Raw genomic sequence first — 54,961 nt, 5'->3', positions numbered from 1 at the left:
TCGTATCCGGGATCCGGGGAACGACGGCCGTACGGGGCATAAGCGGCGACACCACGCTCGTCGGCAACGGCGAGGCGGTGAAGTACGCGCAGTGGCGCCGACACGCCGCCGAGCCCGGCAAGGTCCCCGAGTACGAGGACATCGACGAGCCCGGCGCCGCCGCCCAGATCGACGCGCTGCTCGGCGAGCACGCCGACCCCCGCGGCATCACCCTCGCCCCCGCCGCCGCCCATGAGCTCCTTTGCCGGTACGGCATCTCGGTACGGCCGACGCTCCCCGCCCCCGGCCCCGACGCTGCCGCGCAAGCCGCCGCTCGCCTCGGCTATCCCGTCGCCCTCAAGACCACCGCCCCGCACCTCCGCCACCGCGCAGACCTCGGCGGCGTACGGCTCGATCTGGCCGACGAGGCCCAACTGCGGCAGGCATACCGCGAGTTGACCGACGTCCTCGGTAAGCCCGAGGAGCTGCAGCCCGTCGTGCAGGCCATGGCCCCCCGCGGCGTCGACACCGTCGTCCGCGCCGCCATCGATCCCGCCGCCGGCGCCGTGCTCTCCTTCGGGCTCGCAGGCGCCCCCTCCGAGCTGCTCGGCGACACCGCCCACCGGCTCGTCCCCGCCACCGACCGCGACGCGGCCGAGCTGATCAGGACCATCCGGACCGCGCCCCTCCTCTTCGGCTGGCGCGGCTCCGCGCCTGTGGACACCCCGGCACTCGAAGAGCTGCTGCTACGGGTGTCACGACTGGTCGATGACCACCCGGAAGTGGTCGCAGCCAGCCTCGAACCGGTCGTCGTCGCTCAGCGCGGCCTCTCCGTGCTCGGCGCGTCCGTTCGCCTTGCGTCACCCCCCGCCCGCACCGACCTCGGCCCCCGGCGACTCCCCAGCTACTGAGCGCTCACCGCCCCCGCGGCCCCGTAGGATGGACCTCATGGCGAAGACCGGTACGACGACCCAGGGGCTGCGCGCGGCGATCGAGCGCAGCGGCTACTACCCGGCCCTCGTGGCCGAGGCGGTGGAGGCCGCCGTCGGTGGTGAGCAGATCGCGTCGTACCTGGTGCACCAGGAGACCACCTTCGATGCGAACGAAGTGCGCCGCCATGTCACCGTCCTCGTCCTGACAGTCAACCGCTTCATCGTCAGCCACACCGACGAGCAGGCCGCCGACTCGTCCTCCCCGACGCCGTACGCCACCACCTCCACCGAATCGGTCAAGCTCGGCCGGATCTCGTCCGTCGTGGTCAGCCGCGTCGTCGCCAACCCCGAGTCGTACACCCCAGGCACCCTGCCCCGCGAGGTCGTCCTCACCATCGGCTGGGGCGCTGTGTCCCGCCTCGACCTGGAGCCCGCAGCCTGCGGTGACCCCAACTGCGAAGCGGACCACGGCTACACCGGCAACTCCACCGCCGACGACCTGAGCCTGCGCGTCAGCGAGGCCGGCGACGGCTCGGACGCCGTCCGCCAGACGCTCGCCTTCGCCCAGGCGCTCTCCGAAGCCACGGCAGCCACGCGCTGATGGCCCAGCCCGCAGCCTGGCCGGACGACCCCGTTCCCCTCGCTCTCGACACCGCGCCTGTCCCCGCTTACGGCACGGGATCGCTCGCCGATCTGCTGCCGACGCTCGCCGCGGGCCAGGGGGTGCCGGGCCTCACCCGGTCCATGCCCGAGCTCACCCCCGCCGACCGGAACTGCGTGTTCCTGATCGACGGCCTCGGCTGGGAGCAGATCAAGGCCCACCCCGACGAGGCCCCGTATCTCACCTCGCTGCTCGCCACCTCGCGCGGCGGCACGGGACGGCCGATAACCGCCGGCTTCCCCGCCACCACCGCCACCTCGCTGGCCTCCGTCGGCACCGGCCTGCCGCCCGGCGCGCACGGCCTGCCCGGCTACACCGCGCGCAACCCGGAGACCGGCGAGCTGATGAACCAGCTGCGCTGGAAGCCGTACACCGATCCGAGGGCCTGGCAGCCGTACCCCACGGTCTTCCAGCTGGCCGATGCGGCGGGCGTGCACACCGCGCAAGTGTCGTCGCCGACCTTCGAGCACACCCCGCTCACCAAGATCGCGCTCAGCGGCGGCAGCTTCCGCGGCCGGCTCTCCGGCGAGGAGCGGATGGACCTCGCCGCGGACCAACTCGCGGCGGGTGACCGGTCGTTGGTCTACACGTACTACAGCGACGTGGACGGCAAGGGCCACCGCTTCGGCGTCGACTCCGACGCCTGGCGCGGCCAGCTGATGTACGTCGACCGGCTGGTGCAGCGCCTCGCCGAGCAGCTCCCGCCCCGCGCGGCCCTGTATGTCACCGCCGACCACGGCATGATCGACATCCCATTCGACGAGCAGTCGCGCATCGACTTCGACGAGGACTGGGAGCTGCGCGCGGGAGTCGCCCTGCTGGGCGGCGAGGGCCGGGCCCGCCATGTCTACGCGGTCCCCGGCGCAGAGTCCGATGTGCTCGCCGTCTGGCGTGAGGTGCTCGGCGAGCAGTTCTGGGTGGCGAGCCGGGACGAGGCGATCGCGGCCGGCTGGTTCGGTGCCCGGGTCGACGAGCGGGTGTACGGGCGGATCGGCGATGTCGTCGCCGCCGCCCACGACGACGTGGTGATCACCGCGTCAGTCACTGAGCCGCACGAGTCGGCGATGGTGGGGATGCACGGCTCGATGACCCCCGTCGAGCAGCTCGTTCCGCTCTTCGAAGTACGCTCATAAGCGCCGTGGACGCCCCGCCTCAGGCAGACCCGAAAGGTCCTCAACTCCCCATGCCCGAGCTGGTGTTCTTCTCCGGAACGATGGACTGCGGAAAGAGCACCCTCGCTCTTCAGATCGAGCACAACCGGTCCGCGCGCGGCCTCCAGGGCATGATCTTCACGCGCGACGACCGCGCGGGCGAGGGCAAGCTCTCCTCCCGGCTCGGCCTGGTCACCGACGCGGTCGAGGCCGCGGAGGGCTTCGACTTCTACGCGTATCTCGTCGCCCATCTCTCCAAGGGCGGACGCTGCGACTACGTCATCGCCGACGAGGCGCAGTTCCTCGCGCCCGAGCAGATCGACCAACTCGCGCGCGTCGTCGACGACCTCGCCCTGGACGTCTTCGCGTTCGGCATCACCACCGACTTCCGCTCCAAGCTCTTCCCCGGCTCGCAGCGGCTCGTCGAACTCGCCGACCGGGTCGAGGTGCTGCAGGTCGAGGCGCTGTGCTGGTGTGGCGCGCGGGCCACGCACAACGCCCGTACCGTCGGCGGGGTGATGGTCGTCGAAGGCGCCCAGGTCGTCGTCGGCGACGTCAACCAGTCGCCGGACGAGATCGGTTACGAGGTGCTGTGCCGGCGACACCACCGGCGGCGGATGACCGCCGCCGCCGCCCGCGCCGCCGCGCTCTCCCCGGACGTCCTGCCGGTCGAGGTCGCCGACGTCAGCGACCGGCCGTCCGTACGATCGTGAAGACGGCGCCCTCCGGGTCGGCAACAGTCGCGAGCCGCCCGCCGGCATCGTCCCTCGGCGGCTGCAGCACATGCCCGCCGAGCTCCACCACCCGGCGCGCGGCCTCGTCGGTGTCCTCGACCTTGAAGTACGTCATCCAGTGCGTGCCCCGGTCGCGCGGCAGGGCATGGCCCACGCCGCGCAGGCCGGCCACCGGACGCCCCTGAAGGTGCAGCGTCACATAGTCGGAGTCGGCCGAGACGACAGGCTCCAGCTCATAGCCGAAGACCGCCTGGTAGAACTTGCCGACCGAAGCGGTCTCCGTGGTCAGCAGCTCTTCCCAGACCGGAGTGCCGTGCGTGCCGTACACGGCGGTGCCGCTGTGGGCGGCCGGCTGCCAGATGCCGAAGACCGCGCCCGCCGGGTCGGTCACGATGGCCAGCCGGCCCGCGTCCTCGGCGTCCAGCGGGCCGACGCCGACCGTGCCGCCGTAGCTCCTGATCTTTTCGACGGTCGCGTCCGCGTCTTCGGTCGCCAGGTACGGCGTCCAGGCGACCCCGAGATGCCGGTCGGCCGGGAGCCGGCCGATGCCTGCGACCTCCTTGCCGTCCAGCAGCGCGCGGACGTACGGCCCGAGCTGCTGCGGGCCGGGTGAGAACTCCCAGCCGAACAGCTCTGCGTAGAAGGCCTGGGTCGCGTCAAGGCTGTGCACCATCAAGCTCACCCAGCAGGGCACGCCGGGTCTGTGCCGAGTCGCCTCGGTCATCGTCACTCTCTCCTCGGACCATACGTGGTGGCCGTGCGGGGGGCCGGATGCGCGCCGTTGTACGGAACGGCCGTGCGCCCCGTGCAGATGCTCGCACCACCCGGCGTCCGGTGCGCCCCGGCCGCGCCGCTTTTGGCCGGTTCCCGACCAAGGATGCCCGTTTTGGTATTAAGAATCCGTTTCGTGGGCGTTACTCTGCGCCTGGTCACTGCGCAAGGATGGCCACATGAACCCGATTGTTTCCGCGACCGATCTCGTGAGCGAGCTCTCCGGCCCCACCCCGCCGGTCCTGCTCGACGTCCGCTACCAGCTCGGTGGGCCGCACGGGCGGCCCGACTACGAGGCCGGGCACATCCCGGGCGCCGTCTTCGTCGACCTCGAAGCGGAACTGGCCGGACCGCCCGGAGCGGGCGGCCGCCACCCGCTGCCGGACGTGGCGGCCTTCGGTGCGGTGATGCGCCGCGCCGGAATCTCCGCCGGCACACCCGTCGTGACCTACGACGGCGACAAAGGCTGGGGCGCGGCGCGCGCCTGGTGGCTGCTGCGCTTCACGGGGCACGCGGATGTGCGGGTCCTGGACGGCGGCCTCGCCGCGTGGACGGGGCCGCTGGAGACCAAGATCCCCGAGCCGGCCGAGGGTACCTTCGTACCCGAGCCGGGCGCACTGACGCTGTTGGACGCCGACGGCGCGGCCGCGCTGGCGCGCGAGGGCCTGCTGCTGGACGCCCGCGCGGGAGAGCGTTACCGCGGCGAAGTGGAGCCCATCGACCGGGTCGCCGGCCACATCCCCGGCGCGGTCTCGGCACCGACGACTCAGAACGTGGACGAGGCGGGCCTGTTCCGGCCGCGCGAATGGCTGGCAGCACGCTTCGTCGGCTTCGGGGCGGGCGAGGGCGCGAAGACCGTGGGCGTCTACTGCGGGTCGGGCGTCTCCGCCGCCCAGCAGGCGGTGGCCCTGGAGCTCGCCGGCTTCAAGCCTGCCCTCTATGCCGGTTCCTGGTCGGAATGGTCTTCGGACCAGGACCGCCCGGTGGCGACGGGACCGCACCCGGGCTGACGGCCGCACCCGCGCTGCCCACTCGCTGCCCGCCCCGGGTCGGTGTTGCCGTCGGGCAGCACGGTCGGCGGCACGCCCCGGTGCCTCGCCAAGTCGCCCCGTACGCAAACGGGTCCGGCACGTTCACCGTGCCGGACCCGCGCGAGCGTTGGGCAATCCGCTATTCCTGCTTCTTGCGGCGCGTGCCGAACACGATCTCGTCCCAACTCGGCACCGCCGCGCGGCGGCCCGGGCGGACGCCGTCCGCCTCCGCCTGCCTGTCCGTCGTGCCCGTCAGACGGTCGCGATGGCCCGCCACCGAGCGCGGCATGAGCACGTCCGCGTACGCCGAACCCGCGCCCGCCGAGGCCGCCGGAGCGACCGGCTCCTCCGCCTCGGGCTCCTGGACGGGCTCGGTCGCAGGAGGCTCCGGCGGTGCGGGCCGCTCGGGCACGACCATGTCGCCCCGGAAGCTCGGCACCGCCTCCAGCAGGCTCGTCAGGGAGTCCCGCTCCCCGCCGTTCTCCTCCGGCTCGGCCGACGGGGCGGGCGGGCGCTCCAGTTGGCGGTCGAGAGCGCGGTCCAGCGGACGGTCCCGCGGCAGTCGCGCGATGCGCGGTACGAACGGAAAGCTCGGCTCCTGCGTCGCGATCGTGTCGTCCGTCTCGCCGATCAGCGCGCGCGCTTCGTCGTCGACGGCCTGGACGAGCCGCCGCGGCGGGTCGTACGTCCAGCTCGCCGAGTGCGGCTCGCCCGCCACCCGGTAGACCAGCAGCACCTCCCAGGTGCCGTCGTCCCGGCGCCAGGAGTCCCACTGCACGGTTTCCTTCTCGGCGCCGCGCAGGGTCAGCCGCTCCTGCACCGCCTCGCCGAGCTGCGGCCCGGTGTTCTCGCCGGGACGGCGTACGGGAGTCTTGCGCGCCCGCTCCGCCATGAACGCGCGCTCGGCGAGCACGGGTCCTTCGAAGCGCCGCACCCGGTCGACCGGAATACCGGCGAGCTGCGCGACCTCCTCGGCGGAGGCTCCGGCGCGTATACGTGCCTGGATGTCGCGGGGCCGGAGGTGGCTCTCCACCTCGATCTGGCCGAGACGGGCGCGGTCATTACGCACGGCAGCGCGCAGACGCTCGTCAATCGGAAGCGTGTACTCCGTGCTGTCCGCAGCCTTGAGCACCAGTCGTGTGCCGTCGTTGGAGACGGCCACGACACGCAGTTCGGGCATGGGAACCTCCCGGGTGGTGCCTGCCGACGTCACGTGCGTCGCTGCTTCCGCTAGTCGAGTGTGGCCTGCCCGGGTGCAGCCTGCCACAACCTTGCCGAGTTGCCCGGCGCGTCGGGCACAGGCCCTGGATCGCCGTTATGGCACGGTTACCTCTTTGCCACTCTGAGTAACGAGCTGGTCACTCTTTGCATCCATTACCCATGCGGTGCCGTGGCGCCGCCGGGTCGAGCGCCGCTTTCGGCCCCCCACCTGGGGTCCGGACACCCGAGAGGGAGGCCTGGCCCCAGGGCTCGCCACAGTACTCCATTCGGGCCACGGGTGTGGACCGCCGCGCCGCCGAACTTCTGCTCGAGCACGGGAGTTGGGCGTCTGGGGCATGGGTGAGCATGTGTCCTGATTCACAGAACCTTCCCAAGGGAAACTATTCACTTCGCTCATCTGCCCCTACCCGGTGCATGGTTGGACGGATGAGCGAGCAGGGGGCCACCGGCGAGGCCCTCGGTCCTCAGTCGCCCAGGACCCGCCGCAGATAGTCGTTGCCGAACAGTCGCTCCGGGTCCAGCCGGTCGCGCAGCGCCGTGAATTCACCGAACCGCGGATACGCCTCGGCGAGGTACTCCGCGTCCCGCGTATGCACCTTGCCCCAGTGCGGCCGCCCGCGGTGCGCGGTCATGATCCGTTCCACCGCGGTGAAGTACGACTGGTACGGCGTGCCTTGGTAGAGGTGCACGGCTATGTACGCGCTCTCCCGGCCCGAGGCCGTCGAGAGCGCGATGTCGTCGGCCGGGGCGGTCCGCACCTCCACGGGGAAGCTGACCCGCAGCGGTGAGCGCTCGATCATCGCCTTCACCTCGCGCAGCGCGTCGACCGCCGCCTCCCGCGGCAGCGCGTACTCCATCTCAACGAACCGCACCCGGCGCGGAGATGTGAAGACCTTGTAGGGGATGTCCGTGTACGTACGGGCGGAGAGGGCACGGCTGGAGATCTTGGCGATCGTCGGGATGGTCGCGGGGACCGCCCGGCCGAGCGAATTGACCACCTGGAAGAGGCAGTTGGACAGCAGCTCGTCCTCGATCCAGCCGCTGATCTGTCCGGGCGGGGCGGCGGGGCCCGCGCTGCGGTTGTTGCGCTTGGTGTTGCAGTTGCCGGTGTGGGGGAACCAGTAGAACTCGAAGTGCTCGTTCTCGGTGAAGAGCGCGTCGAATTCGGCGGTGACCTTGTCGAAGGCCATCGGCTCCTCGCGGGCCGTCAGCAGAAAGACCGGCTCGACGGCGAAGGTGATCGCGCTGACGACGCCGAGCGCGCCGAGCCCGATCCTGGCCGCCACGAAGACGTCCGGATTCTCCTTCTCGGAGCAGGTCAGCACCGAGCCGTTCGCCGTGACGAGCTCAAGTGCCCTGATCTGGGCGGCGATCGAGGCCGATTCGCGACCAGTGCCGTGCGTGCCGGTGGAGGTGGCGCCCGCCACCGTCTGATCCATGATGTCGCCCATGTTCGTGAGCGAGAGCCCCTCACGGGTGAGGGCCGCGTTCAGCCGCTTGAGCGGAGTGCCCGCCTCGACGGTCACGGTCATGGCCGTACGGTCGATGTCCCGGATCCCGGTCAGCAGTTCGGGCCGGATCAGCAGCCCGTCGGTGGCCGCGGCGGCGGTGAAGGAGTGGCCCGTGCCGACGGCCTTCACCTTGAAGCCGTCCTCGGCCGCCTTCCGTACGGCGTCGGCGAGTTCCTCGGCGGAGGCGGGCGAGACCTCCCGCACCGGGCGGGCGGTGACATTCCCCGCCCAGTTACGCCACGTGCTGCGCCCCGTCTTCGTAGTCCCGCTCACGCTGCCCCTCCCGCGTCGGCACCGGCCTGCGCAGCCGGCGGTACCCCAGGAACGCCACCACGGCCGCGAGCGCTCCCGCGACGGCGGGCACCACGTACCCCGCGTCCGCTCCCGACGCGTCGACCACCCAGCCCGCGGCCGAGGAGCCGAGCGCCACTCCGACCGCGAGCCCGGTACTGATCCAGGTCATGCCCTCGGTCAGATTGGTGCGCGGTACGTGCGCTTCGATCAGGGCCATCGTGGTCACCATCGTGGGTGCGACGGACAGGCCCGCGACAAAGAGCGCCACGGCCAGAAAGGGAAGGTTCCCGGCCAGTTGGAGGGGGATCATACTCACGGCCATCGCACACACTCCCACCAGCCACCTTCGGGGGGCCGAGCCTTTGAGGTGGAGCAGTCCGAAGACCGCTCCGGCGAGGCATGAGCCGAGCGCGTACACCGCGAGGACCAGGCTGGCCGCGGCCTTGTGCCCCTGCTCCTCCGCGAAGGCCACCGTGACGACGTCGACCGCGCCGAAGATCGCGCCCGTCGCCACAAAGGTGGCCACCAGAACCTGCAGTCCGGGGGAGCGCAGTGCGGAGCCGCCGGTGTGCTGCTCGCGCGGATGCGGCACGGGCTCGGTTGCGCGCTGAGCGGTCAGCCAGAAGACGCCGACGACCAGGAACCCGGCGGCGAGCAGCGGGCCCGCCTCGGGGAACCAGGCGGTGGAGAGCCCGATGGAGATGATCGGGCCGAAGATGAAGCACACCTCGTCGACGATCGACTCCCACGAGTACGCGGTGTGCAGCTCGCGCGGCGAACCCCGGTAGATCTCGGCCCACCGGGCGCGTGTCATCGAGCCCACGCTCGGCACACAGCCCGCGGCCGCGGAGAAGACGAACAGCGTCCAGTCCGGGGCGCCTTGCTGGGAGCAGACCAGCAGGCCCGCGACGGCCGCCACCGAGGCGAGGGTGGCCGGGCGCAGCACCCTGGCCTGGCCGTGCCGGTCGACCAGCCGGGAGATCTGCGGGCCGAGCACCGCGGCCGACATGGCGAGCGTCGCCGAGAGCGCGCCCGCGAGCCCGTAGCGCCCCGTGAGCTGGGAAATCATGGTCACGATGCCGATGCCCATCATGGACAGCGGCATCCGGCCGAGGAAGCCTGCGGCGGAGAACCCCTTGCTGCCTGGGGCGGCGAAGATGGCGCGGTACGGACTGGGCAAGGAGTGCTCCGGTAAGACGCCTCACCGGGGCCGTGGTGGGCGTGAGCCGGGGGGCTTTGTTGGTTCGCTGTGCCTGGCTGGCTTCGCCAGCGTAAGGCGTATGAGAGGCCTTGACAGATTACGCCCGTACGACTGTTCCGTGCACGGCGGTTTTCTCGCTGTCAGAGGCTGGTGGCAGGATCGGTCCCATGTCGGATCAGCGTGACCCAGCCCCTTACGACGCCCTGCTGCTGCTCTCCTTCGGCGGCCCCGAAGGCCCGGACGACGTCGTCCCGTTCCTGGAGAACGTCACCCGCGGCCGCGGCATCCCCACGGAACGGCTCAAAGAGGTGGGGCAGCACTACTTCCTGTTCGGCGGGGTCAGCCCGATCAACGACCAGAACCGCGCCCTGCTGGACGCCCTGCGCAAGGACTTCGCCGAGCACGGCCTGGACCTGCCGGTGCACTGGGGCAACCGGAACTGGACGCCGTATCTGACCGACACCCTGCGCGAGATGGTCCAGGACGGTCACCGTCGCATCGCCGTCCTCGCCACCAGCGCGTACGCCTCCTACTCCGGCTGCCGCCAGTATCGCGAGAACCTCGCGGACGCGCTGGCCACCCTGGAGGCGGAAGGGCTCGAGCTGCCGCGCGTGGACAAGCTGCGGCACTACTTCAACCACCCCGGTTTCGTACGCCCCATGATCGAAGGCGTCCTCGAGTCGCTGGCGGACCTTCCCGAGGAGGTCCGCGCGGGGGCCCATCTCGCGTTCACCACGCACTCCATCCCGACGTCCGCGGCCGACGCGTCGGGCCCGGTCGACGGGCACGGCGAGGGCGGTGCGTATGTACGCCAGCACCTCGACGTCGCCCGGCTGATCGCCGACGCCGTGCGCGAGCAGACAGGCGTCGAGCACCCCTGGCAGCTCGTCTACCAGTCGCGCAGCGGAGCCCCGCACATCCCGTGGCTGGAGCCGGACATCTGCGACCACCTGGAGGAGCTGCACGGCTCCGGCGCGCCCGCGGTGGTGATGGTGCCCATCGGCTTCGTCTCCGACCACATGGAGGTCCTGTACGACCTCGACACCGAGGCCACCGCGAAGGCCGCCGAGCTGGGGCTGCCCGTGCGGCGTTCGGCGACGGTCGGCGCCGACCCGCGGTTCGCCGCCGCGGTGCGCGACCTCATCCTGGAGCGGGCCGCGGCGGAGCGGGACCTGCCCGCCGAGCGCTGCGCGCTGGGGGCGCTCGGCCCCTCGCACGACCTCTGTCCGGTCGGCTGCTGCCCGGCCCGGGCGCCGAAGCCCGCGGCCGCCGGCGCCGACAGCCCTTACGCGTAAGGAAGCCCTGTGACCGATCCCGTCCTGCCCGAGCTGCTCGACCTCGCCCTGGAGGCCGCCCGCCGGGCGGGGGAGCTGCTGCGCGACGGCCGCCCCGCCGACCTGAGCGTCGCCGCCACCAAGTCCAGCCCCATCGACGTCGTCACCGAGATGGACATCGCAGCCGAGAAGCTGATCACCGGATTCCTGGCCGAGCACCGCCCCGACGACGGCTTCCTCGGTGAGGAGGGCGCCTCCACGGTCGGCACCAGCGGCGTCCGCTGGGTCATCGACCCGCTCGACGGCACCGTGAACTACCTGTACGGCCTGCCGACCTGGGCGGTCTCCATTGCCGCTGAGCGCGACGGCGAGACGGTCGTGGGGGTCGTGGCGGCCCCGATGCGCCGTGAGACCTACCGCGCGGTGCTCGGCGGCGGCGCGTACGCCAACGACAAGCCCCTGCGGTGCCGCCCTGCGCCCCCGCTGGACCAGGCCCTGGTCTCCACCGGCTTCAACTACGTCGCGGCCGTACGTACCCACCAGGCGGACGTCGCCCAGCGGCTGATCCCGCGCCTGCGTGACATCCGCCGCAGCGGCTCCGCGGCCGTGGACCTCTGCGACGTCGCCGCGGGCCGACTGGACGGCTACTACGAGCGCGGCCTCAACCCCTGGGACCTGGCGGCGGGCGACCTGATCGCCCGCGAGGCGGGCGCCCTGACCGGGGGCCGTCCCGGGCAGGGCCCTTCGTACGATCTGACGGTGGCCGCGAGTCCGGGCGTCTTCGAGCCGCTGCAGGCGCTCCTGGAAGAGTTCGGGGCCTGGCACGACTAGGGCCGCACGACTCGAAGAAGCCGCACGACTGGAACAAGCAGCACAGAAGGGCCCCGGCGCCGTCCCGCGGCGTCGGGGCCCTTCTCATGTCCGGTACCAGTACGGCCCGGCGCTATGCGGCGCGCGCTATGCGGCGCTGACCTCCACGCCGTGCTCCGCGGCCAAGCGGCGCAGGTCGTCCAGCTCTGCCTGCTCGACATCCGCAAGGAAATCGTCGCCCGTCTCGCGAGCCAGTGTGAGGTCGGTCTCGGCGGCCTTTATGCGCTGCAGCAGTCCTGCGGTGAAAGCGTCCATGGTGCGCCCCCTCGTCGTGGGTCGGTGGCACGGGGGTGTGCCGACGGTGGGTTGATCAACCCTGAAACAGGTCGTGGTGTGCCACATACAGGGCGTGATCTCGGGTGTGCAGTCGTCTTCCCCAGGCCTTCCCTCAGAGAAACCTCAACTGCCCCGGGAATCCGGGAATCCGGATATCTCTCCTGGACGCCTGGGGCCGTCGTCACGGACCTGCACCGCCTTAACAGCCGGTTTACGCGCGTAACGGGCAGGATGGATGCGCACACCCAGTGCTCACACACCTGCCCCTGTCACAGGGTGACGGGCCCAGAGGAAGGATCACGACGTGCGCGTACTCGTCGTCGAGGACGAGCAGCTGCTCGCCGATGCGGTGGCCACCGGACTGCGCCGGGAGGCCATGGCCGTCGACGTTGTGTACGACGGCGCGGCGGCCCTGGAGCGCATCGGGGTCAATGACTACGACGTGGTCGTCCTGGACCGCGACCTTCCTCTGGTCCACGGCGACGACGTGTGCCGCAAGATCGTCGAGCTGGGAATGCCGACCCGGGTGCTGATGCTGACCGCGTCCGGAGACGTCAGCGACCGCGTCGAAGGCCTGGAACTGGGCGCGGACGACTACCTCCCCAAGCCCTTCGCCTTCAGCGAGCTCACCGCCCGCGTACGGGCGCTGGGCCGCCGTACGACCGTGCCGCTGCCGCCCGTCCTGGAGCGCGCCGGCATCAAGCTCGACCCGAACCGCCGTGAAGTCTTCCGCGACGGCAGGGAGGTCCAGCTCGCGCCCAAGGAATTCGCCGTCCTGGAGGTCCTCATGCGCAGCGAGGGCGCTGTCGTCTCGGCCGAGCAGCTGCTCGAGAAGGCATGGGACGAGAACACCGACCCGTTCACCAATGTCGTGCGCGTGACTGTGATGACCCTGCGCCGCAAGCTCGGCGAGCCGCCCGTGATCGTCACCGTGCCCGGCTCCGGCTACCGGATCTGATGCGCGATGGCCACCACCCCCGCGCCACCGGCGGCGCCTCCGAAACCGACCTGGGATCCGCGGGAGCCGGTGCGGCCCTGGCTGCGCCCGACCATCCGGATACGGCTCACGCTGTTGTACGGCGGGATGTTCCTGATCGCCGGAATCCTGCTGCTGTCGATCATCTATCTGCTCACCGCGCAGGCGCTGCACGTCAGGGCCGGCGACCTGCCCTTCGAGATCGTGACGGGAGAGGTGAAGCCCACCAACGAGTGGTGCCGGCTGCCGACGCAGGGGACCGGCAAGCAGTTCAACGAGGCCATCGCGGGGTGCCTCCAGTACCAGCGGGAGATGGCTCTCGACGATCTGCTGCGCCGCTCGCTCTTCGCGCTGCTCGGCCTCAGCGTCATCGCATTCGCCTTCGGCTACGCCATGGCGGGCCGCGTCCTGTCCCCGCTCGGCCGGATCACCCGCACCGCCCGTCAGGTGGCCGGCTCCGACCTCGCGCGGCGGATCGAACTGGACGGCCCGGACGACGAGCTCAAGGAGCTCGCCGACACCTTCGACGAGATGCTGGATCGCCTGGAGCGGGCCTTCACGGCGCAGCAGCGGTTCGTCGCGAACGCCTCGCACGAGCTGCGTACACCGCTCGCGATCAACCGCACACTGCTGGAGGTCCACCTCTCCGACCCCGGGACGCCCGTGGAGCTTCAGCAGCTGGGCAAGACCCTTCTGACCACCAACGAGCGCAGCGAGCAACTGGTCGAAGGCCTGCTGCTGCTCGCCCGCAGCGACAACCAGATCGTCGAGCGCAAGCCGTTGGACCTCGCCGAGGTCGCAACGCGCGCCGTCGACCAGGCGCGCTCCGAGGCCGAGGCGACAGGCGTGCAGATACGCGGGGAGCGCGCCTCCGCCGTCGTGCAGGGCAATGGCGTCCTGCTGGAGCGGATCGCCCTGAACCTGGTGCAGAACGCCGTGCGCTACAACATCCCGGAAGGGGGCTGGGTGGAGGTCACCACCGAGATTCAGCAGGGCCAGGCGGTGCTGGTGGTCTCGAACACGGGGCCGGTGGTTCCCGCGTACGAGATCGACAACATCTTCGAGCCCTTCCGGCGGCTGCGCCAGGAGCGCACCGGCAGCGACAAGGGCGTCGGCCTGGGGCTTTCGATCGCCCGCTCGGTGGCCCGCGCTCACGGAGGCCGTATTATCGCGGAGCCTCGCGAGGGCGGCGGCCTCGTGATGCGTGTCACCCTCCCGGTCTGAGATGCTGAGCGACGCGACTCCCTTCGTTCGCTTTACGCGGAATTTTCGGGACGCGTGCCCGAGAGTCCCGTGTGTGATCGATCACAGGGGCGAATTTCAGGCCATCTACTCTCCGTGATCAAGGATTGCCGGAAAACCAGGAAAAGTCCGGGTTTCCGGGGGCCGAGATCACGGGAAGTACACGGGGTGGCGCCCGTGAAGTGCAATATTCGGACCGTGTACGGTCCCGATCGCCATCCAACAAGAGCACTCTTGAGGAATCCGGTTGGGTGTCGATTGAGTAACAGACCTTGATGTGAGGCAAAATCTCCGCCTCGGGTCGGGCACAAGTCCGGCCTCTCACGCGTTACGTGCGCTGGAGACACCGCAGACACCCAGAGGGGGAGAGCGACATGGCAACGGACTACGACACCCCACGCAAGACCGACGACGACGTCGATTCGGACAGCCTTGAGGAACTGAAGGCCCGCCGGAACGACAAGACGACGTCGTCCGTCGACGTCGACGAATTCGAGCAGGCCGAAGGCCTGGAGCTGCCCGGAGCGGACCTTTCCAACGAGGAACTGTCCGTTCGCGTGCTGCCCCGGCAGGCCGACGAGTTCACCTGCATGAGCTGCTTCCTGGTGCACCACCGCAGCCAGCTGGCCCGCGAGAAGAACGGCCAGCCGATCTGCCGCGACTGCGACTGAGGTCCGGTCGGCCGTGGCAGGCGATACACCGTCCAGGAAGCGGCGCTTCCGGCGTCACAAGCCGCCGGAGGCGCACCGGGGCGGTACGGGCCCGGCAAACGACGCCAAGTCGTCTGCCGAGCACTCGGCCGCCCTGCTGCCCCACGGCGCAGCAGACGACGACGGGCGGGGCCTGCCGGCCTCGCTCGAAGCAGCCGGTCAGGCGGGGTCCCCGAGCAGGGCTCCACGCCTGACCGCCGTACGGCACAGCGTCCGGAAGGTCCGCGAGAGCGCCAGAACGGGGCTCGCGTACATCGCCGACCGGATCATCGAGAACGCACCACGAGTGGCGGTGCGCGATCTCGCGACGCTGCGCAAGCAGTTCCCCGGTCTCGCTCCCGAGCAGCTTGCGGACAAGCTGGTCGCGGGCGCGGCCAACGGCACATCCACGGTCGGCGCCGGTATCGGCGCGGCCGCGATGATGCCGGTACCGCCGGCGATGCCGGCCGAACTGGCCGCGGAGATCATCGGCGTCGCCGCGATCGAGCTCAAGCTCATCGCCGAGCTCCACGAGGTCTATGGCATTCGGCCGCAGGGCACCCTCCAGGAGCGCAGCGCCGCCTATCTGGCCTCCTGGACGGAGGAGCGCGGGATCGACGTCACCAAGCCGTCGACGGTGAACGCCGCACTCGGCGGCCGTTTCAAGCGCGAGCTGCGGCAGCAGATCATGAAGCGCATGGTCCGCAATCTGCCGAACCTGATGCCGTTCATGGTCGGTGCGGCCGTCGGCGCCGTGCTGAACCGCAGGGACACCAAGAAGGTCGCGGAGCGCATCCGAAAGGATCTGCGCAGCAAACAGGTCCCCTGGGACGCGTTGCCGCTGCTCCCGCCGCTGGAGCAGCCCAAGGATCCGCTGGAGACGGGTCGGGAGCCCCGCGAACTGGGCCGCTGATGCCCCCCGGGGCCGTCAGGCCGTGCGCACCGCCGTCAGGGCGGCGGCCAGCGCCTTCGGCTTCCGGGTCGAGAGATAGACGTACGGCGTCGGGTCGGCCGGATCCGTGATCTCGATCCGCAGGGCCGTCGGGACGTAGCTGCGCAGCAGCATGAAGGCCCGGGGATCCGCCTTGTACAAGCGCCAGGCGCGTGCCTCGTCCGCGTCCAGCACCTCGGCCTCGCCGAGCGCCGTCAGCGGGATCCGGGCGTCACCCGCGACCAGCGAGTCCGCCACCACGCGGATGCGTACCGAGCCGTACGAACTGACCACCACCGCCGCCACCGCTGCCGCCCCGATCAGACCGCCGAGCATCGGCAGCGTCCCCAGCGGCAGCATCATCAGGCCGCCCGCGACGCCCACGAGGGCAGTGATGACCCACCACGAACGGGGTGCGGTCAGACGTTCTTCGTAGTGCGGGACGGAAGGCTGCATGAACCAAGCTTGGCACGGTGCGGCCCGCGGGTAGCCGCGCGGGTAAGGTCTGCGCCTGTGAGCACTGCGAAATCCCGGGGGGCGCCCCCCGGACCCTCGGGACGGGCCGCGGCCATGACACCTCCGGCCTACGCCGTACCGCCGGTGAGGCACCCCGAAGCCCCGGCCCCCGGTGAGCTCCTCGGCGCGCACTACGAACACTGCTTCGGCTGCGGCGAGGCGCAGCCGCACGGACTGCACCTTCAGGCGCGGGCCGGCGAGGGTGTACGGGTCACCGCCGAGTTCACCGTCAAGCCCGCGCACCAGGGCGCGCCCGGCCTCGCGCACGGCGGCGTACTCGCATCGGCCCTGGACGAGACGCTCGGCTCGCTGAACTGGCTGCTGCGGACCATCGCGGTCACCGGTCGGCTCGAGACCGATTTCGTACGCCCGGTGCCCGTGGACACGGTGCTGCACGTCGAGGCCGAGGTGACCGCGGTCGCCGGACGCAAGATCTTCTGCACCGCTGTCGGCCGGATCGGCGGCCCCGACGGACCCGTCGCCGTCCGTGCCGACGCCCTCTTCATAGAGGTCAAGGTCGACCACTTCATCGACAACGGCCGCCCGGAGGAGATCCAGGCAGCCATGGCCGACCCCGACCAGATCAGGCGCGCCCGCGCCTTCGAGGTGAACCCCTGATGCGTAACCCTGTCGATGTGCTGATCCGTCGTGTGGACCCCGAGGTGCCGCTCCCGGCGTACGCACACCCCGGCGACGCCGGCGCCGACCTCGTGACGACCGAGGCGGTCGAACTCGCCCCCGGTGAACGGGCCGTGCTGCCCACCGGGGTGTCCCTCGCCCTCCCCGACGGGTACGCGGCCTTCGTGCACCCGCGGTCCGGTCTCGCCGCTCGTTGCGGAGTAGCCCTCGTGAATGCCCCCGGGACGGTGGATGCCGGGTACCGTGGGGAGATCAAGGTGATCGTGGTCAATCTCGATCCGCGCGAGACGGTGCGGTTCGATCGGTTCGACCGGATTGCCCAACTGGTCGTCCAGCAGGTCGAGAAGGTGCGCTTCCACGAGGTGGCGGAGCTTCCCGGCTCGGCGCGGGCCGAGGGGGGCTTCGGGTCCACCGGCGGTCATGCCGCCGTGGACGGCTCAACGGGTGGGAATCGATACGCTTCGGTCGTATCCGACCGGGAAGGACAGTGACGTGTTCGGACGTCGCAAGAAGAGTGGTTCCGCCAGGGACGCGGCGGACGCAGCGGGCGAGGCCGAGCAGGTCGTCGACGAGCATGACGCTCGGTACTCCGACCAGGCAGCCGAGTCTGCCGAGGAGGGGAAGCCCCGCCGGGCGAACCTTCCGCCGGCGCCCCGGCCCGACGGCCCCTGGGACGTCTCCGAGGTAGCCAAGCCCGGCGAGGGCCGGGTCGATCTGGGCGGACTTTTCGTGCCCGGAGTCGAGGGAATGGAGCTGCGCGTCGAGGTCGCGGGTGACGCGATCGTCGCCGCCACCGTCGTGCTGCGCGACAGCGCCGTACAGCTGCAGGCCTTCGCGGCGCCCAAGAAGGAAGGCATCTGGGGCGAGGTCCGCGAGGAGATCGCCTCCGGCATCACGCAGCAGGGCGGCATCATCGACGAGGTCGAGGGGCCGCTCGGCTGGGAGCTGCGGGCCCAGGTCCCGGTACAGCTGCCGGACGGCAAGGGCGGTGTGCAGCTGGTGCGCTTCGTCGGTGTCGACGGGCCGCGCTGGTTCCTGCGCGGAGTGATCTCGGGGCAGGGCGCCGTGCAGCCGGCGGCCGCCGGGCTGCTCGAGCAGATCTTCCGGGACACCGTCGTCGTACGGGGCGACGGTCCGATGGCGCCGCGCGACCCGATCGTCCTCAAGCTGCCGGACGATGCGCAGATGGTGCCCGAGGGCGTTCAGCAGGAGGAGCAGGGGAGCTCCCGCTTCTCCGGCGGCATGGGGCAGCTGCAGCGCGGCCCCGAGATCACCGAGGTGCGCTGACACCTCGGGCGGAAATCGACCGGGCCGGTGGGCCGCGCTCCTGCACGGACTGTGGCCCACCGGTCCGTCCGGCCCCGGCGGGAACGGGCTGCGTCAGAATCGCGTCAATACGCAGCTGAGGCCTGCTCGTGCCCGAAATGCCGGAAACTCTGGCCGTAAGGTCGAGGCAGCGCGAACAGCTGTCTGAAAGACAATGAGGCCATGGGACGCGGCAAGCTACGGATCTACCTCGGCTCGGCACCGGGCGTCGGCAAGACATACGCCATGCTGTCCGAGGCGCATCGCCGTGTGGAGCGTGGCACCGACTGCGTGGTCGCCTTCGTCGAGCACCACGGGCGCCCGCGCACCGAGGTGATGCTGCACGGCCTGGAGCAGATCCAGCGCCGCGAGATCGAGTACCGCGGCACGGTCTTCACCGAGATGGACGTCGACGCGGTCCTCGAGCGACATCCGGCCGTCGCGCTCGTGGACGAACTGGCGCACACGAATGTGCCGGGCTCGCGCAACGCCAAGCGATGGCAGGACGTCGAGGAGCTGCTCGCGGCGGGCATCGACGTCATATCGACGGTCAACATCCAGCACTTCGAGTCCCTGGGCGACGTGGTCGAGTCGATCACGGGCGTACGACAGAGGGAGACCGTCCCGGACGAGGTCGTCCGCCGGGCGGACCAGCTCGAACTGGTCGACATGTCGCCACAGGCGCTGCGCCGTCGCATGGCCCACGGAAACATCTACAAGTCGGACAAGGTCGACGCTGCCCTCTCCAACCACTTCCGTCCCGGAAACCTCACCGCGCTGCGGGAGTTGGCCCTGCTCTGGGTCGCGGACCGGGTCGACGAATACCTCCAGCAGTACCGCGGCGAGCACAACATACGCTCCACCTGGCAGGCACGTGAGCGCATCGTCGTCGGCCTCACCGGCGGCCCCGAGGGCCGCACCCTGATCCGGCGCGCCGCCCGGCTCGCGGAGAAGGGCGCCGGCGGCGAGGTGCTGGCCGTATACATCGCCCGCAGCGACGGGCTGACCTCGGCCTCGCCCAAGGAACTCGCCGTCCAGCGGACCCTCGTCGAGGACCTCGGCGGCACCTTCCACCACGTTATCGGCGACGATGTCCCCTCCGCGCTCCTGGAGTTCGCCCGCGGAGTCAACGCCACCCAGATCGTGCTCGGAGCCAGCCGCCGCCGGGCCTGGCAGTACATGTTCGGCCCCGGCGTCAGCGCGACGGTCGCCCGCGAATCCGGTCCCGACCTCGACGTACACATCGTCACGCACGACGAGGCAGGCAAGGGCCGGGGACTGCCGGTGGCCCGCGGCGCCCGGCTCGGCCGGTCCCGGATCGTCGCGGGCCGGCTCGTCGGCGTCGCCGGTCCCGTACTGCTCTCGCTGGTGCTGACCAGCTTCGACAACAGCCTGGGGCTAGCCAACGATGTCCTGCTCTTCCTCTTCCTGACCGTGGTGTCCGCGCTGCTCGGCGGACTGCTGCCGGCGCTCGCCTCGGCCGCCGTCGGCTCGCTGCTGCTGAACTACTACTTCACGCCGCCCACCCACACCCTGACCATCTCGGACCCGAAGAACATCGTCGCCATCGTGATCTTCTTCGCCGTGGCCGTCGCCGTCGCCTCCGTGGTGGACCTGGCGGCCCGCCGCACCCAGCAGGCGGCCCGGCTGCGTGCCGAGTCCGAGATCCTGTCCTTCCTGGCCGGCAGCGTGCTGCGGGGAGAGACCACGCTGGATGCGCTGCTTGAGCGGGTCCGCGAGACCTTCGGTATGGAGTCCGTGGCGCTGCTGGAGCGGCAGAGCGACGTCGAGCCATGGACCTGCGCGGGCAGCGCCGGCCCCAGCGCTGTCCGGCGCCCAGAGGACGCGGACGTGGACATGCCGGTCGGCGACCACATGGCGCTCGCCCTCTCCGGCCGCGTCCTGCCCGCCGAGGACCGCCGGGTGCTCGCCGCCTTCGCCGCCCAGGCCGCCGTCGTACTGGACCGCCAGCGACTGGTGGGCGAGGCGGAGGAGGCCCGCAGGCTGGCCGAGGGCAATCGCATTCGCACGGCCCTGCTTGCCGCAGTCAGCCACGATCTGCGCACCCCGCTGGCCGCCATCAAGGCCGCCGTCTCCTCGCTCAGGTCAGACGACGTCGCCTGGTCCGACGAGGACGAGGCGGAACTGCTCGAAGGGATCGAGGACGGCGCCGACCGCCTCGACCATCTCGTCGGCAACCTCCTCGACATGTCCCGCCTGCAGACCGGCACTGTCACCCCGCTCATCCGGGTGACCGATCTCGACGAGGTCGTCCCGATGGCTCTCGTCGCGGTGCCCGCGGAGAGTGTCGAGCTCGACGTACCCGAGACGCTGCCCATGGTGGCCGTGGACCGGGGACTGCTGGAACGTTCCGTCGCCAACATCGTCGAGAACGCCGTCAAGTACAGCCCCGACGCCACGCCCGTCACCGTCTCCGCGAGCGCCCTCGGCGACCGCGTCGAAGTGCGGGTCGCGGACCGCGGCCCCGGTGTCCCGGATGACGAGAAAGAGCGGATCTTCGAGCCGTTCCAGCGCTACGGTGACGCTCCACGCGGTGCCGGTGTGGGCCTCGGTCTCGCGGTCGCCCGCGGCTTCGTCGAAGCCATGGGTGGCACACTCACCGCGGAGGACACCCCAGGCGGTGGCATGACCATGGTCCTCACCCTCAGGGCGGCACCCGGAGCCGTTCCGGTCAGCCCCGAACTTTCCGTCCGGGGCACGTCATGACCGGAACGACACAGATGTCAGTGCAGAGCAGAAAGGCAGGCCCGCAATGACCCGGGTGCTCGTGGTCGACGACGAGCCGCAGATCGTACGCGCCCTCGTGATCAATCTGAGGGCGCGCAAGTACGAGGTGGACGCGGCCCCCGACGGCGCGACGGCGCTCCAGCTGGCTGCGGCCCGCCACCCCGACGCCGTCGTACTCGACCTCGGTCTGCCCGACATGGACGGCGTAGAGGTGATCAAGGGCCTGCGCGGCTGGACCCGCGTCCCGATCCTGGTCCTCTCCGCCCGCCAGACCTCCGACGAGAAGGTCGAGGCGCTCGACGCCGGCGCCGACGACTACGTCACCAAGCCCTTTGGCATGGACGAGCTGCTTGCCCGGCTGCGCGCCGCGGTCCGCAGGGCGGAGCCCGTCGGCGGCGACGACGACGCCGTGACCGTCGAGACGGAGGCCTTCACCGTCGATCTCGCGGCGAAGAAGGTGCACCGCGACGGGCGCGATGTGCGGCTGACCCCGACCGAGTGGCATCTGCTGGAGGTCCTCGTGCGCAACACCGGCCGGCTGGTCAGCCAGAAGCAGCTGCTCCAGGAGGTCTGGGGCCCGTCCTACGGCACCGAGACCAACTATCTGCGGGTCTACATGGCGCAGCTGCGGCGCAAGCTGGAGGCCGACCCCTCGCACCCCGAACACTTCGTCACCGAGCCGGGCATGGGATACCGCTTCGAGCGCTGATCCGTATCCGGATCTCCAGCCGGATTTGGTGTTGGTGGTGGCCGGTACGCTTTCTGTATGAGTGCCGTACCCCGTTCCGAGAAGGCCGAGAGGCCGGCGAAGCCCGCCGGCCGATTCCGTCGCATGCTCGACCGGCTGTCCACGTCCCAGCAGGACCTCGAGTCCGAGGAACTGCAGGAGGACGCGGAAGCATCGGGGTGTACCCGCATCGCCGAGTGCAACGACCGCCAGATAGTCCGGGTGACTGGTACCTTGCGCACGGTCACCCTGCGTCCGCGGGCCGGGGTGCCCGCGTTGGAGGCTGAGCTTTTCGACGGTACGGCCCCGCTGGACGTCGTCTGGCTCGGCCGCCGGTCCATCGTGGGCATAGAACCGGGCCGCAGGCTCATAGCCTCGGGCCGGATATCCATGAGCCACGGCCGCCGGGTGCTTTTCAACCCCAAATACGAACTCCGACCGCTCGGACAGGAGTAGCCGGTGACGTCTCTCGACAAGCCGACCCCCACCCAGACAACACCGAACGACCAGCAGCAGCAGGACAGCGACGCCAAAGCAGTCACGGAGGCGGCGCTGTTCGAGGCCTTCGGCGGCGTGCGCGGAATGGTGGAGACGGTCCTTCCCGGACTGCTGTTCGTCACGATCTTCACGATCAACAAGGACCTGCACATCTCGGCCATCGCGGCCCTGGCGGTCTCGGTGCTGCTCGTCGCAGTCCGGCTGATCCGCAAGGACACCGTCAAGCACGCGTTCAGCGGGGTCTTCGGAGTGGCCTTCGGCGTGGTCTTCGCGATGATGACGGGCAATGCGAAGGACTTCTATCTGCCGGGCATGCTCTACACGCTCGGCCTGGCAGTGGCGTACATCGCGACGACGATCGCGGGCGTCCCGCTGATCGGCCTGATCCTGGGCCCGGTCTTCAAGGAGAACCTCTCCTGGCGGACGCGTAACCCGGGCCGGAAGAAGGCGTACGCGAAGGCGAGCTGGGCGTGGGGCCTGATCCTTCTCGCGAAGTGCGCGATCCTCTTCCCGCTCTACTGGTGGGCGGACACCACGCAGCTCGGCTGGGTCCTGGTCACCCTGAAGATCCCGCCGTTCCTGCTCGCGGTGTACCTGACCTGGGTCTTCCTGGCGAAGGCGCCGCCGCCGATCGACGTCTTCGCGGAGATGGAGGCGGAGGAACGCGCCGAGAAGGAACGCAAAGCGGCGTCGGCGGCGCAGCGGGAGGCGTAGCCGCGGCCCGCACGCGCGAAGGGGCCCGGGGAACCGATCAGGTTCCCTGGGCCCCTTCGCGTACGGAACCCGTCAGCTCGTCGCGTCCTCGCGGCGGACCGACAGCAGGTCCTCCAGCTGCTCCTCGCGGGCCTGCGCCGCCACGAACAGCAGCTCGTCGCCCGCCTCCAGCGTTTCCTCCGTGCCCGGCGTCAGCACCCGCGAGCCGCGGATGATCGTCACCAGCGAGGTGTCCTCCGGCCAGGCCACATCGCCCACCTGCGTACCGGCGAGCGCCGACTCCGGCGGCAGCGTCAGTTCGACCAGGTTCGCGTCGCCATGGCTGAAGCGGAGCAGCCGTACGAGATCGCCGACACTCACCGCCTCCTCCACCAGCGCCGACATCAGGCGCGGTGTGGAGACCGCGACGTCGACGCCCCAGGACTCGTTGAAGAGCCACTCGTTCTTGGGGTTGTTGACCCGGGCGACCACCCTCGGCACCCCGTACTCCGTCTTCGCGAGCAGCGAGACGACCAGGTTGACCTTGTCGTCACCCGTCGCCGCGATCACAACGTTGCACCGCTGCAACGCCGCCTCGTCCAGCGACGTGATCTCGCACGCGTCCGCCAGCAGCCACTCGGCCTGCGGCACCCGCTCCACCGAGATCGCGGTCGGCGCCTTGTCGATCAGCAGCACCTCGTGCCCGTTCTCCAGCAGCTCGCCCGCGATGGAACGGCCCACCGCGCCGGCGCCCGCAATAGCGACCCGCATCAGTGACCGCCTTCCTCAGGGCCCTCGGCGAAGGCCGCCTCGACCTTCTCGATCTCGTCCGTACGCATCATCACGTGGACAAGGTCGCCCTCCTGCAACACGGTCTGAGACGTCGGCAAAACCGCTTCCCCCAGCCGGGTGAGGAAGGCGACGCGCACGCCCGTCTCCTCCTGCAGCCTGCTGACCTTGTGCCCGATCCAGGACGGCGATGTGTGCACCTCCGCCAGCTGCACCCCGCCGCTCGGGTCCCGCCACAGTGGCTCCGCGCCGGACGGCAGCAGCCGCCGCAGCATCTGGTCGGCCGTCCAGCGGACGGTGGCGACGGTCGGGATGCCAAGACGCTGGTAGACCTCGGCGCGCCGCGGGTCGTAGATTCGGGCCGCGACGTTCTCGATGCCGAACATCTCGCGGGCCACCCGCGCGGCGATGATGTTGGAGTTGTCGCCGCTGCTGACCGCCGCGAAGGCGCCGGCGTCCTCGATACCCGCTTCACGCAGGGTGTCCTGGTCGAAACCGACTCCGGTGACGCGGCGGCCGCCGAACCCGGAGCCCAAGCGGCGGAAGGCCGTGGGGTCCTGGTCGACGACGGCGACCGTGTGCCCCTGCTGCTCCAGGGTCTGCGCGAGAGCGGCTCCCACTCGCCCGCATCCCATGATGACGATGTGCACGACCGTCCTTCCGGCTGTCAATGGTCTGGCTCAGGCTTAACAGGGTCTCAGACCGAGGCCCAAGCTACACACGCACGGTCCGCCCCGGGACCCCTTGTGCTGCTGGGAGCGGACATTGAGGGGGAGAGGGGGCAGTGGGTGGGCGTCGTCGCTACGCAGCGCTTACGATCCTCTGCGTGTCCAAACTGACCGACGTGCCCAAACGGATCCTGATCGGCAGGGCGCTGCGCAGCGACAAGCTGGGGGAAACGCTTCTCCCGAAGCGCATCGCACTGCCCGTCTTTGCGTCCGACCCGCTGTCCTCGGTGGCGTACGCACCGGGCGAAGTTCTTCTGGTGCTCTCCATCGCGGGTGTGTCGGCCTACCAGTACAGCCCGTGGATCGCGGCCGCTGTCGTGGTGCTGATGTTCACGGTGGTCGCCTCCTACCGGCAGAACGTCCGCGCCTACCCGAGCGGCGGCGGCGACTACGAGGTCGCCAACACCAACCTCGGACCCAAGGCCGGCCTCACCGTCGCCAGCGCCCTGCTCGTCGACTACGTCCTCACAGTGGCCGTGTCGATCGCCTCCGGAGTGGAGAACCTCGGCTCCGCGATCCCCTTCGTAGTCGAGCACAAGGTCCTCTGCGCCATCGGGATAATCGTCCTGCTGACCCTGATGAATCTGCGCGGCGTGAGGGAGTCGGGCAAGCTCTTCGCCATCCCGACCTATGTCTTCGTCGCCGGCGTCTTCATCATGATCGCGTGGGGCGCGTTCAAGGGCATCGTCCTCGACGACACCATGAGGGCACCGACCGCCGACCTCGAGATCAAGCCCGAGCACCAGGGGCTGGCCGGCTTCGCGTTGATTTTCCTGCTGCTGCGGGCCTTCTCCTCCGGCTGTGCCGCGCTCACCGGCGTCGAGGCGATCAGCAACGGCGTCCCTGCCTTCCGTAAGCCCAAGAGCAAGAACGCCGCGACCACCCTGCTGCTCATGGGAGCCCTGGCGGTCACCATGTTCTGCGGCATCATCGGCCTGGCCATGGCCACCGATGTGAGGATGGCCGAGACGCCCGCGCACGACCTGCTACGAAACGGCACCCCGGTCGGCGGCGACTACGTCCAGAACCCGGTGATCTCCCAGGTAGCGGCAGCCGTCTTCGGCGACGGCACGTTCTTCTTCGTGCTGCTCGCCGCGGCCACCGCGCTGGTCCTGTTCCTGGCCGCCAACACCGCGTACAACGGCTTCCCGCTGCTCGGCTCGATCCTCGCCCAGGACCGCTATCTGCCGCGCCAGCTGCACACCCGCGGCGACCGGCTCGCCTTCTCCAACGGCATCGTGCTGCTGGCCGGCGCGGCCATCCTGCTGGTCTGGCTCTACGGGGCCGACTCGACCAAGCTGATCCAGCTTTACATCGTCGGCGTCTTCGTCTCCTTCACGCTCAGCCAGACCGGCATGGTGCGGCACTGGAACCGCCATCTGAAGACCGAGAAGAACCCGGCCAAGCGCCGCACCATGATCCGCTCCCGCGCGATCAACACCTTCGGCGCGTTCTTCACGGGCCTGGTGCTGGTCGTCGTGCTCGCGACCAAGTTCACGCACGGCGCTTGGGTCGCGCTGCTCGGCATGGTGATCTTCTACGGGACGATGTCCGCGATCCGGAAGCATTACGACCGGGTCTCGGCGGAGATCGCCGCCCCCGACGAGCCGAGCGACGACAGCGTGCGACCGTCCCGGGTGCACGCCATCGTGCTGGTCTCCAAGGTCCACAAGCCCACGCTGCGGGCCCTCGCGTACGCCAAACTGATGCGCGTCGACAAGCTCGAAGCGCTCTCCATCAGCGTCGACCCGGCCGAGACCAAGGCGCTGCGCGCGGAATGGGAGCGGCGTGGCATCAATGTGCCGCTGAAGATCCTCGACTCCCCGTACCGCGAGATCACCCGGCCGATCATCGAGTACGTCAAGGGGCTGCGGCGCGAGAGTCCGCGGGACGTGGTCAGCGTCGTCATCCCCGAGTACGTGGTGGGGCACTGGTACGAGCATCTGCTGCACAACCAGAGCGCCCTGCGCCTCAAGGGGCGGCTGTTGTTCACGCCCGGCGTGATGGTGACCTCGGTGCCGTACCAGCTGGTGTCCTCCGAGGTCGCGAAGAAGCGGGCGAGGAAGCGCCAGGAGTGGAATGCGCCGGGTTCGGTGCGACGCGGGCCCGTGGACCAGCGCCCCAAGGAGCCCAGCGGCAAGAGCTGAGCCGTATGTGTGGCGGGCGGCCGGATGACACGCACGTAGACTGGTGGGCTGGCCGTCCGGCCTTTTCCCGTTGCACCCCTTGATCTTCTGGAGTTACCCCACCATGCAGAACGCATCCGAGTCTTCGCTGGTCGGGGAAGAGTACGAGGTCGAGGTCGGCCCCGTCGCGCACGGCGGCCACTGCATCGCCCGCACCGAGGAGGGGCGGGTGCTGTTCGTACGGCACACGCTGCCGGGCGAGAAGATCGTGGCCCGCGTCACCGAGGGCGATGAGGACTCCCGCTTTCTGCGCGCCGACGCCATACGGATCATCGAGGCGTCCAAGGACCGCGTCGAGGCTCCCTGTCCGTACTCCGGGCCGGGCAAGTGCGGTGGCTGCGACTGGCAGCACGCCAAGCCGGGCGCGCAGCGGCGGTTCAAGGGCGAGGTGATCGCCGAACAGCTGCAGAGGCTCGCGGGTCTCACGCCCGAGGAGGCCGGCTGGGACGGCACCGTCATGCCGGCGCCGGGCGACAAGCTGCCCGCGGGCGAGGTGCCCGCGTGGCGCACGCGCGTGCAGTACGCCGTCGACGCCGACGGCCGGGCGGGGTTGCGCAAGCACCGTTCGCACGACGTCGAGCCGGTCGAGCACTGCATGATCGCCGCTCCAGGGGTGAGCGAACTGGGCATCGAGAAGCGCGAATGGGCGCAGATGGCGTCGGTCGAGGCGATCGCGGCGACCGGTTCGAGCGACCGCCAGGTCATCCTCACCCCGCGCCCGGGCGGCCGGCTGCCGCTGGTCGAGCTCGACAAGCCGGTCTCGGTGCTGCGGGTGGACGAACGCGACGGCGGGGTGCACCGGGTGCACGGCCGGGCCTTCGTACGGGAGCGGGCCGACGAGCGTACGTACCGCGTCGGCATGGGCGGCTTCTGGCAGGTGCATCCGCAGGCCGCCGACATCCTGGTCAAGGCCGTGATGCAGGGCCTGATGCCGCGCAAGGGCGAGACGGCGCTCGATCTGTACTGCGGTGTGGGCCTGTTCGCGGGCGCGATTGCCGAACGCGTCGGCGAGAAGGGCGCGGTGCTCGGCATCGAGTCCTCCAAGCGCGCGGTCGAGGACGCTCGGCACAACCTGCAGGACCTGGAGCGCGTACGCATCGAACAGGGCAAGGTCGAACAGGTCCTGCCGCGCACCCGGATCACCGAGGCGGACCTGATCGTGCTCGACCCGCCGCGCGCGGGGGCGGGTAGGCAGACGGTGAAGCAACTCGCGGCCCTGGGCGCGCGGCGCATCGCGTACGTGGCCTGCGACCCGGCGGCGCTCGCGCGGGACCTGGCGTACTTCCGCGAGGGGGGCTACCGGCCGCGCACGCTGCGGGCGTTCGATCTCTTCCCGATGACCCATCATGTGGAGTGCGTGGCGGTCCTGGAGCCGATCCGCGAGGACGTCTGACCTGCGGTTTTTCCGAGAGTGCGTTATATGCGTTGGTCCCGTGCTTCCACCGAGACTGCCCGATGAGGGCCCGGGGCACCCAGATCAAGAGGTCGTGTACGAGGACGCCGCGCACGCCGCCGGGTGATGGAAGGTGTGCTGCTTTCGTCATAGGCGCTCGGTCAGTATTGCGCCGGATCGCATCGCTGGAGGAGTGACGCCTCCCGGCCGCGGTCCAGCCGGTCGCAGGTGTCCGGCCGCTGCCGGGCGGCACGGACCGGCGATACAGTCCAGCACCAGGTTGTTGAACCTGACTGCAACCTGAACGCGCTCGCTCCGCCCGGCGGAGGGGCACGAGGCTCGGGGCGGCGCGGGTGATACTGGCGGGGTGACCGCTGCCCGCATTCTGGTTGTCGAGGACGACCACGGCCTGCGTGACGTCCTGGTCCGGGGCCTGCGCGACGAAGACTTCGATGTCGCGACGGCCGTCGACGGGGCGACGGCCCTGCGCACCGTCGACGCGAATGTCGACGCAGTCGTGCTCGATGTCGGGCTGCCGGACTCGGACGGGCGGGATGTGTGCCAGGCGATGCGCGGTGCCGGCATCACCGTCCCAGTGATCTTCCTGACGGCCCACGGCAACCTCACCGACCGGCTCTCCGGCTTCGCCTCCGGCGGAGACGACTACCTCGCGAAGCCCTTCCACCTCAGTGAACTGGCGGCGCGACTGCGGGCGATCCTGCACCGCGCCGGCACCCACAGCATCGTCACCGACAGCACCAGCGCGCTGCGTCTGGACCCGGTCCGGCACGAGCTGACCGTGCACGGCCACGCCGTCTCCTTGACGCCTACCGAGTTCCGTCTCCTCGCCTGCCTGATGGCCGGCCCCGGAGCCGTGATCCGCCGCCGAGCCCTGCTGCGGGCGGGCTGGCCGGAGGGCGCACAGGTCAGCGACAACACCCTGGACCAGTACCTGGCGCGGTTGCGGCGCAAGCTGCGCGAGGCGAACAGCCCGCACGGCATCCGTACCGTCCGCGGCATCGGGTACCGCTTCGCATGAAACGCCGCCTCACCGCCCGCACGCTGCGCGGCCGTCTCGCGATGATGGCCCTGGCCACCAGTGCCCTGTGGATAGCGGCCTTGACGACGGTGTTCAATCTGGCCCTGGACAAGCGGCTGCACGAGCAGGCCGATGAGGTGTTGCGTACGCGGGCGGAGGCGGTCGCAGCCACCGTGGAGGCCCGGCCGGACGGCCGGCTCGCCGTCCGGGAACCCGCAGAGGACCAGGCCCTGGATTCCGGCGTGTGGATCTACCAGGGCACCCGTTTGATCGAAAAGCCCTCCGGTACGCCCGCCGCACTGCAACAGCAGGCGGATCTGCTGGCAGGACACCGCGACGTCTTCGCCGACACCACCGGGCCCGGCGCGCCGCGGCTCTACGCCTTCCCCATCGATGCCACCGGCGGGAGCGGACACGCGGGCACGGTCGTGACGTCCGTGAGCCTGGACCCCTACCGCAGCACCGCCGACACCGCTCTTGTCGGATCCGTCGTGCTGGCCGTGCTGCTGCTGGGCACCATCTATCTCCTGACCCGGCTCGTGGTGCGGCGAGCCCTGCGTCCTGTCACTGCCATGAGCGCCCAGGCGGCACGGTGGAGCGAAGCGGACGCCCCTGAACGCTTTGGAGCAAAGGGCCGGCCGGCCGAACTCGCCTCGTTCGCCGCCAGTCTCGACGCCCTACTGGACCGGCTGGCCGCGGTGCTGCGCCGCGAGCAGCAGCAGACCGCGGAGTTGTCCCACGAACTGCGCACCCCTCTGGCCCGGATCACCGCGGAAACCGACTGGCTGACGCGACGACCACGCAGCGCCGAAGAGCAGCACGCCTCCCACGAGGCCATCGCGAGTGCTGCGGCGACGATGCAGCAGATTTGCGACTCTCTCCTCTCGGAAGCCCGCACGCGCGGCTCCCAGGTTCCCGGACGCTGCCGGTTCCCCGACCTCGCGCAGAGGATGGCGAAGCACAGCGCGGCCGAACACCCCGGTGCTCCGGCCGTGACGGTCGAGGGCGACGCGGTGAACATCGGAGTCTCGGAGGAGGCCGTCGAACGCATCCTGACGCCCCTGCTGGACAACGCCCGACGCTACGCCGTGCATGCGATCACCATCGAATGCATGGCAGAGGCCGGCAGGCTCACGGTGTATGTCAGCGACGACGGGCCGGGGGTGCCCGAACAGTTCCTCGAGTCGCTCTTCGAGCCGGGCCGTCGCGCGCATCCCGAGGACGGGCACGACGGTGCGGGACTCGGGCTGGCTCTTTCCCGGCGCCTTGCCCGCGCCGCCGGCGGCGACATCACGCTGTCCGGCGCGGGCCCCGGCGCACGCTTTGCTGTCAATCTTCCCGCGGGCTGAGGTCCATGGCCGGCGCCACGTCGCGCTTCGTGCGGGCCAGATAGACGACCAGGGCGAGAATGACCGCCAGGAACAGGAGGCTGGTAACGACCGTGCCCAGGCCCAGCCCGCCGTCGGCCTGCGGCTGGGACAGGTAGTCACCGAGCGAGGCGCCGAGCGGCCGGGTCAGTACATAGGCGATCCAGAACGACCACACCGCGTTGAATTCCAGGGTGTAGTGCGCGATCGCCACGGCGGCGATGAGGACGGCGAAGATGAGGGCGGAGAGCCAGTACCCCAGGTTCAGCCGCTCGGCGGCGAGGTCACCGGCCGCGGTGCCCAGGGCGAACGTGAACAGGATCGCGAGCCAGTAGAACGCTTCCCGGCGGCTGGTGTGGATGGTGTGGATCGACAGGGTCCGCTCGCTCAGGTACCAGGCGGCGAAGGTGAGGGCGAGGGCCACGGCGAACACCGCCGTCGTCGTCTCCAGCGGAACTCCGACGTTGTCAGTGAGGTTGTCCGTGATCAGCGTGCCGACCACGCTGATCAGGACCACGGCAAGCCAGTACAGGCCCGGCAAATAGGAGCGCGCCCGGAACTGGAAGATCAGCGTGATGGCCAGCAGGCCGCCCATCACGTAGGAGGTGTTGGTCAGGCCCAGACCGAGGTTGGCGTTGAGCAGATCGGCCGCGGTCTCGCCCACCGTGGTGCACAGGACTTTGATCACCCAGAAGTACAGGGTGACTTCGGGGACCTTGTTCCACATCTGCCGGTGCCGGGAGTGGGACCCGGCGACGTGCGTGTTGGTTGTCATAACGCGGCAGGCTGGCATGGCTTTCCTGAACGCTTCCTGACTGCCGCGAGCACGCACCTGCCGCGAGGATCAGCCCCGGGTCGCGGATGGTTGGGGTCGGCGCTATCGGCGACCCTTGCGCGGCTGTACGACCCCCGAAGAGCATCGCGTCCCGCGTGGCCGGGCTGCTGCGGACGGGGCAGTCGTGACGGTGGGCTGACGCCCGGGGGATACCCGGGGACCCGTCGGGCCCGTACGATCCGCCCCCGGACTGCCCGCAAGCGGGACCCACGAGTGTGCCCCGCTGTTCTCGCCGAGGACGGCTTCGCTCGCCTTGCCGGGCGTTCGGGCGCGACAGGCGCCGTGCACAGGGTGTCTCTCTATGTTCGGGTACGCGCAGGCTGATCGGTGTCCGGTTGCGTACTCCGTCCAGAACCGTGCGGTCGACGGCGGGCCGGGGCCGGGGCGTGGCCGCGGTGAGGGTGATGGTGCCGCGGTCGCTCAGCGCGGTCCGCCACTCGCTCGGGCGGGGCCGGGTTCCGCGCTCGCCCTCGGCCTGGGAGAAGAGCTTCCGTACCGCCGCGTCCTGGCGGTCGTTCAGGCAGCCGGCGACGAGCCGCAGCTCCTGGCCCGGAAAGATATACGGGTCCTGGGCGAGGAGTCGCCCCGCCACAAGGGCCGTCTAAACGCGTCCGTGTCCACGGTCGCCTCGGTGGACGGCGTGAGCGGATCGTTCCAGTCGGGGGTACCGGCCTGGGCCTGGACCGCTCCGCGCCCCACCCGGCGGAAGCCGTCGCAGTCCAGGAAATGGACGGCGGGTTCCGGCGTGAGGGACCACAGCACGTTGGCCTGGTAGATGTCCCCGATCACGAGCCCGGCGCTGTGGAACCAGTCGATGGCCTCGACGCAGGCCAGAGCGAGAGCCCGGCGCTGCTCCAGGGCAGGCTGAGGCACTAGCTCCGTACTTCGCGGGTGGCTGATTCAGGTGGGTTCGTGGTGCGGCCGGTGTCTGATCGGGTGGTGGTCGCGTTGAGTGGGTGTGACGAAGTCTTCCCGGTCCCCGGGGCCACGGACGGTGCGTCCAGGAGGTGCTCCGGGCCGAGGCGGCCGTCGACGGCTGGTACGCGCTGCTGACCACCCTCACCCCCGAACAGGCCGACGCCGCCGAGGTACTGCGGCGTCACAAGGGCCAGGGCGCCGTCGAGCGCCGCTACGGCGACTTCAAGGGCCCTTGGCCGTCACCCCTGTCTTCGTGCAGGACAACAAGCGGGTGGCCGCTCTGGTGGCAGTGATCTGCCTGGCCCTGCTTGTGTTCTGCCTGATCGAGCGTCAGGTCCGCCGGGCCCTGGGACCCGAACAGAAGATGCGGGGCCTGTATCCGGGCAACCAAGCGGTGCGGCCCACTGGCCGGATGATCCTCTACCATCTCTCCGGCCTGCGGCTGCGGGTCGGCAGCGTCACCGACCCGCCCACCATCGTCATCAGCCGAGGCGTCCAGCTCCACCTCATCGACCTCCTGGGCATGGAGCCAACACATCCCCGCTGGCCAGAGGCCTGAACGGACGACCGGCGAAGTAGGGAGCTAGGGTCGGCTCAGTCAGGTTCACCGAGAGGGGTGCGGGGTTGGCAGGCGCGACGACGCAGGAGTTCGGCCGGCGAATCGACCCCTACCGGTCGGAACTCCTCGCTCACTGCTACCGGATGCTCGGCTCGGTGCACGATGCCGAGGACTTGGTCCAGGAGACCTATCTGCGGGCCTGGCGCGCGCGGGAGCAGTACGACGAGGGCAAGGCCTCGGTCCGGACCTGGCTGTACCGGATCGCGACGAACGCGTGCCTGACCGCGCTGGACGGCCGCAGCCGCCGACCGCTGCCGTCCGGCCTGGTCGAACCGAGCGATCCCACCCGGCCGCTGGTGTTCGGCGCGGACATCACCTGGCTGCAACCGTTCCCGGACGCGCGGATCTCGCATGCCGATCCCGCGGCGGCGCTGGTCGCCCGGGGCAGCCTGCGGCTCGCCTTCGTCGCCGCGATGCAGGTGCTCTCGGCCCGCCAGCGTGCGGCGCTGATCCTGCGTGAGGTGCTCGAGTTCTCGGCTGCCGAGACCGCGCAGATCCTCGACACCACGACGGCAGCCGTGAACAGCGCGCTGCAGCGGGCCCGCGCCCGGCTCAGCGAGGCCGGGGTGTCCGAGGCGCGGATCGAGGAGCCGCCCGAGGCGGAGCGGCGTGCGATGGTCGACCGGTACGTGGAGGCGTTCCTGAAGGCCGATGTGGCCGCGATCAAGCGGCTGCTGACCGACGACGTGCTGATGGAGATGCCGCCGATGGTCAACTGGTTCGTCGGCCGGGAGGCCTACGGGCAGTTCATGGAGTGGGTCTTCGCCAAGGGCGGCACCGACTGGCGGGTGCTGCCAGTGTCGGCGAACGGGCAGTCGGCGGTTGCCGCCTACGTGCGCGGGGCGAGTGGGGCGTACGAGGTGCACACGCTGCAGGTGTTCACCGTCACGGTGGAGGGGATCAGTCGTAACTCGGTGTTCCAGGACGCCGAGGTGTTCGCGGCATTCGGGTTGACGCCCCAGCTTCAGGACTGAGGGGCGCCAACCCGAGGACGCTGATCAGCCCGCGTTGGCCGGGCTGTTGTGGTACGCCGCGACCAGCCAACCGCGGTCGCGCCGCTCGAGCACCCAGGTCGCGTTGGCGATGCGGTTGGCGGGCACCTCGGTCTCGCCGGGGAAGAGGATGCCGGTCTCGCTGACCACGACGGCGGCGTCGGCGCCGAGGAAGCGGAGCTGGTCGATCCGGTTGGTGGTCGTCGAGCCCTTCAGGTAGCTGGCGAAGCCGCCGGCCATGGTCTGGCGGATCTCCTCCCGGCTGCCGCGGTAGCTGCCGGGCAGGATCGCGCTGGCGTCCTCGGTGTACTCCGCGACGAAGGCATCGGCGTCGCCGGCGTCCCACGCCTGGTAGACGCCCGCCAGCACGGCGTGGATGGAGGCCTCGTCGGCCTCTCGGGACTCGTTGATGGTCATGGCCTGGTCGGTGGTCATGGTCTGCTCCTCGTCGGTCTGCGTTCGCGGGCCCTTCGACGGGCCCACGAGTCGACGGGCCCACGAGTACATACCGAGCCGACTGCCGGAACTCATCGCACCGGGAACGCGGATTTCAGGCGAACCGCGCCGCTGCGGCATCGGCAGGCCCGTCCATCAGTTGCCACCCGCCTCGCCTCGAAGCGGCGCAGCCACAGCTCGACCGCGACCAGGTCCGCCAGGCCGTCCAGCCGGCCCGGCGCTGGCGAGCACCGCGCAGCAGGGCGTGCTGGGCGCCGGGCTGCAGCCGGACGTCCGCCGGGAGCAGGCTGGCGGCGCGGATCACCCGGTTGTCGAAGAAGGGCGTGTGCAGCCGCTGGTCGCAGAGCCCGGCAGCGACAGGCAGAGCGCCCAGACGCTTCTCCACCACGGAACTGACCACGCACTCCATGCGCGGACGCACCGTCCGTGGCCTCGCGGACCGGGAAGACTTCGTCACACCCACTCAACGCGACCACCACCCGATCAGACACCGGCCGCACCACGAACCCACCTGAATCAGCCACCCGCGAAGAATCCACCTCGACGACTCCCCGGCCGGAGCCACCGCTTGCGCGATCGCTCTACTGGCGCCGGGCCGGGACGGTCTCGACCTCCGGCGCGAGGCCCGCTGGTTCACCGCACAGCCGTGGCTGTCGAATCAGCAACTCATCGACCAAGCGTACGGCTTCGGCTTTGCGTGGGTACCGGGGGCGAAACCGGCCCTGTGAGGCGGCGTCGTGTCGGGACGGAACCCGGCACACCGCGCTGTCGTCGGTGCAGCCAAGGTGGCGCCACGTCATGGTCGGGACGTGGCTCGGCTCTGGTTTGCTCAGCGGAGGTGCTGGTCGAAGAAGGCCATTGTCGCGTCCATCGAGGCCGGCCACCGCGGCCCGAACGCGTGACCCTCGCCGTCGTACACCAGGAGTTCGACGTCCTTGCCCGCCGCCTCGAACGCGGCGGCGGTCTGCTCCGACCAGGCGATGGGACACGATTCGTCGACGGTGCCGTGGTGGATCAGCAATGGCTCGGTCACCCGGTCGACGTACGTGATGGGCGCGACTTCCTCCCAGAACGTCGGGTTCTCCTGGGGTGTCCCGTGCGCGGCGTCGATCTCGGCGACGCCCGGGTCGCCCTCACTGCGCTGGAAGCGGTCGATGTTCTCGGCCGGACGCGAGCTCACCGGTGCGAATACCACGGCAGCGTCGACCAGGCCGGGTGCCACCACCAGCGTGTTGTACACGACGCCGCCGCCCATCGACCGTCCGAGCAGGCCGATCCGGTCGCCGTCGATCTCCGGACGACCGGACGAGCGCAGAGCCAGAACAGCGCCGATGACGTCCTCGGTGTACCCGAGGCGGAGGTTGACGTCGTTGTCGCGGTCGTCGTCGGAGCCGGCGTGGTTGCGGTAGTCGGTGTGCAGGACCACGTAGCCGTTGCGGGCCAGGAGGTCTTGTTCCCGCATAAGCCCGCGGCCGGTGGTGTAGACGGCCGGGTCGATGTACCCGTGGGCCAGCACCAGGGCCGGGAAGGGCCCCTCACCCTCGGGGATGTTCACGATTCCCGAGATCGTCAACCCGTTGGCCTCATACGTCATCGCGTACCGCGTGTAGGTGTCGGTCCGGTCGAGCACGTCGCCGAGCCGGAGGTTCGAGCCCTGATGCTTGCGCTCGATCAGGCCTGGGATCGACACCGGGTTGGCCGGCGTCGGGGTGGGCGTCCCGCTGGGGTCCTGGGCCTCGGCTCTGGTCGACGTCGGCGCGATTGTGCGCGCAGCGTCGACGTCGTCGCCCCCCGTGCAACCGACTGCGGCCACCAGTACCAGCCCGGCGACACCTGCCATGATCCGCCGCAATCGCATGCGGCCCATTATCCCCGAGCGGACGTGCTTGGTGGCGATCAGGAAGCGGGCGGACAGCGCCGCGCGCAGAGCCTGGGCTTCGCCGCGGGTCAGCATCCGGTACGGGCGCGACGGGCCGGCGGGCGTCGATCGGGACGCCGACGGACGTCTCATGCACCCAGCTGGCTCCCGCGCTGGGTCTGCCGTCTCAGGGGAGACACGCGCAGCCGGGCGTCGGGGGCGAGGTGCCGTGACGCTCGATTGATGTCCTCGGGTCTCTCCCCCGAAGCCGGAGTCGGCCGAGGATCTCAACGGGCAAGTTATTGAGAATCGAGACAGGGTTGTGACCTTTCTGTGGGGCTGTCAGGGATACGTGCTACGCGTCCTCTAACAGCCAAGGGGGCGTATGCCATTGGGTCTGGGGTCGTGGCCAGCTGGAAGCACGGCACGTGGATGACGCTGACGCGCACCTGGCGGGCGAGGACGAACTGCTGGCGCGCTGGCTGAACCGGGGGGCCAGGAACCCGGGCCGGCACCGAGGCGTACTTCCGCCTGTGCATGGAGCAGTGGTTACCGGTGGGCCGTTGCGTGCCTTCGGAGTACGGGTCGGTGCCCAGTCCACTCTGGCCGGCACGATCGACCTGCGGTTTGAGATGCCGGGCGTCGCCCCCCGGGCAGGTCAACACTGCCTACGGGCTCTACCCGGCCTGGCGCGGCCAGGGCCTGGCCACACGCGCGGTCAACCTGGTCTGCCGGTACGCCACAGCCGAAGGAACGACTCAAGCAGTGATCCAGGTGAACCCGGAGAACCCTGGGTCGGCAGCGGTCGCGCGGCGGTCGGGCTTCACCTACACCAAGCAGCTGCCTGATGCGGACGGGACCCGATTCGACTGGTACATCCGCGACATCTGAGCCGTCCGCCAGAGGTGCGTCATTCCGTGGGTGTCTCCCTCTCGGGCGTGATGGTGCCCAGGAGCTGGGTGAGGGGGATGAAGGCGTCGGTGGTTCCGAGCTCCCTGGGGGTAGGTCCGGCCGGGGTGGGGATATCAGCGAGGCGCTGGGTAAGAGCGGTGATCGCTTCTCGGTCGCCTTCGAGCGCTTCGCGCTCGTCGTCGGTGAGGTCGACCTGTTCGAGCATCGTGTTGATCCCGTCCTTCACCGCGAGGAGCTGCTCTTGTCGATGGCGGCGTTGCGGACCTGCCAGGGCAGCAGGTGGGTGGAGTTCCGCCAGGCGGTGAGGGTGGCGACGAGTTGCTCGACGAACCTCGCGGATTTGGACCGTGGTCACCGCAGCGACATCCGCGCCGGGCTCCAGGCCAACTGCATCCAGCACCGCCGTCCACGACGTTCGGCCGGTCTCCAGCGCGGCCACGATCGAGTACGGCAAGCCCGGGACCATCTGGTGCTTGCGCTCACCCCGGCCGAACGTGTGGCAAAAGGACCGGTCCAGGCCGCCGTAGAGGGCCCCATGCCCACAGCGGTGTTCCGGCGCAAGCGCGAGATCGACCAGCGTCCTCACCGGGCCGTCCGTGCACAACAACGCGTCGCGCAACTCGAACAGCGCATCACCCCGTGCGGTCAGACACGCGTACAGCTCCGTCCGGAACCATGACACTTCCGCGAACGCATCCCGCAGGACGCCCTGATACTCGAACTCACGACCACAACCTTCGTACTGTTCCTCTGCCTCTGTGACGGAGCACACGATCAGACGAGGGCCGCCCTCACGTTCGCTGAACTGCGAAAACGCTGATCAAGTTCGAGTCGCGTTCGACACGGGACCTAGGTGAAAAGCTCACAGTTCGCTCATCGAGTGCAGTTGGGCGAACTCGTCAGCGAGCATGCCCATCATGACGAGATCGTGGTGCCGACCGGCGAAGAACACGTGATCGCGGAGGCGACCTTCCTCGATGAAACCGAGCCGACGTTGAAGTGCCATCGATGCCTCGTTGTGTGCGAAGATCCGCGCTCCGCACTTATGAAAGCGCCGCTCGGCGAACATGAAGCGCAGCAGCATCACCACGGCTTCTGCCGCGTAGCCATTGCGCCGATGATCAGCGCCCATCGTGACGCCGTACTCGAACCAGCCCGCACGTGGATCAACGTGGTGCGAGCCGACAGCACCGACTATTTCCCCCGTGTCGACGGCTTCGATTGCCAACTGGAAGCAGTCGCCATCGGACTTGGCAGCGGCCTGCTCCTTCGCCCAGGCACGGTAGCCCTCGGCGGAACGGGGCGGGTGCAGCAGGTCTCCCAACCGCTCCTCGTCCTCGGCGAAGCGCATGAACGCGGTCCAGTCGTCGGGCTCGATACCGCGCAGGCGTACCCGTTTGCCAGTCCAGAACGATGTCATCCGCTATTCGATCACGCTGCAGCGCGCGAGGTCCAGACTTTCGCCAACCCCTGAGACAGCATGTGACCTGGCACTTCAAGGTTGCCGAACATGCCAAGTTCGAGCCGCGATGTGCGCGCCGAGGTCCTCGATCAACTCCTCGACTGTCGTGTCGCCCGGCTGCCCGGCCCGCCATTCGGCGAGCAACCGGTCCCAGCCCGGCGGTACTTCCTGTTCCGTCGTCGGCCAGGTCGGCGGCCGCGGAGACCGGCACCTCGACGGGCTCGGGGGCGGCGGCCTGCCGGGGTACGGCGGCGAGGAGTTGGGCGAGATTGCGCCGGCAGGACTCGATCGACGGCTCGAAGCGGCCGTTCCAGTTGGCGGACTCGTATAACCGCAGGGCCAGTTCGAGCAGCCCACGGGCTCGTTCGTTGTCCGTTTCAAGGTAGATCTCGGACGCGAGCTTCGACGCGGCGTTGGCGATCCGATAGACGGGCGCCCGCAGGCTGCTCGCCGCGAGTTCCCGCTCCGCGTCGCCCAGCCCCTTGCGCGCCGCGTCGAGCCGGATCTCCAGATCGGGCGAAATTTCGAGGCAGGGATATCGCTCTGCCGTCCAAGTTCGTGACGACCACATGGTCGACGAAGTCGAAGTCGATCGTGAAGACCGGGTTGCCGTCTATCTGTCGCATCGGACGTGTGGTCGTGCCGCGTCCGGTGAGGTGGAACGGAACGTTCCACCAGTGATTGCGCCGTGCACGTGCGGGGAGGCGGATTTTGCCGACGACTTGCGCGAATCGGTAGCGGTATCGGCGGGAACAGCTCCAACGCGTTCCCTTCCTGCCCCGCCCCCATGCAGTTGCAGGAAGGCGAACTGCCGGCGAGGTCCGGACGTGACGCCGGCGGTCGCGGCCGCGCCAGGCGAGGATGCCCCAGGTGCCGGGGAGGACATGCAGCCCAGGAGCAGTTCAGGGACTCCGCGTCAGTACGGGTGCCTGTTCGGCTTGTTCGCCCATGCCTCGTAGGACGTTGCCCCCAGCTCGGGGTGGAGCTGCTCGAGGGTGATACTCCGCTGGTCCGGGGGCTTCGCGAAGTCCTCGTACTGGAAGGCGTCGTCGAAACCGATCTCCTGAGTCGCCTTCCAGTCGCAGCTGTAATAGACAGTGCCGATTCGCGACCAGTAGATGGCACTCATGCACATCGGACAGGGGGCGCCACTGGTGTAGATCGTGCAGCCCTGCGGCATGCGAGCGCGTTCCGGTACGACGTCGGGGGAGCCCTCAGGCCGAGGCACCAACTCCAGGGTGTACTCGTTCTGGTGCTCTTCGGAGATGGTGGGCGCCTCAGGGTTGAACAGCTGAACGGCCTTGCGGATGGCTTCCACTTCGCCGTGCGCGGTGGGATCGGCGGTGAGGAGTACGCGATTCTGCCCGCGAGCGATGATCTCACCGTCATCGGTGATCACCGCGCCGAACGGTCCGCCCCAGCCCTTCTCCACGGACTCTGTGGCCAGCCGAACCGCCTCGACCGCGTGGCTGGATTCGGGTGCGCGTCAACAACTCCTCGAGGAGGGCCGCCCGTTGTTCGACGGGACCCCGACACAAGAGGTGCTCACCGGTGGGACGCCGACGCACGATGTCGTCACGGCGGTCGTCTCGCACGAGGTGCTGCCGGGGCGGGAGCGGGAATTCATGCGCTGGCAGGACAAGATCCTGAAAGCGCAGGAGAGACATCCCGGTTTCATGGGATCGGAGATGTTCAAGCCGGTGGAGGGCGTTCAGGACCGTTGGGTGGTGGCCTTCCGCTTCGACACCCGCGAACACCTCGACGGGTGGCTCGACTCCGAGTCCCGCGAGAAGCTTCTGGAGGAAGGGCGCGACTACTTCCGCTCGTATGATGTGCGCAAGATCGGGTCGGCGTTCGGCGGCTGGTTCCGCTTCAGTGAGGGTGCGGGCGAAGGCATTCCGCCCAACTGGAAACAGGCCATGTCCGTGGTACTGGCCCTGTATCCCACGGTGATGATCCTGGACCTGACGGTCGGCGACTGGTTCAACAGCCTCGGAATGCCTGGGTATCTGGCTCTGTTCATCAGCAACGTGCTGAGTGTCAGCATCCTGACGTGGTTGCTGATGCCGCTGGTCAACCGGGCGCTCGCCTTCTGGCTGCTGCCCAGCCGGGCGCGATCCCTGCGCATCCATGTCGCCGGCGCTGCGGTCGTGGCGGCGTGCTGTCTGGTGCTCATAACCATTTTCGGCCTGACCACGGGTTAGACGACCCACGGTTGGACGGCGCAACACATCAGTAGAAACGAATCAATGGCTTGCTGATCCCGTCCTTTCTCGACTCCATCATCCGGAACGCCCGCTCGATCTCGGGTTCGGGGACCGGTTTCTCGACGACGCCGACCTCGCCGACTTCCCTGAGGGCAAAAGCTCCATCTCCAGGGCAGCAATCCCAGGCCGCGAGCTTTCGGGGCGGCCGGTAAACTGGGGATGTCTCCGCTTGCACTCTGCGGTACTTCACACCGGGTCTTCAGCTTCATCCGCAGCCGCAGCTTGCGCAAGTCCTGGAGTCCATGATGCGCGAACACGGGCAGGCCCGAGGTATTGAGGGGGCGCTCGTCCAGCGAGGCGACGCCGACTATGAAGCCGTGCGGACAAGCATGGTGTGGAACGGGCTCAAACCCGAGCGATTCCCGGAGGTGATCGTCCGGGCCGCCTCCGAGCGGGACGTTCCCGGAGCCATCGGGCTGGCTCGCTCCCGCGGTCTGCGCATCGCCGTACGGGCGGGCGGGCACAGTTGGTGCGGGTCGTCCGTCCGCTCCGACGGAATGCTCGTCGACCTCTCCCGACTCCGGCGGTGGGACATCGACGTGGCTTCCGCGACGGCGACCGTGCAGCCAGCTGTCACCGGCGGCGAACTCGTTCCGGAACTCGCCGCGCGCGGCCTCGCCTTTCCCACGGGGCATTGTGGATCGGTCGCCGTCGGCGGATATCTCCTCAGTGGTGGTCTCGGGTGGAATTCCGGTGCCCTGGGGCCGGCTTGTCGGAGCGTTTACGAGATTGAAGCCGTGACGGCGGACGGCGAAGTGGTCCGATGCAACGAGGACGAGAACTCCGACTTGCTCTGGGCGGCGCGTGGAGCGGGGCCGGGTTTCTTCGCCGTCGTCACCAGCTTCCGCCTTCGCCTGCACCGGCTTCCCGGGGCGATCATGTCGACCACATATGCCTTTCCCCTCGCTGACGTCGAAGAGGTGTCGAACTGGGCCACCGAGACCGCGAACGAGCTCGAGCCGACCGTGGAATTGACTCTCGTACTCGCAACGGCCGCCCCGCACATGACGAAGGAAAGGCCGCGGCCGAAGGTGATCGTCGTGGCCGCCACCGCATTCGCGGATTCGAGCGAGCAGGCCGTCCAGGCCCTCCGACCGTTCCAGAACTGCCCCTTCGCCGATCGCTCCCTTATCTGGGAGGCGAACGAGCCGAAGTCCCTCGATGCCCTCCACGACGCCTCCGTCGGCATCTGGCCCGGACAGCACCGCTACGCGGTCGACACCCTGTGGTCTCAGGCGGACTTCGGGACGCTGTTGTCCAAGCTCAGCGGCGCTGTCGAAAGGGTCCCCTCCGACAAGTCCCTCGTCCTGGCACCCGTATCGCCCGTGTCGCACGACGAGGATCTGCTGCGCGACATGGCGTTCTCGGTGCTAGGCGAGAGCTACGTCGTCCCCTATGCCGTTTGGGACGACCCTTCGGAGGATGACATCAACGTCCGCTGGCTGCGCGAGGCGATGAGCGCCGTGGAACCGCTCGGGACGGGGCACTACATCGCCGAGGCCGACCTCACCGCCAGTCCGACCCGCGCCGAGCGGTCGTTCACGCCGAGCGACTGGCAGCGGCTGCAGACCCTGAGGGCGCAGTACGACCCGGAGGGCGTCTTCCACTCCTACCTGACGCCCTGAGGGGCTCGTCGCTACCGATCGGAGCGATCGGAGCCTGTGGCTACTGGTTGCCGGGGGCGTTGGACAGCCGGTCCAGCCATTCGGTCATCAGGCCGGTTTCGGCTGGGGTGAGGGCCGGGTCCGGTGACTGGCGCAGCAGTGCGTTCAACCGGGCTGCCGTGGAGGGTACTTGCGCGTCCTCGGCACCCGTCTCCGCGGGGGCGTACACATCGGGAGTGAAGATGGCGGCGTGCACCGCGTCCCGTACGCGCCTCGATGTGCTCTTGTCCGTGAAGGTCGATAGGCGGGTGACGAGCATCAGGGCCACGCCGACATTGGCCGACATGACCATTTGGGCTGCCAGTTCGGGCGCGATACGCAACTTGCCCTGGGCCGCGGCCCGTTCCACGTCCCGGGTGAGGATCTGGTGGCACTCGAGGGCCGCGGCCGGCGGTGTGCGCATCGCGGGGGAATTCATCAGCCGGTACAGATTCGGGTTCCGCAGGGCGAAGTCCACGTGGGTGTCCCAGCCGTCGCGCAGGTCCTCGATGGGGTCCGCGCCGGGGCGGTGCTGCCGCTTCGTCTCCAGGTACTTGTCGAAGCCGGAGTCGACGACGGCCGACAGCAGGCCCTGCCTGCCCGAGGACATCGCGTCCGGTGGGCGTGTTTCTCGCCTCCGAGGACGCGCGCTGGATCACCGGGGAGTGAACTTCGCTCGGTGGACATCGCTGACGGCAACTCGTACTCGCGGCTCCGGATCCTCGCCTCGGCTGATCCGGTCAGGAAGTGAGTTCGCGTGCGCGCCGGGCGGCCTCGCCCACCGATCCGTGATGGATGGGGCCGTGCCCGGGCAGCAGGACGTCAGCAGCCAGCTGCTCGATCACATCCAGGGATGCCACGGCGCGTTCGCGGTTCGCGTCGAACATCGTGGGCAGCAGTTGGGGCCCCCGCACACGGGACGTGGGATGGCCGCTGACCAGCGCGTCTCCGGAGATCACAATCCCCTTGTCCGGGAGGTGGTAGGAGCAGTGCCCCGCAGTGTGGCCGGGTGTGTGCACGGGGACCGGGCGACCCGGCAGATCGAGGGCACCCGCCACGGGGAACTTCTGGGGACGGGCGACGCGGGAGTCCGCGGTGCCTCCCGACCGGAGAGCGTGTACTGCCCACGGAAGCACGCCGGGACGCCACCCATTCATCAGGACCTGGCCGATGGAAACCTGGTGGAGGAACTCCCGGCGTGCGTGGGGTACCTCTGCCTCATGCAGGAAGACGGGGGCGTCGAAGGTGCGGCTGAGGTATTCCGCCGAACCGATGTGGTCGTTGTGCGCGTGTGTGATGAGCACCGCCTCAACCGCATTGGGTGCGTGGCCCAGGTTCGCCAGCGAGTCGAGGACCTGCCGGCGGTCTCCCGGGTAGCCGCAGTCGATCAGCGTGACGGCGTCACCGTCGGTCAGGATGACCCAGTTGGTATTGCTGCCGTGGACCAGGTGAACACCGGCGGCGGCGTGAACGAGGGCGTCTTCGCGCATGACCTTCCAAAGTCTTGAGATCTTCTGCTGCCGGGCGCTCCGGTTGCCGACTGCGGTCAGGAGCAGGCTAGTTGATCGCCGTGCCGTACCCGTTGGACCGACTCGCCAGACCCAGACCCCGACCCCGACCCGGACCCAGCCCCGGCGGGCAGCCTGCCGTGCAAGTTGCATACGGTCGTTGCGCCGGCGAGCGTCCCGATCGCCGTGGCCGCCGTACTTTCGCTCACCGGACCGGACCGGACCGAACCGAACCGAACCGGGCCGCTGGTCCGCCGATCTCGCCGATGTCGCGTACTGATCGTGCTGCTCGCGCTCGGCATGGGCGCGCAGAACGCCGTGGTCCGGAAGATTGCCGTACCCGACCTCACCACCACGGTCCTCACCCTGACCCTGACCGGCCTGGCGGCCGACCGGCCGGGGCCCGCCACCGTACGCCGACTGGTGTCGGTCACCGCGATGTTCACCGGCGCCCTCGCCGGCGGCCTGCTCCAGCTCCACCACGGCACGGCCGCCGCGCTCGCGCCGGCTCTCCTCCTGCTCACCGCTGTCGCCCTGGCGGCAGCCACCACACCCCGACCCGGATCAGGAGTCCCGTCGTGACCGAGCGCAGCACAGAGCCCGTACTGGCGCAGGAGGCCCAGGCGTTCGCGAAGGCGCTGAGCGAGGCGGTGCCCGCCGGCCTGGTCGCCGACGGCCTCGTCCCCGACCCCGCCGGGCACTGAGCGGCCGCCCCGAACGGCCCCGGACCGATCCGCGGCCGACTCGCCCGTGTCGCTGTTGGGCCGAACGGGTGAGGAGCGCGAGGATGGGGCGCATGAGTAGGTACGAGAGGTACGACGTCACCGACGAGCAGTGGGAGGGCTTGGCCCAGGTCGTTCCGCTGCGCGGCCGTAACGAGTGGCCGTCGCGGGTCGACCACCGCACCGTCCCGCAGGACTACGCGGCGGCGGAGCAGCGTCGTTTCGTCGTGCTGCGGGTGCAGATCTTCGCCGACGCGCGTGAGGTCGCCGAGTACCTCATCGCACAGATCCCGGTGCTGCTCGACCTCACCGGCGCCGACACCGATGCCGCCAAGCGCATCCTGGACTTCAGCAGTGGTGTCGTCTTCGGGCTCGGCAGCGGGATGCACCGGGTCGACCGGAATGTCTTCCTGCTGGCCCCGATAGGCACGGAGGTCGAGGGGATCGCGGCCGCCGCCGTCCCCCGTTCGTAGGAAGGCCGTCGAGGCGGAACGGTTCGGCGCGTTTCGCGCTGCGTACCGTCCGGCTCATGGACGCAAACACCCCGCTCAACGGCGCCAACGGCGCCCGCCCCACCGTCACCGAACTGCGGCTCTCCGCCTTCAGAACACACCGCGGCGCGGCCTTTCCTCTCGGTCCGCTGACGCTCTTCGCGGGGGCGAGCGGCAGCGGCAAGTCGAGCGTCCTGCAGGCGTACGAGGCGCTGGCGCGGCTGGGCGCGGGGGACGACCTCGAGGCCGCGTTCCCGGATCCTGCGGCGTGTGTGCCCGAGTGGGCGGAGGCCGACGGGCAGGGGCGGCGGGGATTCAGGATCGGCTGCACCGTCGACGGCCCGACCGGTCCCGTAAAGCTTGATCTCGCCGTACAGGCCGAACCCGAACTGCGGGTCGTCGGCGAGCGGTTGACCAGCGGCGGGCGGACCCTGCTGACCACCGCGCTGCGCGATCCCGGGCGGTCCGCCGTGCAGGCCGCCTGGCACACGGCCGGGGCCGCGTCGGTGACGCGTGCCCCCCTGCCGGACGACCGGCTCGGCACGGCCCTGCTTCCGTTGCGTGTGGCCGGCAAGACGCAGGGGCAGTTGCAGGTACTTGCGGCGGCCGAGCAGGTGGTGGTGGCGCTGCGGTCCGTCTTCGCCTGCGACCCGCAGCCGCACCGGATGCGCGGGCCGGTGGCGGCGGGGGAGGGGCGGCTGAGGCCCGGCTGCGACAACCTCGCGGAGGTACTGCACCGGACCCGGAGCGAGTGCGCCAAGCGGCATGCGCGACTGGTGGCGGCGGCGCGGGTGGGGTGCGCCGGGGTGGTGGAGGAACTGGCCGTCGAGGAGCTGGACGACGGGACGGTGCGGGCGTTGCTGGGCCGGGGCGGCACCCGGGGAGCCACTCCCGTGGGGCGGCTCGGCGAGGGCGAGTTGAGGTATCTGGCGCTCGCGCTGGTGCTGCTGACCGGGCCGGGCGTGCTGGCCATGGACCAGGCGGCCGAGGTGCCGTCGGCGTACCAGGCTCTCACCGTTCTCGCGGACGGCTTCGATCGCTGCCTGGACCCGCGACAGGCGCGTGAACTGGTGTCGCTGGGCGCGGAGGTGTGTGCGCGGGGCCATGTCCGGCTGGTGGGGGCGGTCGCCGATGCGTCGTACGCGCGCGGAGTGGACGGCGTGACGGTGGTAGACCTGGTGCCGTGACGACAGATGACGGGCGGGACGGGCGGGACGGGCGGGACGGACCGGATGGACGGGACGGACGGGACGGACGGGACGGGCGGGACGGGCGGGACGGGCTCGATGTGGCGGGGTTGCAGCGCAGGCTGGCCGAGTTCGCGGAGGCGCGCGGCTGGGAGCCGTACCACACCCCGAAGAACCTGGCGGTGGCGCTGAGCGTCGAGGTGTCCGAACTGGTCGAGATCTTCCAGTGGTTGACGCCGGAGCAGTCGGCGCGGGTGATGGACGAGGAGGGGTCGGCGCACCGGGTGCGGGACGAGGTCGCGGACGTGCTGGCGTATCTGCTGCAGTTCTGCGAAGTGCTCGGGATCGACGTGCTTGCCGCGCTCTCCGACAAGATCGACCGGAACGAGATTCGATTCCCGGTGAAGTGATCCTCGGCGGTCCGTGATCCGCTACACACGCCGCCGTCACTCTACGGAGTGGGCCGGTTATCCACAACGACCTTGGTGTCCACAGATTTCCGAATTCCCTTGGCGTTCAGGCTCAAGCACCTTCACTCTGGGTAATAACTGAGTGGGCAGTAAGTCGTACGAACGGGGGCGGCGTACATGGACGCGGAGCGGCTCATCGGAGTCAGCCGGCATGCCCTGGCACAAAGCCGGGCGGTGCCGGACATCGTGGCGGAGGCCTGGCAGGCGCAGGCACTCGCGCAGGCGATCGGGAGCAGGCTGGCGGTTTGCGGACCGCTGGAGCTGAGAGGCGAGGCGCGCGGGCTCAGCGAGATCGGCGGTCGGGGATGCGGAGTGCTCGACCATCCGATGGTGCGCAGCGGCGGCGTCAGAGCCGCGCGGCTGTCCGAAGTGGCGGATGCGCGGCGGACGTTGATCGGGCTGGGCCTGCTGTTGGGAGAGGTGGGAATCGCGCTGGTCGGGGTCGCGTGCGCCACTGACGAGGAGGGGTTGTACTGGCAGTGCATCGAGGCGATAGACGCCGCAGACGAGTCGAACGACCGGGTGCGGGAAATGCTGCGCCGGCTTGCGGAGAGACCGCCCGACACGATCCGGGGCAGAGCCGACCCGGTGGCTGTGGCGGGGCCGATGGAGCCTCCGGAGGTACCGGATCTACCGGAGCCGTCGGACTCGTTCGACCTGTCCGGCTCCTCGGGCTCTGCCGGCTCGGTGGGCGTCGTGGACGCTGTGGACTCGGCGGCGGGGCCGTCATGACCTCGCAGTGGTCCGGTGGGAGCTGTGCGGGACGGGCGCGTCCCATCGGGTTGAGGGGTCTTCATCCGACTGGGCCGGGGCGGACCTGGTGGGGATGGTGGGGTTGACGGCCGTTCGAAGGTGCAGGATGGAATGTATGGATCTTCGAATCTTCACCGAGCCCCAGCAAGGGGCGAGCTACGACACCCTGCTGACCGTTGCCAAAGCCACCGAAGACCTCGGCTTCGACGCCTTCTTCCGTTCCGACCACTACCTCCCCATGGGGTCCGCCGACGGGCTGCCCGGGCCCACCGACGCCTGGATCACCCTGGCCGGGCTGGCCCGCGAGACCAAGCGGATCCGCCTCGGCACGCTCATGACCGCCGGTACGTTCCGGTTGCCCGGCGTGCTGGCCATCCAGGTCGCGCAGGTCGACCAGATGTCGGGCGGCCGGGTCGAGCTGGGGCTGGGCGCCGGCTGGTTCGAGGAGGAGCACAGGGCGTACGGCATCCCGTTCCCCAAGGAGAAGTTCGCGCGGCTGGAGGAGCAGCTGGCGATCGTCACCGGGCTGTGGGCCACGGAGGTCGGCAAGACCTTCTCGTACGAGGGCGCTTACTACCAGCTCGTCAACTCGCCGGCGCTGCCCAAGCCCGCCCAGGGGAAGCTGCCGGTGCTGATCGGCGGGCACGGCGCGACCCGCACCCCCCGGCTGGCCGCGCGGTACGCCGACGAGTTCAACATCCCGTTCGCCTCGATCGAGGACAGTGAACGGCAGTTCGGCCGGGTCCGCGCCGCCGCCGAGGCGGCCGGGCGAGAAGCGGACGACCTTGTGTACTCCAATGCCCTGGTCGTCTGTGTGGGCAAGGACGACGCAGAGGTGGCGCGCCGTGCGGCCGCCATCGGACGGGAGGTGGACGAACTGAAGGCGAACGGGCTGGCCGGCTCGCCCGCCGAAGTGGTCGACAAGATCGGGCGGTACGGCGCCATCGGAGCATCCCGGCTCTACCTTCAGGTCCTGGACCTCGACGATCTCGATCACCTGGAGCTGATCTCCTCCCGGGTCCAGTCCCAGCTGAGCTGATTGCCGTGCGCCCCGCCCGTACACTCGCCGCCGGCCTCGCCGAAGGGGTCGTCGTCCTCGACGGCGGTCTCTCCAGCCAACTTGAGGCGCAGGGCTGCGAGCTGTCCGACGAGCTCTGGTCGGCGCGGCTGCTCGCCGACGCTCCGCGTCAGATCGAGGCGGCGCATGCGGCGTATGTGCGGGCGGGCGCGCAGGTGCTGATCACCTCCAGCTATCAGGCCACGTTCGAGGGGTTCGCGCGGCGTGGAGTCGCGCGGGAGGAGGCAGCGGGACTGCTGGCCAGCAGTGTTGAGCTGGCCCGCAGCGCCGGCGAGTCGGTCCAGCGGGAGGTGTGGGTGGCAGCCTCGGTCGGGCCGTACGGCGCGATGCTCGCGGACGGCAGCGAGTACCGGGGTCGGTACGGACTGTCCGTGCGGGAACTGGAGCGCTTCCACCGGCCGAGGATCGAGGCCCTGGTGGCAGCGGGCCCCGATGTGCTGGCGCTGGAGACGGTGCCGGACACGGACGAGGCGGAGGCGCTGCTGCGGGCGGTCGACGGGTGCGGAGTGCCGGTCTGGCTCTCGTACAGCATCTCCGGCGAGCGCACCCGGGCCGGCCAGGAGCTGGCGGCGGCCTTCGCCCTGGCCGTCGGCCAAGACCAGGTGATCGCCGTCGGGGTGAACTGCTGCGAGCCGGGTGACGCGCGGCGTGCGGTGGAGCTCGCGGCGTCGGTGACCGGTAAGCCGGTGGTCGTCTATCCGAACAGCGGGGAGCGCTGGGACGTCGACGAGCGGGAGTGGCGGGGCGGGGCCACGTACGAACCGGGCCGGGTGTGGGACTGGCTGGCGTCCGGGGCCCGCCTGGTCGGCGGCTGCTGCCGGGTGGGGCCGGGGCAGATCGCGGAGCTCACGGCGGCCCTCGAAGGCGGCGGCCGTTGAACGCGGTGGCTTCCAGAGGGCGGCCGTAAGCGCAGTACGCCGCCATGCGAGCCGTTTTCTCGGGTGGGGTCCCAAGTCGCCGAGGCGGCCCGGTCGAGAAGATTGAGGTCTGCCTGCTGCACGGCGCCGGGTCCGTGCTGTGAGCTGTTTCCAACTTGGCTGAGCGTGCCGTGAGTTGACGTGGGGAGCTGTTGCAGGAGCAAGTGAAGCTCCTGGTGGATGGGTTGTCGACCAAGACCAACCTGTCCACGGCACCGGCTGACTCGGGCTCGCACCCAGATCAGAGGGATTGCCTCTGAATGCCTCCGAGCGGACCGGGGCGAACCGGGCGTCGAAACCCAGTGGTCGGCTCCGACTGCCTCCTATAGCCTCTGAAACCCGTCCTAGCAGGTCACAGCCGTTTCAGCCCGTGTAAGCAAAGGTCAAAGAGGTGCGTCGGATGTTCCTGACGATCAGTACCAGCGGTACCCCAGAACGTCCCGCCACCGACCTCGGCTTTCTGCTGCACAAGCATCCCGACAAGGCGCAGACCTTCTCCACCTCGCACGGCACGGCGCATGTCTTCTACCCCGAGGCGTCCGCCGAGCGCTGCACGGCCGCGCTGCTGCTGGAAGTGGATCCGGTGGCGCTGGTGCGGCGCGGCAAGGGCAAGGGCCGTGGTGGGGCGCCCGATTCGGCGCTCGCGCAGTACGTCAATGACCGGCCGTACGCCGCGTCCTCGCTGCTGGCCGTCGCACTGAGCACCGTATTCAAGAGCGCGCTGCGGGGCGTGTGCGCGGCGCTGCCGGGACGCGCCGAGGCCCCCATGCCGCTGCGCGTCGAGGTGCCCGCGCTGCCCGCGCGTGGTGGTGCGGAGCTGGTTCGGAAGCTGTTCGGGCCGCTGGGCTGGACGTCGGTCGAGGCGGAGCCGGTCGCGCTGGACGAGCAGTTCCCCGAGTGGGGCGACTCGCGCTACGTCCAGCTGGCGTTGGAAGGAGAGCTGCGGCTCGCCGACGCGCTGCGGCAGTTGTACGTCCTGCTGCCAGTGCTCGACGACGCCAAGCACTACTGGGTCGCGCCCGACGAGGTGGACAAGCTGCTGCGGGCGGGCGAGGGCTGGCTGGCCGAGCACCCCGAGCAGAAGCTGATCACCAGCCGCTATCTCTCCCGCCGCTGGGGGCTCACCCGGCAGGCGATGGAACGTCTCGAGCTCGTACGGCTGGCCGAGGCCGACGACCTCGAAGTCGAGGAAGTCGACAACGCCGTGGACGAGACGACGGACACGGAAGAGAAGCCGGTTCCGCTCGCCGAACAGCGGCGGGACGCGATTCTTGACGCGCTGCGCGGGGCCGGAGCGAGCCGGGTGCTCGACCTGGGCTGCGGACAGGGCCAGTTGGTGCAGGCGCTGCTCAAGGAGGTTCGCTTCAGCGAGATCGTGGGAGTGGATGTGTCGGTGCGTGCGCTGACCATCGCCGGACGCAGGCTGAAGCTGGACCGGATGAGCGAGCGGCAGGCCGCACGGGTCAAGTTGCTGCAGGGCTCGCTCACCTACACCGACAAGCGGCTGACCGGCTATGACGCGGCCGTGCTCAGCGAGGTCATTGAGCACCTCGATCTGCCGCGGCTGCCCGCGCTGGAGTACGCGGTGTTCGGATCCGCCCGGCCGCAGACCGTGATCGTGACGACGCCGAACGTCGAGTACAACGTCCGCTGGGAGACCCTGCCCGCCCGGCATGTGCGCCACGGGGACCACCGCTTCGAGTGGACGAGGGACGAGTTCCGCACGTGGGCGGAGGGCGTCGCCCAACGGGACGGCTACGGCGTCGAGTTCGTCCCCGTCGGGCCCGACGACCCCGAGGTGGGGCCCCCGACGCAGATGGCTGTCTTCACCAGGACCGACAAGGCCGAGACCGACAAGACCGCGACCAAGAGCGAGACCGAGAAGGAGGCGAAGGCCGCATGACCACCACGACCACCACGACCGCCGCGCCGGCGAAGCGCAGACTCCCGGTGACCGACCTGTCCCTCGTCGTCCTCATCGGCGCCACCGGATCCGGCAAGTCCACCTTCGCCCGCAAGCACTTCAAGCCCACCGAGGTCATCTCCTCCGACTTCTGCCGCGGCCTCGTCGCCGACGATGAGAACGACCAGAGCGCGAGCGGCGACGCCTTCGACGTACTGCACTACATCGCGGGCAAGCGGCTCGCGGCCGGCCGGCTGACCGTCGTCGACGCCACCAGTGTGCAGTCGGAGAGCCGCAGGCAGCTGGTGCAACTGGCGCGCCAGTACGACGTGCTGCCGATCGCGATCGTCCTCGACCTGCCGGAAGAGGTGTGCGCCGAACGCAATGCGGTACGCCCCGACCGGGCCGGGATGCCGCGCCATGTCATCCAGCGCCACCGCCGTGAACTGCGCCGCTCGCTGCGCGGACTGGAGCGCGAAGGCTTCCGCAAGGTGCACATCCTGCGCAGCGTGGAGGAGGTCGAGGCCGCTGAGGTCGTCCTGGAGCGTCGCTACAACGACCTCACGCACTTCACGGGCCCCTTCGACATCATCGGCGACATCCACGGCTGCCGCTCCGAGCTCGAGACCCTGCTCGCCAAGCTCGGTTATGTGGACGGCGCACACCCCGCAGGGCGTACGGCCGTCTTCGTCGGCGACCTCGTCGACCGGGGACCGGACAGCCCCGGTGTGCTGCGCCGGGTGATGAGCATGGTCGCGTCGGGCAACGCCCTGTGCGTGCCCGGGAACCACGAGAACAAGCTCGGCCGCTACCTGAAGGGCAGGAAGGTCCAGCACACGCACGGACTGGCTGAGACCATCGAACAGTTGGAGAAGGAGGACGATTCCTTCCGCGAGCAAGTGCGGGAATTCATCGACGGCCTGGTCAGCCACTACGTCCTTGATGAGGGCAAGCTGGTCGTCTGCCACGCCGGTCTGCCCGAGAAGTACCACGGGCGCACCTCCGGCCGGGTCCGCTCGCACGCGCTGTACGGCGACACGACCGGCGAGACCGACGAGTTCGGCCTGCCCGTGCGCTACCCGTGGGCGGAGGACTACCGAGGACGCGCGGCTGTGGTTTACGGCCACACACCCGTGCCCAACACATCGTGGATCAACAACACCATCTGCCTGGACACCGGAGCGGTCTTCGGCGGCAGAATGACCGCGCTGCGCTGGCCGGAGCGCGAGCTCGTCGACGTACCGGCCGAGAAGGTCTGGTACGAGCCGGCGCGGCCGCTCGTCACCGAGGCGCCGGGCGGCCGCGAGGGTCGTCCGCTGGACCTCGCCGATGTGCAGGGGCGGCGGGTCGTGGAGACCCGGCACATGGCGCGCATCGGCGTACGTGAGGAGAACGCCGCGGCGGCGCTCGAAGTCATGAGCCGTTTCGCGGTCGACCCGCGGCTGCTCGTGTACCTGCCGCCGACCATGTCACCGACCGCGACCGCGCAGGTCGAGGCCCGCGGCGGAGCCGCTGATGGACACTACCTGGAGCACCCGGCGGAGGCCTTCGCGCAGTACCGGGCGGACGGCGTCGCCAAGGTCGTGTGCGAGGAGAAGCACATGGGCTCGCGGGCGGTGGTGCTTGTCTGCCGCGACGCCGAGGCCGCGCGCGAGCGGTTCGGGGTTGGGAGTGCCTCCCAGGCCGCAGGCTCCTGGGCAGGCCCGACCGGCGCGCTGCACACCCGTACCGGGCGGCCGTTCTTCGACGACGAGTCCGTGACGGAGGAGATCCTGGACCGGCTGCGTACGGCCGCCACCGAAGCCGGTCTCTGGCAGGAACTCGACACCGACTGGCTACTGCTGGACGCCGAGCTGATGCCCTGGTCGCTCAAGGCGTCCGGACTGCTGCGCTCGCAGTACGCGGCGGTCGGCGCCGCTTCCGGTGCTGTCTTCCCCGGCGCCACGGCGGCCCTCGAAGCGGCGGTCGCGCGCGGTGTCGAGGTGGAGGGACTGCTGGCCAAGCAGCGCGGACGCGCTGGTGACGCCGCCGCGTTCACCGAGGCGTACCGGCGGTACTGCTGGACGACGGAGGGGCTTGACGGAGTGCGGCTCGCTCCGTTCCAGATCCTCGCCGCGCAGGGGCGTTCGCTGGCCTCAGTGCCGCACGACGAGCAACTGGCATGGCTGGACCGGCTGGTGGAGCACGACCCCACGGGCCTGCTCCAGGTCACCCGGCGGCTTGTCGTCGACACCGGCGACGAGGCCTCGGTCGGCGCCGGTGTCGACTGGTGGCTGGAGATGACCGGAAGGGGCGGCGAAGGCATGGTCGTCAAGCCGCTCCAGGCGCTTGCCAAGGACGAGAAGGGCCGGCTCGTGCAACCGGGCATCAAGGTCCGCGGCCGCGAGTACCTGCGGATCATCTACGGTCCCGAGTACACCCGCCCGGAGAACCTGGAGCGGCTGCGCAAACGGTTCCTGAACCACAAGCGCTCGCTGGCGCTGCGGGAGTACGCGCTTGGCCTCGAGGCCCTGGACCGGCTGGCCGACGGCGAGCCGCTGTGGCGGGTCCACGAGGCGGTCTTCGCGGTACTGGCACTGGAGTCGGAGCCGGTCGACCCCCGGCTGTGAACTGTTCGGGTGGATCTGGTGGACCATTCGCCGGGTGAAGAGCGCTCCGCGCGGTGAGGATGGGGGCATGGGATTCCATGTCGACTCCGAGACCGGGCGGCTGCGCCAGGTCATACTGCACCGGCCAGATCTGGAGCTGAAGCGCCTCACCCCCAGTAACAAGGACGCCCTGCTCTTCGACGATGTGCTGTGGGTGCGCCGCGCCCGTCAGGAGCATGACGGGTTCGCGGACGTCCTGCGTGACCGTGGGGTGGAGGTGCACCTCTTCGGCGATCTGCTGCGGGAGTCGCTGGAGATCCCGGAGGCCAGAAAGCTCGTCCTGGACCGGGTCTTCGCCGAGAAGGAGTACGGGCCGCTCGCCACCGACCACCTCAGAGCCGTCTTCGACGAGCTGCCCACGGCCGCCCTGGTCGAGGCGCTCGTCGGCGGGATGACCAAGCGGGAGTTCCTCGCCGGTCATCCCGAGCCGACCTCCGTCCGCTTCCATGTGATGGACCTGGACGACTTTCTCCTCCGCCCGCTGCCCAACCACCTCTTCACCCGCGACACCTCCGCCTGGATCTACGACGGCGTCTCCATCAACGCCATGCGGTGGCCCGCCCGGCAGCGCGAGACCGTCCACTTCGAAGCGATCTACAAGCACCACCCGCTGTTCACCAGTCCGCGGGCGGGGGAGTTCCACCACTGGTCCGAGGGGCAGGACGACTACCCCTCCACCATCGAGGGCGGCGACGTCCTGGTCATCGGCAATGGCGCGGTGCTGATCGGGATGAGTGAGCGCACCACCCCGCAGGCCGTGGAGATGCTGGCGCGCGGGCTGTTCGCGGCCGGCTCCGCCCGGACCATCGTGGCGCTGGACATGCCCAAGCGGCGGGCCTTGATGCATCTCGACACCGTGATGACGATGGTCGACCGCGACACCTTCACCCAGTACGAGGGGCTCGGCATGCTCCGCTCGTACACCATCGAACCGGCCCTCGGACCTCAGG

56 protein-coding genes and 2 pseudogenes (1 of these 58 running past the window's edge) are annotated in these 54,961 nt (G+C 69.8%); 39 read left to right on the top strand and 19 right to left on the bottom strand.

The window, feature by feature from the left end:
* From ACWDO5_RS02715 to ACWDO5_RS02700, 4 genes are all read left to right on the top strand, one after another.
* Positions 1 to 890: acetate--CoA ligase family protein (locus ACWDO5_RS02715; protein WP_450527785.1), on the top strand; the 890-nt coding region annotated here is incomplete at its 5' end.
* A 37-nt stretch (positions 891 to 927) separates the two neighbouring features.
* Entirely contained in the window at positions 928 to 1,512 is a 585-nt protein-coding gene (locus ACWDO5_RS02710) for a DUF5998 family protein (protein ID WP_450527783.1), read from the top strand.
* Positions 1,512 to 2,705 carry an alkaline phosphatase family protein gene (locus ACWDO5_RS02705; protein ID WP_450527781.1) on the top strand — a complete coding sequence of 398 codons (1,194 nt, stop codon included), beginning with the start codon at positions 1,512 to 1,514 and terminating at the stop codon, positions 2,703 to 2,705. Before ACWDO5_RS02710 ends, ACWDO5_RS02705 begins: the two co-directional genes overlap by 1 nt.
* A 50-nt stretch (positions 2,706 to 2,755) precedes the next feature.
* Positions 2,756 to 3,436, top strand: coding sequence for a thymidine kinase (locus tag ACWDO5_RS02700; RefSeq protein WP_450527779.1), 681 nt, complete (start codon positions 2,756 to 2,758; stop codon positions 3,434 to 3,436).
* Here ACWDO5_RS02700 and ACWDO5_RS02695 read toward each other — a convergent pair.
* On the bottom strand, positions 3,408 to 4,181 hold the full coding sequence (locus ACWDO5_RS02695) for a VOC family protein (RefSeq protein WP_450527777.1): 774 nt from the start codon (positions 4,179 to 4,181) through the stop codon (positions 3,408 to 3,410). The genes ACWDO5_RS02700 and ACWDO5_RS02695 overlap by 29 nt on opposite strands.
* Positions 4,182 to 4,407: 226 nt before the next feature.
* On the opposite strand from ACWDO5_RS02695, the gene ACWDO5_RS02690 reads away from it, so the two are divergent.
* A complete protein-coding gene (locus tag ACWDO5_RS02690) occupies positions 4,408 to 5,238 on the top strand; it encodes a sulfurtransferase (RefSeq protein ID WP_450527776.1) in 831 nt (276 codons plus the stop codon).
* Positions 5,239 to 5,398: 160 nt separating this feature from the next.
* On the opposite strand, the gene sepH is transcribed toward ACWDO5_RS02690, so the two are convergent.
* The 3 genes from sepH to ACWDO5_RS02675 form a co-directional block, all read right to left on the bottom strand.
* Entirely contained in the window at positions 5,399 to 6,439 is a 1,041-nt protein-coding gene (sepH, locus tag ACWDO5_RS02685; RefSeq protein ID WP_450527774.1) for a septation protein SepH, read from the bottom strand.
* Between the two features lie 505 nt (positions 6,440 to 6,944).
* Complete coding sequence (locus tag ACWDO5_RS02680) at positions 6,945 to 8,264, bottom strand: D-arabinono-1,4-lactone oxidase (protein ID WP_450527772.1); 1,320 nt, start codon at positions 8,262 to 8,264, stop codon at positions 6,945 to 6,947.
* Complete coding sequence (locus ACWDO5_RS02675) at positions 8,224 to 9,465, bottom strand: MFS transporter (RefSeq protein ID WP_450527770.1); 1,242 nt, start codon at positions 9,463 to 9,465, stop codon at positions 8,224 to 8,226. Before ACWDO5_RS02675 ends, ACWDO5_RS02680 begins: the two co-directional genes overlap by 41 nt.
* A 188-nt stretch (positions 9,466 to 9,653) precedes the next feature.
* Here ACWDO5_RS02675 and ACWDO5_RS02670 point away from each other — a divergent pair, with 188 nt between their 5' ends.
* On the top strand, positions 9,654 to 10,781 hold the full coding sequence (locus tag ACWDO5_RS02670; RefSeq protein WP_450527769.1) for a ferrochelatase: 1,128 nt from the start codon (positions 9,654 to 9,656) through the stop codon (positions 10,779 to 10,781).
* A gap of 9 nt (positions 10,782 to 10,790) precedes the next feature.
* Positions 10,791 to 11,591 (top strand): inositol monophosphatase family protein, encoded by an 801-nt coding sequence (locus ACWDO5_RS02665; protein WP_450527767.1) that lies wholly within the window; start codon positions 10,791 to 10,793, stop codon positions 11,589 to 11,591.
* A gap of 126 nt (positions 11,592 to 11,717) precedes the next feature.
* Here the strand turns inward: ACWDO5_RS02665 and ACWDO5_RS02660 are convergent, their stop codons facing one another.
* Positions 11,718 to 11,885, bottom strand: a complete 168-nt coding sequence (locus tag ACWDO5_RS02660) for a hypothetical protein (protein WP_186356888.1) — start codon at positions 11,883 to 11,885, stop codon at positions 11,718 to 11,720.
* A gap of 325 nt (positions 11,886 to 12,210) precedes the next feature.
* Here ACWDO5_RS02660 and ACWDO5_RS02655 point away from each other — a divergent pair, with 325 nt between their 5' ends.
* The 4 genes from ACWDO5_RS02655 to ACWDO5_RS02640 all read left to right on the top strand — a co-directional run bounded on the left by ACWDO5_RS02655 (position 12,211) and on the right by ACWDO5_RS02640 (position 15,726).
* Positions 12,211 to 12,864 carry a response regulator transcription factor gene (locus ACWDO5_RS02655; protein WP_450527765.1) on the top strand — a complete coding sequence of 218 codons (654 nt, stop codon included), beginning with the start codon at positions 12,211 to 12,213 and terminating at the stop codon, positions 12,862 to 12,864.
* Between the two features lie 6 nt (positions 12,865 to 12,870).
* Complete coding sequence (locus ACWDO5_RS02650) at positions 12,871 to 14,106, top strand: sensor histidine kinase (RefSeq protein ID WP_450527763.1); 1,236 nt, start codon at positions 12,871 to 12,873, stop codon at positions 14,104 to 14,106.
* A gap of 392 nt (positions 14,107 to 14,498) precedes the next feature.
* On the top strand, positions 14,499 to 14,795 hold the full coding sequence (locus ACWDO5_RS02645) for a DUF4193 domain-containing protein (RefSeq protein ID WP_142213239.1): 297 nt from the start codon (positions 14,499 to 14,501) through the stop codon (positions 14,793 to 14,795).
* Positions 14,796 to 14,808: 13 nt separating this feature from the next.
* On the top strand, positions 14,809 to 15,726 hold the full coding sequence (locus ACWDO5_RS02640; protein WP_450527761.1) for a hypothetical protein: 918 nt from the start codon (positions 14,809 to 14,811) through the stop codon (positions 15,724 to 15,726).
* Between the two features lie 15 nt (positions 15,727 to 15,741).
* Here ACWDO5_RS02640 and ACWDO5_RS02635 read toward each other — a convergent pair whose 3' ends face one another.
* Complete coding sequence (locus ACWDO5_RS02635) at positions 15,742 to 16,200, bottom strand: DUF3093 domain-containing protein (RefSeq protein ID WP_450527759.1); 459 nt, start codon at positions 16,198 to 16,200, stop codon at positions 15,742 to 15,744.
* 114 nt (positions 16,201 to 16,314) lie between these two features.
* Between ACWDO5_RS02635 and ACWDO5_RS02630 the strand changes: the two genes are divergently transcribed.
* From ACWDO5_RS02630 to ACWDO5_RS02600, 7 genes are all read left to right on the top strand, one after another.
* Positions 16,315 to 16,878, top strand: coding sequence for a PaaI family thioesterase (locus tag ACWDO5_RS02630; protein WP_450527757.1), 564 nt, complete (start codon positions 16,315 to 16,317; stop codon positions 16,876 to 16,878).
* Positions 16,878 to 17,390: a dUTP diphosphatase gene (gene dut / locus ACWDO5_RS02625; RefSeq protein WP_450527755.1), complete on the top strand. Its 513-nt coding sequence runs from the start codon at positions 16,878 to 16,880 to the stop codon at positions 17,388 to 17,390. The genes ACWDO5_RS02630 and dut overlap by 1 nt, the downstream gene beginning before the upstream one ends.
* Before the next feature lies 1 nt (position 17,391).
* On the top strand, positions 17,392 to 18,186 hold the full coding sequence (locus tag ACWDO5_RS02620; RefSeq protein WP_450527753.1) for a DUF3710 domain-containing protein: 795 nt from the start codon (positions 17,392 to 17,394) through the stop codon (positions 18,184 to 18,186).
* Between the two features lie 201 nt (positions 18,187 to 18,387).
* Positions 18,388 to 20,931, top strand: a complete 2,544-nt coding sequence (locus ACWDO5_RS02615; protein WP_450527752.1) for an ATP-binding protein — start codon at positions 18,388 to 18,390, stop codon at positions 20,929 to 20,931.
* A 46-nt stretch (positions 20,932 to 20,977) separates the two neighbouring features.
* The gene (locus ACWDO5_RS02610; protein ID WP_450527750.1) at positions 20,978 to 21,661 is read left to right on the top strand and encodes a response regulator; all 684 of its coding nucleotides are present in this window, start codon (positions 20,978 to 20,980) and stop codon (positions 21,659 to 21,661) included.
* Between the two features lie 57 nt (positions 21,662 to 21,718).
* The gene (locus ACWDO5_RS02605; protein ID WP_307660640.1) at positions 21,719 to 22,135 is read left to right on the top strand and encodes an OB-fold nucleic acid binding domain-containing protein; all 417 of its coding nucleotides are present in this window, start codon (positions 21,719 to 21,721) and stop codon (positions 22,133 to 22,135) included.
* Between the two features lie 3 nt (positions 22,136 to 22,138).
* On the top strand, positions 22,139 to 22,891 hold the full coding sequence (locus ACWDO5_RS02600; protein WP_450527748.1) for a DUF3159 domain-containing protein: 753 nt from the start codon (positions 22,139 to 22,141) through the stop codon (positions 22,889 to 22,891).
* A gap of 72 nt (positions 22,892 to 22,963) precedes the next feature.
* Here the strand turns inward: ACWDO5_RS02600 and ACWDO5_RS02595 are convergent, their stop codons facing one another.
* The gene (locus ACWDO5_RS02595) at positions 22,964 to 23,641 is read right to left on the bottom strand and encodes a potassium channel family protein (protein ID WP_450527746.1); all 678 of its coding nucleotides are present in this window, start codon (positions 23,639 to 23,641) and stop codon (positions 22,964 to 22,966) included.
* Complete coding sequence (locus ACWDO5_RS02590) at positions 23,641 to 24,309, bottom strand: potassium channel family protein (RefSeq protein WP_450527744.1); 669 nt, start codon at positions 24,307 to 24,309, stop codon at positions 23,641 to 23,643. Before ACWDO5_RS02590 ends, ACWDO5_RS02595 begins: the two co-directional genes overlap by 1 nt.
* A gap of 176 nt (positions 24,310 to 24,485) precedes the next feature.
* Between ACWDO5_RS02590 and ACWDO5_RS02585 the strand changes: the two genes are divergently transcribed.
* The 4 genes from ACWDO5_RS02585 (at position 24,486) to ACWDO5_RS02570 (ending at position 30,354) form a co-directional block, all read left to right on the top strand.
* Positions 24,486 to 26,534 (top strand): APC family permease, encoded by a 2,049-nt coding sequence (locus ACWDO5_RS02585; protein WP_450527742.1) that lies wholly within the window; start codon positions 24,486 to 24,488, stop codon positions 26,532 to 26,534.
* Between the two features lie 103 nt (positions 26,535 to 26,637).
* Entirely contained in the window at positions 26,638 to 27,966 is a 1,329-nt protein-coding gene (locus tag ACWDO5_RS02580; RefSeq protein WP_450527741.1) for a class I SAM-dependent RNA methyltransferase, read from the top strand.
* A gap of 367 nt (positions 27,967 to 28,333) precedes the next feature.
* On the top strand, positions 28,334 to 29,005 hold the full coding sequence (locus tag ACWDO5_RS02575; protein ID WP_450527739.1) for a response regulator transcription factor: 672 nt from the start codon (positions 28,334 to 28,336) through the stop codon (positions 29,003 to 29,005).
* The gene (locus ACWDO5_RS02570; RefSeq protein WP_450527738.1) at positions 29,002 to 30,354 is read left to right on the top strand and encodes an ATP-binding protein; all 1,353 of its coding nucleotides are present in this window, start codon (positions 29,002 to 29,004) and stop codon (positions 30,352 to 30,354) included. Before ACWDO5_RS02575 ends, ACWDO5_RS02570 begins: the two co-directional genes overlap by 4 nt.
* On the opposite strand, the gene ACWDO5_RS02565 is transcribed toward ACWDO5_RS02570, so the two are convergent.
* Both ACWDO5_RS02565 and ACWDO5_RS02560 read right to left on the bottom strand, forming a co-directional pair.
* Positions 30,335 to 31,147 (bottom strand): COG4705 family protein, encoded by an 813-nt coding sequence (locus ACWDO5_RS02565; RefSeq protein ID WP_450527736.1) that lies wholly within the window; start codon positions 31,145 to 31,147, stop codon positions 30,335 to 30,337. The genes ACWDO5_RS02570 and ACWDO5_RS02565 overlap by 20 nt on opposite strands.
* A 576-nt stretch (positions 31,148 to 31,723) precedes the next feature.
* Positions 31,724 to 32,080 (bottom strand): hypothetical protein, encoded by a 357-nt coding sequence (locus tag ACWDO5_RS02560; protein ID WP_450527735.1) that lies wholly within the window; start codon positions 32,078 to 32,080, stop codon positions 31,724 to 31,726.
* Between the two features lie 134 nt (positions 32,081 to 32,214).
* Between ACWDO5_RS02560 and ACWDO5_RS02555 the strand changes: the two genes are divergently transcribed.
* The 3 genes from ACWDO5_RS02555 to ACWDO5_RS02545 all read left to right on the top strand — a co-directional run bounded on the left by ACWDO5_RS02555 (position 32,215) and on the right by ACWDO5_RS02545 (position 33,718).
* On the top strand, positions 32,215 to 32,418 hold the full coding sequence (locus tag ACWDO5_RS02555) for a hypothetical protein (RefSeq protein ID WP_450527733.1): 204 nt from the start codon (positions 32,215 to 32,217) through the stop codon (positions 32,416 to 32,418).
* Positions 32,379 to 32,684 carry a hypothetical protein gene (locus ACWDO5_RS02550; RefSeq protein WP_450527732.1) on the top strand — a complete coding sequence of 102 codons (306 nt, stop codon included), beginning with the start codon at positions 32,379 to 32,381 and terminating at the stop codon, positions 32,682 to 32,684. The genes ACWDO5_RS02555 and ACWDO5_RS02550 overlap by 40 nt, the downstream gene beginning before the upstream one ends.
* Before the next feature lie 65 nt (positions 32,685 to 32,749).
* On the top strand, positions 32,750 to 33,718 hold the full coding sequence (locus tag ACWDO5_RS02545) for a sigma-70 family RNA polymerase sigma factor (RefSeq protein WP_450527730.1): 969 nt from the start codon (positions 32,750 to 32,752) through the stop codon (positions 33,716 to 33,718).
* Positions 33,719 to 33,742: 24 nt separating this feature from the next.
* On the opposite strand, the gene ACWDO5_RS02540 is transcribed toward ACWDO5_RS02545, so the two are convergent.
* The 3 genes from ACWDO5_RS02540 to ACWDO5_RS02530 all read right to left on the bottom strand — a co-directional run bounded on the left by ACWDO5_RS02540 (position 33,743) and on the right by ACWDO5_RS02530 (position 36,203).
* Entirely contained in the window at positions 33,743 to 34,171 is a 429-nt protein-coding gene (locus ACWDO5_RS02540; protein ID WP_450527728.1) for an SgcJ/EcaC family oxidoreductase, read from the bottom strand.
* Positions 34,172 to 34,286: 115 nt separating this feature from the next.
* Complete coding sequence (locus ACWDO5_RS02535) at positions 34,287 to 34,592, bottom strand: hypothetical protein (RefSeq protein ID WP_450527726.1); 306 nt, start codon at positions 34,590 to 34,592, stop codon at positions 34,287 to 34,289.
* 429 nt (positions 34,593 to 35,021) lie between these two features.
* Positions 35,022 to 36,203 carry an alpha/beta hydrolase family protein gene (locus ACWDO5_RS02530; protein ID WP_450527725.1) on the bottom strand — a complete coding sequence of 394 codons (1,182 nt, stop codon included), beginning with the start codon at positions 36,201 to 36,203 and terminating at the stop codon, positions 35,022 to 35,024.
* A gap of 384 nt (positions 36,204 to 36,587) precedes the next feature.
* On the opposite strand from ACWDO5_RS02530, the gene ACWDO5_RS02525 reads away from it, so the two are divergent.
* The gene (locus ACWDO5_RS02525) at positions 36,588 to 36,941 is read left to right on the top strand and encodes a GNAT family N-acetyltransferase (RefSeq protein WP_450527723.1); all 354 of its coding nucleotides are present in this window, start codon (positions 36,588 to 36,590) and stop codon (positions 36,939 to 36,941) included.
* Between the two features lie 349 nt (positions 36,942 to 37,290).
* On the opposite strand, the pseudogene ACWDO5_RS02520 reads toward ACWDO5_RS02525, so the two are convergent.
* From ACWDO5_RS02520 to ACWDO5_RS02505, 4 genes and pseudogenes are all read right to left on the bottom strand, one after another.
* Positions 37,291 to 37,665 (bottom strand): annotated as a pseudogene (locus tag ACWDO5_RS02520) (transposase); the annotation flags it as partial.
* Between the two features lie 159 nt (positions 37,666 to 37,824).
* Positions 37,825 to 38,382, bottom strand: coding sequence for a GNAT family N-acetyltransferase (locus ACWDO5_RS02515; protein WP_450527722.1), 558 nt, complete (start codon positions 38,380 to 38,382; stop codon positions 37,825 to 37,827).
* Between the two features lie 419 nt (positions 38,383 to 38,801).
* Complete coding sequence (locus ACWDO5_RS02510) at positions 38,802 to 39,134, bottom strand: DUF5996 family protein (RefSeq protein ID WP_450527794.1); 333 nt, start codon at positions 39,132 to 39,134, stop codon at positions 38,802 to 38,804.
* A gap of 206 nt (positions 39,135 to 39,340) precedes the next feature.
* Positions 39,341 to 39,871 (bottom strand): nucleoside deaminase, encoded by a 531-nt coding sequence (locus ACWDO5_RS02505; RefSeq protein WP_450527792.1) that lies wholly within the window; start codon positions 39,869 to 39,871, stop codon positions 39,341 to 39,343.
* Between ACWDO5_RS02505 and ACWDO5_RS02500 the strand changes: the two genes are divergently transcribed.
* The gene (locus tag ACWDO5_RS02500) at positions 39,816 to 40,628 is read left to right on the top strand and encodes an antibiotic biosynthesis monooxygenase (protein ID WP_450527720.1); all 813 of its coding nucleotides are present in this window, start codon (positions 39,816 to 39,818) and stop codon (positions 40,626 to 40,628) included. The genes ACWDO5_RS02505 and ACWDO5_RS02500 overlap by 56 nt on opposite strands.
* Positions 40,629 to 41,008: 380 nt before the next feature.
* Positions 41,009 to 42,316, top strand: coding sequence for an FAD-binding oxidoreductase (locus ACWDO5_RS02495; RefSeq protein WP_450527719.1), 1,308 nt, complete (start codon positions 41,009 to 41,011; stop codon positions 42,314 to 42,316).
* 40 nt (positions 42,317 to 42,356) lie between these two features.
* Here ACWDO5_RS02495 and ACWDO5_RS02490 read toward each other — a convergent pair whose 3' ends face one another.
* Positions 42,357 to 42,944 carry a TetR/AcrR family transcriptional regulator gene (locus ACWDO5_RS02490; RefSeq protein ID WP_450527717.1) on the bottom strand — a complete coding sequence of 196 codons (588 nt, stop codon included), beginning with the start codon at positions 42,942 to 42,944 and terminating at the stop codon, positions 42,357 to 42,359.
* Positions 42,945 to 43,074: 130 nt separating this feature from the next.
* The gene (locus ACWDO5_RS02485) at positions 43,075 to 43,824 is read right to left on the bottom strand and encodes an MBL fold metallo-hydrolase (protein WP_450527715.1); all 750 of its coding nucleotides are present in this window, start codon (positions 43,822 to 43,824) and stop codon (positions 43,075 to 43,077) included.
* A 204-nt stretch (positions 43,825 to 44,028) separates the two neighbouring features.
* Here ACWDO5_RS02485 and ACWDO5_RS02480 point away from each other — a divergent pair, with 204 nt between their 5' ends.
* From ACWDO5_RS02480 to ACWDO5_RS02430, 11 genes and pseudogenes are all read left to right on the top strand, one after another.
* Positions 44,029 to 44,424 (top strand): DUF1275 family protein, encoded by a 396-nt coding sequence (locus ACWDO5_RS02480; RefSeq protein WP_450527713.1) that lies wholly within the window; start codon positions 44,029 to 44,031, stop codon positions 44,422 to 44,424.
* Positions 44,421 to 44,546 (top strand): hypothetical protein, encoded by a 126-nt coding sequence (locus ACWDO5_RS02475; protein ID WP_450527711.1) that lies wholly within the window; start codon positions 44,421 to 44,423, stop codon positions 44,544 to 44,546. The genes ACWDO5_RS02480 and ACWDO5_RS02475 overlap by 4 nt, the downstream gene beginning before the upstream one ends.
* Before the next feature lie 92 nt (positions 44,547 to 44,638).
* Positions 44,639 to 45,037: a cell division protein SepF gene (locus ACWDO5_RS02470; protein ID WP_450527709.1), complete on the top strand. Its 399-nt coding sequence runs from the start codon at positions 44,639 to 44,641 to the stop codon at positions 45,035 to 45,037.
* A gap of 56 nt (positions 45,038 to 45,093) precedes the next feature.
* A complete protein-coding gene (locus ACWDO5_RS02465; RefSeq protein ID WP_450527707.1) occupies positions 45,094 to 46,242 on the top strand; it encodes an AAA family ATPase in 1,149 nt (382 codons plus the stop codon).
* The gene (locus ACWDO5_RS02460) at positions 46,239 to 46,652 is read left to right on the top strand and encodes a nucleotide pyrophosphohydrolase (protein ID WP_450527706.1); all 414 of its coding nucleotides are present in this window, start codon (positions 46,239 to 46,241) and stop codon (positions 46,650 to 46,652) included. Before ACWDO5_RS02465 ends, ACWDO5_RS02460 begins: the two co-directional genes overlap by 4 nt.
* A 177-nt stretch (positions 46,653 to 46,829) precedes the next feature.
* Positions 46,830 to 47,300 (top strand): annotated as a pseudogene (locus ACWDO5_RS02455) (DUF6099 family protein); the annotation flags it as partial.
* A gap of 280 nt (positions 47,301 to 47,580) precedes the next feature.
* Positions 47,581 to 48,504, top strand: coding sequence for an LLM class F420-dependent oxidoreductase (locus ACWDO5_RS02450; protein ID WP_450527704.1), 924 nt, complete (start codon positions 47,581 to 47,583; stop codon positions 48,502 to 48,504).
* Positions 48,505 to 48,509: 5 nt separating this feature from the next.
* A complete protein-coding gene (mmuM, locus tag ACWDO5_RS02445; RefSeq protein WP_450527702.1) occupies positions 48,510 to 49,421 on the top strand; it encodes a homocysteine S-methyltransferase in 912 nt (303 codons plus the stop codon).
* A gap of 439 nt (positions 49,422 to 49,860) precedes the next feature.
* Positions 49,861 to 51,363 carry a 3' terminal RNA ribose 2'-O-methyltransferase Hen1 gene (locus ACWDO5_RS02440; protein ID WP_450527700.1) on the top strand — a complete coding sequence of 501 codons (1,503 nt, stop codon included), beginning with the start codon at positions 49,861 to 49,863 and terminating at the stop codon, positions 51,361 to 51,363.
* A complete protein-coding gene (locus tag ACWDO5_RS02435) occupies positions 51,360 to 53,972 on the top strand; it encodes a polynucleotide kinase-phosphatase (protein ID WP_450527699.1) in 2,613 nt (870 codons plus the stop codon). Before ACWDO5_RS02440 ends, ACWDO5_RS02435 begins: the two co-directional genes overlap by 4 nt.
* 67 nt (positions 53,973 to 54,039) lie before the next feature.
* Positions 54,040 to 54,961 carry the 5' portion of an arginine deiminase gene (locus ACWDO5_RS02430; RefSeq protein WP_450527697.1) on the top strand. It continues 311 nt past the right edge of the window, so the window shows 922 of its 1,233 coding nt (coding positions 1-922); its start codon is at positions 54,040 to 54,042; the stop codon falls past the right edge of the window.

The sequence above is a fragment of the Streptomyces sp. NPDC000880 genome (genome assembly GCF_053599675.1).
Note: the sequence above shows the minus strand (reverse complement) of the source record. Positions and strands in the feature narration are given on the sequence as shown.

What these genes read in the sequence shown, in the direction of transcription:
- ACWDO5_RS02710 (WP_450527783.1), top strand. Translation starts at nt 928, where the DNA reads ATGGCGAAGACCGGTACGACGACCCAGGGGCTGCGCGCGGCGATCGAG.
- ACWDO5_RS02705 (WP_450527781.1), top strand. Translation starts at nt 1,512, where the DNA reads ATGGCCCAGCCCGCAGCCTGGCCGGACGACCCCGTTCCCCTCGCTCTC.
- ACWDO5_RS02700 (WP_450527779.1), top strand. Translation starts at nt 2,756, where the DNA reads ATGCCCGAGCTGGTGTTCTTCTCCGGAACGATGGACTGCGGAAAGAGC.
- ACWDO5_RS02695 (WP_450527777.1), bottom strand. Translation starts at nt 4,181, where the DNA reads ATGACCGAGGCGACTCGGCACAGACCCGGCGTGCCCTGCTGGGTGAGC.
- ACWDO5_RS02690 (WP_450527776.1), top strand. Translation starts at nt 4,408, where the DNA reads ATGAACCCGATTGTTTCCGCGACCGATCTCGTGAGCGAGCTCTCCGGC.
- sepH (WP_450527774.1), bottom strand. Translation starts at nt 6,439, where the DNA reads ATGCCCGAACTGCGTGTCGTGGCCGTCTCCAACGACGGCACACGACTG.
- ACWDO5_RS02670 (WP_450527769.1), top strand. Translation starts at nt 9,654, where the DNA reads ATGTCGGATCAGCGTGACCCAGCCCCTTACGACGCCCTGCTGCTGCTC.
- ACWDO5_RS02660 (WP_186356888.1), bottom strand. Translation starts at nt 11,885, where the DNA reads ATGGACGCTTTCACCGCAGGACTGCTGCAGCGCATAAAGGCCGCCGAG.
- ACWDO5_RS02650 (WP_450527763.1), top strand. Translation starts at nt 12,871, where the DNA reads ATGGCCACCACCCCCGCGCCACCGGCGGCGCCTCCGAAACCGACCTGG.
- ACWDO5_RS02645 (WP_142213239.1), top strand. Translation starts at nt 14,499, where the DNA reads ATGGCAACGGACTACGACACCCCACGCAAGACCGACGACGACGTCGAT.
- ACWDO5_RS02635 (WP_450527759.1), bottom strand. Translation starts at nt 16,200, where the DNA reads ATGCAGCCTTCCGTCCCGCACTACGAAGAACGTCTGACCGCACCCCGT.
- ACWDO5_RS02630 (WP_450527757.1), top strand. Translation starts at nt 16,315, where the DNA reads ATGACACCTCCGGCCTACGCCGTACCGCCGGTGAGGCACCCCGAAGCC.
- dut (WP_450527755.1), top strand. Translation starts at nt 16,878, where the DNA reads ATGCGTAACCCTGTCGATGTGCTGATCCGTCGTGTGGACCCCGAGGTG.
- ACWDO5_RS02615 (WP_450527752.1), top strand. Translation starts at nt 18,388, where the DNA reads ATGGGACGCGGCAAGCTACGGATCTACCTCGGCTCGGCACCGGGCGTC.
- ACWDO5_RS02610 (WP_450527750.1), top strand. Translation starts at nt 20,978, where the DNA reads ATGACCCGGGTGCTCGTGGTCGACGACGAGCCGCAGATCGTACGCGCC.
- ACWDO5_RS02605 (WP_307660640.1), top strand. Translation starts at nt 21,719, where the DNA reads ATGAGTGCCGTACCCCGTTCCGAGAAGGCCGAGAGGCCGGCGAAGCCC.
- ACWDO5_RS02595 (WP_450527746.1), bottom strand. Translation starts at nt 23,641, where the DNA reads ATGCGGGTCGCTATTGCGGGCGCCGGCGCGGTGGGCCGTTCCATCGCG.
- ACWDO5_RS02580 (WP_450527741.1), top strand. Translation starts at nt 26,638, where the DNA reads ATGCAGAACGCATCCGAGTCTTCGCTGGTCGGGGAAGAGTACGAGGTC.
- ACWDO5_RS02570 (WP_450527738.1), top strand. Translation starts at nt 29,002, where the DNA reads ATGAAACGCCGCCTCACCGCCCGCACGCTGCGCGGCCGTCTCGCGATG.
- ACWDO5_RS02565 (WP_450527736.1), bottom strand. Translation starts at nt 31,147, where the DNA reads ATGACAACCAACACGCACGTCGCCGGGTCCCACTCCCGGCACCGGCAG.
- ACWDO5_RS02540 (WP_450527728.1), bottom strand. Translation starts at nt 34,171, where the DNA reads ATGACCACCGACCAGGCCATGACCATCAACGAGTCCCGAGAGGCCGAC.
- ACWDO5_RS02530 (WP_450527725.1), bottom strand. Translation starts at nt 36,203, where the DNA reads ATGAGACGTCCGTCGGCGTCCCGATCGACGCCCGCCGGCCCGTCGCGC.
- ACWDO5_RS02525 (WP_450527723.1), top strand. Translation starts at nt 36,588, where the DNA reads ATGGAGCAGTGGTTACCGGTGGGCCGTTGCGTGCCTTCGGAGTACGGG.
- ACWDO5_RS02515 (WP_450527722.1), bottom strand. Translation starts at nt 38,382, where the DNA reads ATGACATCGTTCTGGACTGGCAAACGGGTACGCCTGCGCGGTATCGAG.
- ACWDO5_RS02490 (WP_450527717.1), bottom strand. Translation starts at nt 42,944, where the DNA reads ATGTCCTCGGGCAGGCAGGGCCTGCTGTCGGCCGTCGTCGACTCCGGC.
- ACWDO5_RS02485 (WP_450527715.1), bottom strand. Translation starts at nt 43,824, where the DNA reads ATGCGCGAAGACGCCCTCGTTCACGCCGCCGCCGGTGTTCACCTGGTC.
- ACWDO5_RS02470 (WP_450527709.1), top strand. Translation starts at nt 44,639, where the DNA reads ATGAGTAGGTACGAGAGGTACGACGTCACCGACGAGCAGTGGGAGGGC.
- ACWDO5_RS02465 (WP_450527707.1), top strand. Translation starts at nt 45,094, where the DNA reads ATGGACGCAAACACCCCGCTCAACGGCGCCAACGGCGCCCGCCCCACC.
- ACWDO5_RS02450 (WP_450527704.1), top strand. Translation starts at nt 47,581, where the DNA reads ATGGATCTTCGAATCTTCACCGAGCCCCAGCAAGGGGCGAGCTACGAC.
- ACWDO5_RS02440 (WP_450527700.1), top strand. Translation starts at nt 49,861, where the DNA reads ATGTTCCTGACGATCAGTACCAGCGGTACCCCAGAACGTCCCGCCACC.
- ACWDO5_RS02435 (WP_450527699.1), top strand. Translation starts at nt 51,360, where the DNA reads ATGACCACCACGACCACCACGACCGCCGCGCCGGCGAAGCGCAGACTC.